This is a genomic window from Streptomyces sp. NPDC047022 (genome assembly GCF_040644155.1).
In the GTDB taxonomy this organism is placed as follows: Bacteria; Actinomycetota; Actinomycetes; order Streptomycetales; family Streptomycetaceae; genus Streptomyces.
Genome location: NZ_JBEYVV010000002.1, coordinates 281,796 through 339,466 on the forward strand (window position 1 = coordinate 281,796; position 57,671 = coordinate 339,466).

Below are 57,671 nucleotides of genomic sequence, written 5' to 3' on the forward strand. Positions count from 1 at the left end.
CGTCGGCAGTGGGCCGGGCCCGGGCGCCGTACGCTGTTTGCGTGCTCTTGCTCGCTCTGGATACCGCCACGCCCGCCGTCACCGTCGCCCTGCACGACGGGACGTCCGTCATCGCCTCGTCGAGCCAGGTGGACGCGCGCCGGCACGGGGAACTCCTGCTGCCCGCCGTCGACCGGGTCCTCGCCGAGGCGGGCACGCGTCTCGACGCCGTCACCGGCATCGTCGTCGGGGTCGGACCCGGCCCGTACACCGGGCTCCGCGTCGGCCTGATGACCGCCGACACCTTCGGGCTCGCGCTCGGTGTGCCCGTGCACGGAGTGTGCACCCTGGACGGCCTCGCCTACGCCTCCGACCTCGGTGTGCCGTTCGTGGTCGCCACCGACGCGCGCCGCAAGGAGGTCTACTGGGCCCGCTACGACGACTCCCGCACCCGGGTCACCGAGCCCGCCGTGGACCGCCCGGCCGACATCGTGGAGGCGGTCGCGGGCCTGCCCGCCGTCGGGGCCGGGGCGCTGCTGTACCCGGACGCGTTCCCGCAGGCACGCGAGCCCGAGCACGTCACCGCGGCGGCGCTGGCGTCGCTCGCGGTGGAGAGGCTCACGGCGGGCGAGGAACTGCCCGCTCCCCGTCCGCTGTATCTGCGCCGCCCCGACGCGCAGGTGCCCAAGAACTACAAGGTGGTCACCCCGAAGTGACCACGCCCGTGACGCCCGTGACCCCCGTGCTGCGCGAGATGCGCTGGTGGGACATCGATGCCGTACTGGAGCTTGAGAAGGACCTCTTCCCCGAGGACGCCTGGTCGCGGGGCATGTTCTGGTCCGAGCTGGCGCACTCCCGGGGAGCGGAGGCGACCCGGCGCTATGTCGTGGCGCTCGAGGGCGAGCGGATCGTCGGCTACGCCGGCCTGGCCGCCCAGGGCGACCTGGGCGACATCCAGACCATCGCGGTCGTCCGTCACCACTGGGGCACGGGGCTCGGCAGGCTGCTGCTGACCGAACTGCTGCGGGCCGCGACCGCGTTCGAGTGCGCCGAAGTGATGCTCGAGTGCCGGGTGGACAACGTGCGGGCGCAGAAGCTCTACGAGCGCTTCGGCTTCGAGCCCATCGGCTTCAGGCGGGGCTACTACCAGCCGGGGAACGTGGACGCCCTGGTGATGCGGCTGACCACAGCGCCCGACGGCGGCTTCGCCGCGGGCACCTCCTCAGTACAAGGAACCGAGAACAATGGCTGACGAACCCCTGGTCCTGGGGATCGAGACCTCCTGCGACGAGACCGGCGTCGGCGTCGTCCGCGGCACCACCCTCCTCGCGGACGCCGTCGCCTCCAGCGTCGACGAGCACGCGCGTTTCGGCGGAGTGGTGCCCGAGGTCGCCTCCCGCGCGCACCTCGAGGCGATGGTGCCGACGATCGAGCGCGCGCTGAAGGAAGCGGGGGTGAGCGCGAGAGACCTGGACGGCATCGCGGTCACCGCCGGGCCCGGACTCGCGGGTGCCCTGCTGGTCGGCGTCTCGGCGGCGAAGGCGTACGCGTACGCGCTGGGCAAGCCGCTGTACGGCGTCAACCACCTCGCGTCCCACATCTGCGTGGACCAGCTCGAACACGGCCCGCTGCCGGAGCCGACGATGGCGCTGCTGGTGAGCGGCGGCCACTCCTCGCTGCTGCTGTCCACGGACATCACCTCGGACGTACGGCCGATGGGAGCGACCATCGACGACGCGGCGGGCGAGGCCTTCGACAAGATCGCACGCGTGCTGAACCTCGGCTTCCCGGGCGGGCCGGTCATCGACCGCTACGCGAGGGAGGGCGACCATCAGGCGATCGCGTTCCCGCGCGGTCTGACCGGCCCGCGCGACCCCGCGTACGACTTCTCCTTCTCCGGCCTCAAGACGGCCGTGGCCCGCTGGATCGAGGCCAAGCGGGCGGCGGGGGAGGAGGTGCCGGTGCGCGATGTGGCGGCCTCCTTCCAGGAGGCGGTGGTGGACGTACTGACCCGCAAGGCCGTACGGGCCTGCAAGGACCAGGGTGTCGACCATCTGATGATCGGCGGCGGCGTGGCGGCCAACTCCCGGCTGCGCACGCTGGCGCAGGAGCGATGCGAGGCGGCCGGGATCCGGCTCAGGGTGCCCCGGCCCAAGCTGTGCACCGACAACGGCGCGATGGTGGCCTCGCTGGGCTCGGAGATGATCGCCCGGGGCCGGTCCGCGTCGGACTGGGACCTGTCGGCGGATTCGTCGCTGCCGGTGACGGACACCCATGTGCCGGGCGAGGCCCACTCCCACGACCATGTCCACGAGACCAGCAACGAGAACCTGTACTCGTGACCGTCGCGCTGATGTGGGAGGCGCGGGCGGTCTCCGGACGGGCCGGGGACCTGCTGTCCTGGGCGCGGACACAGCGGCTGGCGCCCGCACCCCTGCGCCGCGAGACCTTCCGGGCACCACAGGACCGCGTCCTCGTGATCACCTGGTGGGACGCGGACCTCACCGACGACCTGCCCGAACTCCCGGAGCCGGCGCAGGACCTGGTGACCCGCGCGGTACACCGCTGGCGCTTCGAGTCGGTCGCCGACGACGTGAACTGAGACTCCCGTGCGGACCGCCGGAAAAAAATCTTCGAAGAAATCCGGAAGGTGTGTCGATCCGGCCGTCCCGCGTTCGACGCACAGGTGAGAGGCGGGGACGGACCCCGCCCGCGGGACCCGACACCGTACGGGTGCCGCACCGGCCGAAGGAGTCACCATGCCGCGCTACCTGTCACTCGTGCGGATCGACGAGAAGACCGCCCCCGCCGAGGGCCCGAGCCCGGAGCTGATGCAGCGGATGGGGGAGCTGATCGAGGAGATCACCAAGGCGGGCGTCATGCTCGACACCGCCGGGCTCACCCCCTCCGCCCAGGGCGCCCGGGTGCGCTGGGCGGGCGGCGAGCTCTCCGTCACCGACGGGCCCTTCACGGAGTCCAAGGAGGTCATCGGCGGCTACGCGCTCATGCAGTGCAAGGACATGGCCGAGGCCATCGAGTGGACCAAGCGCTTCCTCAAGGTGCACGAGGACTTCTGGACGGTGACCTGCGAGGTGCGGGAGATCGCCGAGGGCTGAGCGTTCTCCGGTCCTCCTTGGCGTACGGCGGCCGGGGGTGTTGCATGGGGGTTTGTGGAACCGCAGCCCGCCACCGCGTCCCCGGCGGCCGACGCCGCCACCGCGCACGCCATCGAGACCGTCTTCCGCCTGGAGTCACCGCGTGTCATCGCCGGCGTCGCCCGCGTCGTCCGGGACGTCGGAATCGCCGAGGAACTCGCGCAGGACGCGCTGGTCGCGGCGCTGGAGCAGTGGCCGCGCGACGGAGTGCCGGACAACCCCGGTGCCTGGCTCATGGCCACCGCGCGGCACCGCGCCGTCGATCTGGTGCGCCGCCGGGAGCGGTACGCCCGCAAGCTCGCGGAGATCGGCCGCGACCAGGAGACCACCGCCCCGCCGCCGGAGCCCGCCGACCCGGACGACATCGACGACGACCTGCTGCGCCTCGTCTTCACCGCCTGCCACCCGGTCCTGTCCGCCGAGGCCCGCACCGCGCTGACCCTGCGCCTGCTCGGTGGCCTGACGACGGCCGAGATCGCCCGGGCCTTCCTCGTGCCGGAGCCGACGGTCGCCCAGCGGATCGTGCGTGCCAAACGCACCCTGACGGCGAAGAAGGTCGCCTTCGAGGTGCCCTACGGTCCCGACCGCGAGGCGCGCCTCGGCTCGGTGCTTGACGTGGTCTACCTGATCTTCAACGAGGGGTACGCCGCCACGACGGGCGACGACTGGCTGCGCCCCGGACTGTGCGAGGACGCACTGCGGCTGGCCCGCCGGCTGTCCGCCCTGATGCCCAAGGAGCCGGAGGTGCACGCGCTGACCTCGCTCCTGGAGTTCCAGGCGTCGCGCACCGCGGCCCGCACCACCCCCGACGGCCGCCCGGTCCTCCTGGAGCACCAGGACCGCCGCCGCTGGAACCGCCTGCTCATCGCCCGGGGCATCAACGCCCTCGCCCGCGCCGACTCGGTCGCCACCGGTCCCCCCGGCCCTTACGTCCTGCAGGCCGCGATCGCCGCCTGCCACGCGCACGCGTACACCTACGAGGAGACGGACTGGCCACGCATCGCCACCCTGTACGGCCTGCTGGCCGCGCGCGCACCTTCGCCCGTGGTCGAACTGAACCGCGCGGTGGCCGTCTCGATGGCGGTGGGTCCGGGCCCGGCCCTGGAGATCGTGGACCGCTTGGCCGAGGAACCCGCCCTGCGCGGCTACCACTTGCTCCCGAGCGTCCGCGGCGACCTACTGGCCCGCCTGGGCCGCACGACCGAGGCCCACAAGGAATTCGAACGCGCGGCAACCCTGACCCACAACGAACAGGAACGCCATCTACTCCAGACCCGCGCGAAGTCCCACGACGCCCGAGAGGGGCGCGGGGAACCGCGCAAAACCCACGACGCACCGTGAGGTGACAACGTGCCGGTGGCCCCCGACAGGGGCGCGGGGAACCGCGCAAAACCCACGACGCACCCGCACCCGCACCCACCCCACCCCAGAACGCCCCCGAGCCGCAGGCCCCCTCAGACAGGCCGTCCCAAAAGCATCACCGGCGCCCCCGCCACCCGAGTGAGAAACACGGTCACCACCCCCACCCCGTACGCCTTCGGCAGCACCTTGCGCCGCAGTTCCTCCGGCTCCACCGCCGACCCACGCTTCTTCACGGTCAACACCCCCACCTCCCGCTCCCGAAGCAACGCCTTCAACCGCTTCACGTTGAACGGCAGCGAGTCGGTGATCTCGTACGCGGTGGCGTACGGACTACCCCGGTGTTCGTCCGCCGTCACGTAAGCGATCGTCTCGTCGATCAGACCCCCGCCCAGCTCCTCGGCCACCTCCGCCACCAGATGCGCGCGGATCACGGCGCCATCAGGCTCGTACAGGTACCGCCCCAGCGGCCGCACCGGCGGATCGGGCAGCCCGCGCCCGCGCAGCGCACGCGGCCCGGGCAGCAGAGTGGCCCGTACGAGCCCCGGTTCCGTGCCGAACCACAGCACCGCCTCCTTCACATCCCCGCCGTCCGAGATCCACTCGGCCTCCGCCCCGGCCGGCACCGCCTCGTGGGGAATGCCAGGCGCGACCTTCAGCGCGGCGTGCGGGGCCTTGGACGCGGTGGCCACGGCCCAGGACAGCGGGGGCGAGTACGCCTCCGGGTCGAAGATACGGCCGCGCCCACCCCGTCGCGCCGGGTCCACGAAGACGGCGTCGTACGAGGACACGTCCACCTCCGTGACGTCGGCCTCACGCACCTCGATCAGTTCCGAGAGGCCCAGAACGTCGGCGTTCGCCCGGGCCACCGCCACCGTGAGCGGGTCGCGGTCCACGGCCAGGACGCGGATACCGGCCCGCGCGAGCGCTATCGCGTCTCCGCCGATGCCACAGCACAGGTCGGCGACCGAGGCCACGCCCAGCGCCCGCAGCCGCTCCGCGCGGTACGCGGCGACCGTGGTCCTGGTGGACTGCTCCACGCCGTTCGGGGTGAAGTACATGCGCCACGCGTCCACGGCGCCGAACTTCGCCGCGGCCCGCTCCCGCAGCCGCGCCTGCGCGAGGGCCGCCGAGACCAGTTCCGCGGGGTGCTCACGGCGCAGCCGGGTCGCGACGGCCAGTTCCTGTGCCGGAGCGGTGCCGCGCACCTGGTCGAGCAGGGCCTGGCCCTCGGGGGTGAGCAGGGAGGCGAAGGAGACGTCGTTCACCCGGACATTGTCGGCCAGTCGGTGGATGACGTGCGCCCGGACGCGGTGTCGGCCCGTGCGGGCCGGTGGCGGCTGGAAAGATCCGGCGCCATGCGGCTCGTACGACAAAATGACCAAGAGTACGCGAATCACCCCGCCGGGCGCGTCCGGCCGACGGCCGCCACCCGCGCGACCCTCGTCCTCCTCGCCGTCACCGCTCTCGCCACCGCCTGCTCCGACCCGGAAACGCCCGCGCACAACGCGCATGGCCCGAAGGTGCCGGTTGCGCCGGTGCGCGACTACTACGCCACCCACCCGGGCGCCCTGTACGCCCGGCGCGCCGCCGCCATCAAGCTCTGGGGCGTCGCGAAGGTACCGCTGGTGGCTCCCCCGCCCCCGGCGAAGAAGCCGCCGATCACCTCCAGGAAGGGCTTCGCGGTCCAGGGCGGCGGCAACCTGCCCCCGGTCTTCACCACCGTCCCCACCACCGACAAGGTCGTCTTCCTCACCGTCGACGACGGCGTGGCGAAGGACCCGGACTTCGTGAGGATGATGAACGACCTGAAGATCCCGTACACGGCGTTCGTCAGCGACTACCTCAACGACGACGACGGGGACGGCTACGGGTACTTCCGCAGGATGCGCGATCTCGGCGCCACACTGGACAACGCCACCCTGCACGACCGCTACCTGCCCGAGCTGCCGTACGACGCGCAGCGGGAGGAGATCTGCGGCATGCAGGACGTGATGGCACGGGAGTTCGGTCAGCGCCCCACGGTCCTCCGCCCGCCCGACGGCACCTACGACAAGGACACCCTGCGCGCCGCCAAGTCCTGCGGAATCAAGTACGTGCCGGTCTGGAACGCGGAGGTCTTCGCCAACCGCTGGGAGTTCCGCGAGTGGGACGGCCGACTGCACCCCGGTGACATCGTCCAGACCCATTTCCCGGGCACACAGGAGGCGCGGGACACGATGCCCGGCGTGATCCGCCGTTTCCTGGAGAAGGTCACGGGCGCGGGATACGCGGTGGCACGTCTGGAGGACTACCTGTGACGGCGCGGCGGCCGCGCGCGGCGCTCGCCGGGGTCCTCGCCGCCGTGCTGCTGTCCGGCTGCGCCCAGTCCGTGGACCCCATCGAACGGCTGGGCAAGAAGGCGGCGCAGAAGGTCGTACGGCGGCACGGGCGGCCGCCGGACCGCACCTACCGCCGCTGGGGCCTCAACGCCCCGCTCGCCCCCGCCCCGCGGCCCTCCCGCCCCCCGGACGACGAAGCGGGCCCACCGGGAGCGGGACTGCCGAAGGTGCTCGACCGCGTTCCCACCCGGGACAAGGTCGTCTTCCTGACCTACGACGAGGGCGTCGAGAGGAGTCCCCAGTTCGTCGACATGGTCCGCGAACTGCGGCTCCCGGTGAGTGTGTTCCTCAGCGACCAGGCCACCGGACCAGGGGACGCGCGGCTCGCGCGGCTGCGCGCGGCAGGCGCGGTCATCCAGAACCGCACCCTCGGCCACACGTCCCTGCGCGGCCGTCCGTACGGCGAACAACGGGCCGGGATCTGCGGCCAGCAGGACCGTCTGGGGCCCCTGCTCGGGTCGCCTCCCCGGCTGCTGCGCCCGCCGTACGGCGCTTACGACCGAACCACGCTCCGGGCGGCGGGGGACTGCGGCATCAAGGCCCTGATCCTGTGGCGCCCGCAACGGGACACCGACCCGGAGCCCTACGGCAGGTATCTGCCCCTCCCCCTCCGTCCCGGTGACATCGTCCGCCCCCACGAGGCGGGCCGCCCGCTCACGGCCCTCACCGCGGAAACGGCCTTCATGCTGCGCCGTGTCCAGGCGTCGGGCCTCAGAGTGGCCCGCCTGGAGGACTACCTGTAGCGCCGCCCGCGGCGCCGCGCCACGGGGCAACTGGCACTCCGCTTGACCGAGTGCTAATCGCGGTCATAGTCTCGGCCCTGGCACTCCCCACTGGAGAGTGCCAATACGCGACGGGCAGGTCCGGCACCCGCGACGACGGATCCACCTGGTCGCCACCTCAGACAGTTAACCCCGTGAGATCTCCGAAGGGGGAGGTCGGATCGTGACGACCACCAGCTCCAAGGTTGCCATCAAGCCGCTCGAGGACCGCATCGTGGTCCAGCCGCTGGACGCCGAGCAGACCACGGCCTCTGGCCTGGTCATCCCGGACACCGCGAAGGAGAAGCCCCAGGAGGGCGTCGTCCTCGCCGTGGGCCCGGGCCGTGTCGAGGACGGCAAGCGCGTCGAGCTCGACGTCAAGGTCGGCGACGTGGTGCTCTACAGCAAGTACGGCGGCACCGAGGTGAAGTACAACAACGAGGAGTACCTCGTCCTCTCGGCTCGCGACGTGCTCGCGATCATCGAGAAGTAATTCACCGAAGCAGATTGCTTAGAGCTGCGCCCCGGCCCCCGCGACCGTTGAAAGGCCGGGCGGCGGGGGCGCAGTTCGTTTTTCCACGCGACGACGGCCGGCCCCGACGGCTCTGCTCCGCGGGAGCGGCCGGGAAATCGCAATCGAGAGGACTGAAACGCTCCATGGCGAAGATCCTGAAGTTCGACGAGGACGCCCGTCGCGCCCTCGAGCGCGGCGTCAACAAGCTGGCCGACACGGTCAAGGTGACGATCGGCCCCAAGGGCCGCAACGTCGTCATCGACAAGAAGTTCGGCGCGCCCACCATCACCAACGACGGTGTGACCATCGCACGTGAGGTGGAGGTCGACGACCCGTACGAGAACCTCGGCGCCCAGCTGGTGAAGGAGGTGGCGACCAAGACCAACGACATCGCGGGTGACGGTACGACCACCGCCACCGTGCTCGCCCAGGCCCTGGTGCGCGAGGGTCTGAAGAACGTCGCCGCGGGTGCTTCCCCGGCCGCCCTGAAGAAGGGCATCGACGCCGCCGTCGCGGCCATCTCCGAGGACCTGCTCGCCACGGCCCGCCCGATCGAGGAGAAGTCCGACATCGCCGCCGTCGCCGCGCTGTCCGCCCAGGACCAGCAGGTCGGCGAGCTGATCGCCGAGGCGATGGACAAGGTCGGCAAGGACGGTGTCATCACCGTCGAGGAGTCCAACACCTTCGGTCTGGAGCTGGACTTCACCGAGGGCATGGCCTTCGACAAGGGCTACCTGTCGCCGTACTTCGTGACGGACCAGGAGCGTATGGAGGCCGTCCTCGACGACCCGTACATCCTCATCACCCAGGGCAAGATCTCCGCCATCGCGGACCTGCTGCCGCTGCTGGAGAAGGTCATCCAGGCCGGCTCCTCCAAGCCGCTGCTGATCATCGCCGAGGACGTCGAGGGCGAGGCCCTGTCCACCCTCGTCGTGAACAAGATCCGTGGCACCTTCAACGCCGTCGCGGTGAAGGCCCCCGGCTTCGGCGACCGCCGCAAGGCGATGCTCCAGGACATGGCCGTCCTCACCGGCGCCACGGTCATCTCGGAGGAGGTCGGCCTCAAGCTCGACCAGGTCGGTCTGGACGTGCTGGGCTCCGCCCGCCGCGTGACCGTCACCAAGGACGACACCACCCTCGTGGACGGCGGCGGCAAGTCCGAGGACGTCCACGGCCGCGTCGCCCAGATCAAGGCCGAGATCGAGAACACGGACTCCGACTGGGACCGCGAGAAGCTCCAGGAGCGCCTGGCCAAGCTGGCCGGCGGTGTCTGCGTGATCAAGGTCGGCGCCGCCACCGAGGTGGAGCTCAAGGAGAAGAAGCACCGTCTGGAGGACGCCATCTCCGCGACCCGCGCCGCGGTCGAGGAGGGCATCGTCTCCGGTGGTGGCTCCGCGCTGGTCCACGCCTCCAAGGTGCTGGAGAGCGGCCTCGGCAAGCAGGGCGACGAGGCCACCGGTGTCGCCATCGTCCGCCGCGCGGTCGTCGAGCCGCTGCGCTGGATCGCCGAGAACGCGGGCCTCGAGGGCTACGTCATCGCCTCCAAGGTGGCGGAGCTCGAGAAGGGCCAGGGCTACAACGCGGCCACCGGCGAGTACGGCGACCTGATCAAGGCCGGCGTCATCGACCCGGTCAAGGTCACCCGCTCCGCCCTGGAGAACGCCGCCTCCATCGCCTCCCTGCTGCTCACGACCGAGACCCTGGTCGTCGAGAAGAAGGAAGAGGAAGAGTCCGCGGCGGCCGGTCACGGCCACGGTCACGCCCACTGACCCAGGCACAGGCCCACAGACGAAGGCCCGGCACCCCAACGTGCCGGGCCTTCGCCCGTAAAACGCCAAGCCCCACCGACAAGCGGCTCCACCACACGCTCGCAAAAACCCACGAAGCACCCGCAGCCGACGACGCACCGGAGTGCGCCGGACAGCGGCGCGGGGAACTGCGCGAAATCCACGACGTACCCGCAGCCATCGACGCACGGGAGCGCGCCGGACAGGGGCGCGGGCCCCGTCGATATGCGGCTCCGCCGCGCGGGCGCAGAATCCCACGACGCCCCGCAGGGACAACGCCCCCGCTAAACCCCCAACGCGTCGAGCGCCCCCAGTTGCGCCATCAACCCCAGCCGGTCGTACTCCCACCACCCCTCCACGATCTTCCCCTCCGAGTCGTACCGGAAGACCGTCGTACCGGTCATGGCGACGTTCCCACCCGTGGCCGGTATCCCGAGGAACTCGCCCGTGTGCCGCCCCTTCCACGTCCACCGCGTGCACACGCGACCCCCCTGCGAGATCTGGTCCTCCACGATGAACGCGAAGTCGAAGGCGCGCCGCCACATCTCGATCTCGCGCCGTACCGCGTCCATCCCGATGGTGTCCTGCGCGTTGGCCGGATCGTGGCCGTGATAGTTCTCGGTGAGCAGGCCGTCCAGCGGGGGCAGTTCACCCCGCATGGCGATGACCTCGAAGAACCGCCGCGCGTTCGCGGCCGGAAGCTGCTCGTCCCGCACCACGTCCAGATCCGTGAACGTGGGCGTCTCGTCGCAGAGGGCGACCATCTCGCGGAAGATCCGCCCGGTCTCGGGAAGGCTCGAGTTCCGCATCGCCTCCTCGTACGACGGGAACTCCACGATCTCCACGAAGTGCGAGTCGTCGGACCGGTCCTTGCCGATCACATTGTGGGTCGCGGTCCGTTTTCCCTTGGTCTGCTCGACCCATGTGTCCATCAGCCGGTTCATCTCCTCGAACCGGCTGGTCTTGCAGTCGATGAGCTGCACGAATGTCATGACGCCGCCTCCGGCCCCCCTGGGTCCGGCAGATACGCCCATTTTCCCACCCGTGGGGCGGCGTCACCTGTTCCCACCGGGTCCTACTGCGGGCCGTACCTGCGCCCCGTCCGTGAGGAGATCCCGCCCAGCAGCGCGCGCGGCGTCACCTTCACCACGCCCATCAGCGCCTTGTAACGGGGGTCCGGAACCGACAGCGTCCTGCCCCGGGCCAGATCCGCGAGGGCCGCCGAGACCAGTTTGTCGGCGTCGAGCCACATCCAGTTCGGGATGTTGTCCGTTCCCATGCCGGCGCGCTCGTGGAACTCCGTACGGACGAAGCCCGGACACAGCGCCATCAGCCGTACGCCCGAACCGGCCAGGTCCCGCGCCGCCCCTTGCGTGAACTGCACGACCCACGCCTTGGACGCGCCATAGGTGCCGCGGGGCACGAACGCCGCCACCGAGGCGACATTGACGACCCCGCCGCGACCGCGCGTGCGCATGGCCTCCGTCGCCGCGCTGGTCAGCCGGAGCACCGCCTCGCAGTGCACCTTGAGCATCCGGAGCTCGTCCGCCATCGGAACGTCGAGATAACGGCCCTTGTTGCCGAAGCCCGCGTTGTTGACGAGCAGATCCACCGGCTTCTTCCGGTCGGACAGGCGCGTCGCCACCGCCTCGATGCCCTCGTCGGTGGCCAGGTCCGCGGTCAGCACCTCGGCCTCGACACCGTGCCGGTCGTGCAACTCCGTGGCCTGCTCCCGCAGCCGCTTGGAATCGCGAGCCACCAGGACGAGGTCATGGCCGTCGGCGGCCAGGCGCCGTGCGAACGCGGCGCCGATGCCCGCGGTCGATCCCGTAATCAGAGCCGTTGTCATGGGCCAACGATAGTGACCCGGGGCAGGCCGAGTCCGCCCGCCGGACACGCTCTTCACCGGCGGTTGGGCCAACGCTTACGGGCCCTGCGCCAGGGCCTCTCGTTTGGATCAGACCCCGCTCCCTGATCCGGCCTGATCCAACCGAAAGACCCTAGTTCTGCCCCGCGTACTTCCGCAGATACTCCCGCGCCTCCGTCACGCTCTCCGGGTGCAGAGCGTCCCCCGCGGCCAACAGGCCCGGCAACAGGTGCCGTTCCGTCGTCGAGGCGCGGAACTGGAGGGCGACCGTGATGTCGTGGTCGGGCCGGTGCACGATCGAGACCGGGTCGCCCGCGCGGATCTCACCGGGTGTGATCACACGCAGATACGCTCCGGGCGCCCCCTTGTGCGTGAAGCGCTTGACCCAGCCGCGCTCGCCCAGGTGCCCCTGGAAGGTGCGGCACGGGATACGGCCGGAGGTCACCTCCAGGACCACCTCGGACCCGATGCGCCAGCGTTCGCCGATGCGGGCGCCGGACACGTCGATGCCCTCGGTGGTGAGGTTCTCGCCGAACGAGCCGTTCGGCAGCGTCCGGCCCAGCTCACGCTCCCAGCCGTCGAGGTCCTCGCGTGCGAACGCGTACACCGCCTGGTCGTCGCCGCCGTGGTGCCGCAGATCGCACACCGCGTCCCCGGCCAGACCGCTCTCCCCGGTCCCCTTGGGGCCGGGCGCGGTCACCCGTACGGGCCCGTCCACCGGCCGCTTGTCGATGCCGGTCACACCGCCCTGCTGGTCGGTGTACTCGACGGACACGGGCCGACCCAGATTCAGCGACAGAATCCTCATACCGGCACCGTAATCGACGGCACCCGAGGGCAGTCAAAGCGTTAACGCGCAATTCGACCCCGTGCCCAAGGCCCGCTTATGCTCAGCGAGTGATCGAGGCCCGACATCTCCGTGTGCTGCGTGCCGTGGCCGCCACCGGTTCCTTCTCGGCGGCGGGGCGCGAGCTGGGCTGCACCCAGCCCGCGGTCAGCCAGCAGATGAAGGCGCTGGAGGCATCGGTGGGTACACCGCTGCTGGTCCGCAGCGGACGCGACATGCGGCTGACCCAGGCCGGCGAGGCGCTGGTGCGGCACGCGGCCGGCATCCTCGCGGGGCTGACCGCCGCGGAAGAGGAGGTCGCCGCCATCGCGGGCCTGCGGGCCGGGCGCGTCCGCCTTGTCTCTTTTCCGACCGGCAGCTCCACGCTCGTTCCCACCGCACTCGCCGCCCTGCGCGCCGCGCACCCGGGTACCCGGGTCTCCCTGGAAGAGGCCGAGCCGCCCGAGTCCGTGGAGAAGCTGCGCGCCGGTGACTGCGACATCGCCCTCGCCTTTCGCTACGAGGGCGCGGCGGGCGCCGAGGAGTGGGACGACCTGGTCGTACGCCCTCTGCTTGTCGACCGGCTGGTCGCCCTGGTACCCGAAGGGCACCGGCTGGCGCGTGCGGAGTCGGTCGCCATCGGCGAACTGGCCGCGGAGCCGTGGATCGCGGGTTGTCCCCGGTGCAGGGGACAACTGGTGCAGGCATGTGCGAACGCGGGCTTCACGCCTCGTATCGACTTCGCGACCGATGACTATCCGGCGGTGATGGGCCTGGTGGGCGCCGGCCTCGGCGTGGCCGCGCTGCCGCAGCTCGCCCTCGAGTCCGTGCGTCCGCGCGGTGCGCGCCCGGTCACGCTGGAACCAGCGGTGCGGCGCGAGATCGTCGCACTCACCCTGCCGGACCTGGCGCAGGTGCCGGCGGTGGCGGCGACGCTGGGGGAACTGGCGAGGACGGCCGTCCGGTAGGGCGCGGGCAGCTGCATGCCGCGGGGGATCCACCCCCTGTCACCCACCCCACCCCAAAAGGGGCACACGTGTGCGTGCCCGTGGTGAAAAAACGTTCCTTCAGTTGTTCGAGGCGGCGGGCCCCCCGCTGGTCGTGGAGGCCGGTACCAGCCGGTTCCGCGCTCGCCCCATGAGTTCCTCCCGCTCGTCCTCGGTCAGCCCGCCCCACACGCCGTACGGCTCGCGCACGGCCAGTGCGTGGGCCGCGCACTCGGCGCGCACCGGGCATCTCATACAGACCTCTTTGGCCGAGTTCTCGCGAGCGCTCCGGGCCGCCCCGCGTTCGCCCTCCGGATGGAAGAAGAGCGAACTGTCGACCCCACGGCAGGCCGCATGGAGCTGCCAGTCCCACAGATCCGCGTTCGGACCGGGAAGGCGTGAGAAATCTGCCATTGCGTGTCCCCTTGTTGCCGTTCTGGGCGGATATCTGTGCCCTCGACCGTACATCCACGATCTTAGGAGATGAAAATATGACTCATTGCGAATCTAGCCCTAGACACCAGCCAACGGGAAGAAAAGCGGCTAAATGGGGCATAGGTTGTGATGAAAGTTCGAGGGTCGGACGCGCATGTCTGCCCTGTATCCGCCCCCTCACGTACAGTGCCGAAGACGGCGTGCTGCACCGTAACTCTTTCGAGTGACCATCGTTGAGAGTGCGGAGGCGGTTGAAACAACAAGCGCTCGGGCTGGCGTCCGAGGGCGTCGACCGCACAGGTGACGATTCGTACCAGCCTGGAGGCTCAAGGTGACGCGCATCAGCTGCGGAGGGCGGTCATGACATCCGTCCTCGTCTGCGACGACTCCCCGCTTGCCCGAGAGGCGCTCCGCCGCGCGGTGGCGACCGTGCCCGGCGTCGAGCGTGTGACGACGGCGGCCAACGGCGAGGAAGTCCTCCGCCGCTGGGGTGCCGACCGCTCGGACCTGATTCTGATGGACGTACGCATGCCCGGCCTGGGCGGCGTGGAGACCGTGCGGCGTCTGCTGTCCGCCGACCCCGGTGCGCGCATCATCATGCTCACCGTCGCGGAGGACCTGGACGGCGTGGCACTGGCGGTCGCCGCCGGTGCGCGCGGCTATCTCCACAAGGACGCCTCGCGCGCCGAACTGCGGGCGACCGTCACTCAGGCCCTCGCCGACCCGACCTGGCGGCTCGCCCCGCGTCGGCTGCGCTCGGCCGAGATGGGGGCCGCCCCCACGCTCACCGCGCGCGAGATCCAGGTCCTCGAGGGCATGAGCCACGGCCGCTCCAACGCGGAGATCGGCCGCGAGCTCTTCCTCTCCGAGGACACCGTCAAGACCCACGCCCGGCGGCTGTTCAAGAAGCTCGGCGCCTCGGACCGTGCGCACGCTGTGGCGCTCGGTTTCCGGTGGGGCCTGGTCCGTTAAGTGGATCACTGCGGGGGTACGCAGATCCCCGCCTACCGCATGGTGGGCGGGGCCGGCAACAAGGCCCGCCGGGTGCCCGCTGCTCGTTTCGCCGCGGATGCCGCATCCTTGGAGGTGTGGAGTTCCTCGGGGACGAGTCGGTCGAGCGGCAGGGGAGGGCGCAGGAGATGAGTTCCGGCGCACCTGCTCATAACGCTTCGGTGCACAACTATGGACGCGGTGCTACGGATCGCTCGGCGCCGAGGCACCATGGACCGATGCGCGACGACGAGACAACGGTGATCGGTGCGCTCGTCCATCGCGCCGTCGACGGCGACGAGCAGGCGACCCATGACCTGCTCGCCCGCGTGCATCCGCTGGCTTTGCGCTACTGCCGTACGCGGCTGTCCCGGCTGCCCGGAGACGCCCGGCACTTCGTGGAGGACCTCGCACAAGAGGTGTGCGTCGCCGTCCTTCTCGCGCTGCCGCGTTACAAGGACACGGGGCGGCCCTTCGAGGCGTTCGTCTTCGCGATCGCCGCGCACAAGGTCGCGGATCTTCAGCGCGCGGCGATGCGCCATCCCGGTTCGACGGCGGTGCCCTCGGACGAGATGCCGGAGCGCCCTGACGACTCGCTGGGCCCTGAGGAGCGCGCGCTGCTCAGCAGCGACGCCGAATGGGCCAAGAAGCTTCTCGCCAACCTGCCGGAGAACCAGCGCGAGCTGCTTCTGCTCCGTATCGCGGTGGGCTTGACCGCAGAGGAGACGGGACAGATGTTGGGAATGTCACCGGGAGCGGTGCGGGTGGCCCAGCACCGGGCGCTGAGCAGACTGCGGGCGCTGGCCGAACAGTAGGGCAGCGGGAGCGGCCGTGCGGGCGCCGCCCGGAAGCTCCCCAAAGTGTGGAATGAGAGCCCCATGCTTCCCGTTAGCATGGACATCCGCACCGATCAAGGCCATTGGGGAAGTGTCATGACTGCCAACGTCGACGGAGTGCCCGAGAAATTCGCGACACTCGGGCTGACCTACGACGATGTGCTGCTGCTGCCGGGCGCGTCGGACATGGCGCCCGACGAGATCGACACCACCTCGTACATCTCCAAGAACGTGCGGGTCAGCATTCCGCTCCTGTCCGCCGCCATGGACAAGGTCACCGAGTCGCGCATGGCGATCGCGATGGCCCGCCAGGGCGGTGTCGGCGTGCTGCACCGCAACCTGTCCATCGAGGACCAGGCCAACCAGGTCGACCTGGTCAAGCGCTCCGAGTCCGGCATGGTGGCCAACCCGATCACCATCCACCCCGAGGCCACGCTCGCCGAGGCCGACGCCCTGTGCGCCAAGTTCCGCATCAGCGGTGTCCCGGTCACCGACCCGGCGGGCAAGCTGCTCGGCATCGTCACCAACCGCGACATGGCCTTCGAGAACGACCGTTCCCGCCGGGTCAGTGACGTCATGACGCCGATGCCCCTGATCACGGGCAAGGTCGGTATCTCCGGTGACGAGGCCATCGAGCTGCTGCGCAGCCACAAGATCGAGAAGCTGCCGCTCGTCGACGACTCCGGCGTCCTCAAGGGCCTGATCACGGTCAAGGACTTCGTGAAGGCGGAGCAGTACCCGAACGCCGCGAAGGACGCCGAGGGCCGCCTCATCGTCGGTGCGGCGGTCGGCGTCGCGGGCGACTCCTTCGAGCGCGCCCAGGCCCTGATCGAGGCGGGCGTCGACTTCATCGTGGTCGACACGGCCCATGGCCACTCCAGGCTGGTCGGCGACATGGTCGCCAAGATCAAGTCGAACTCGGCCGGTGTCGACGTCATCGGCGGCAACATCGCCACGCGCGACGGCGCCAAGTCCCTGATCGACGCCGGCGTGGACGGCATCAAGGTCGGCGTGGGCCCGGGCTCCATCTGTACGACGCGTGTGGTCGCCGGCATCGGCGTGCCCCAGGTCACGGCCATCTACGAGGCGTCGCTCGCCGCCAAGGAGGCCGGTGTCCCGGTCATCGGCGACGGCGGTCTGCAGTACTCGGGCGACATCGCGAAGGCCCTGGTCGCGGGCGCCGACACGGTGATGCTCGGCTCCCTGCTCGCGGGCTGCGAGGAGTCGCCGGGCGAGCTGCTGTTCATCAACGGCAAGCAGTTCAAGTCGTATCGCGGCATGGGCTCCCTGGGCGCCATGCAGTCCCGCGGCGACCGTAAGTCGTTCTCCAAGGACCGCTACTTCCAGGAGCGCATCGCCTCCGACGACGAGCTGATCCCCGAGGGCATCGAGGGCCAGGTTCCCTACCGCGGCCCGCTCTCCTCGGTCGTCCACCAGCTGGTCGGCGGTCTGCGCCAGTCGATGTTCTACGTCGGCGGCCGGACGGTCCCGGACCTGCAGGAGAAGGGCCGGTTCGTCCGGATCACGGCGGCGGGCCTCAAGGAGAGCCACCCGCACGACATCCAGATGACGGTCGAGGCGCCGAACTACAGCAGGAAGTAAGACTACTTGCGGCCTGACCTGCGGTTTTGCTGGTAGGTCAGGCCGCTTGGGCCGCCGTGGGGCCGTCGTCGCCCTCCGGGGGGCCGTCGAACACCCGGTCAACGGCCCCCCCGCGTACGGGTCTCGCTGCTCGGCATGAGGTGCGTGTACGTCCGGAGGGTGAAGCCGGGGTCGTGGTGGCCCAGATACTCGGACAGAGCCTTGATGGACTCGCCTGCGTCCAGTAGCACCGAGGCGTAGAAGTGCCTCAGCGCGTGCGTGCCGTTCTCCCGGCCGCCCGGCACGCCCACGGCAGCCAGAGCGGGGTGCCACGACCACCGATTGAAGGTGTTGCGGTTCACGGGCTCACCGGCGCCGTGGTGGAACAGCAGAGTCGCCGTGACGGGCCCCCCGTCGAGCACGCGCCATGGCAGCGTCACACCCGCCGGCGGGTGGTGAACAATGTGCTCCCGTAGCCGCCGGGCGACGGAAGCCGGGAGAGGGACGGTCCGGGGCTTGCCGCTCTTAGGCGAAGCGAAGACGGGCTGGTTCCGGATGCGCTTGACCTGACGGATGACGTGCACCAGACCCGCCTGCTGTTGCGGAGGGTGATAGAAGGAGCGGCCTACGGCCGCGCATCCATTGGCAGCTCGCTTCGCTCGCGCGCGATCGCCACCGCCGTGGTCGAACGCGACGCACCCGCCCGAAAGCCGACCGGCCCGGTGGATCGTATGGCCCCGCGGCTGCCGCTGGCGGAGAGGCGGGCGGCGTGAAGAACGTGCCATGCCCCGTGCCGGGGTCGGTCGGCGCGGGGCACGGGGGCTGTGGGTGCCGTCTTCAGTTCACGCAGCCGGTGACGGGCTGGGGGCTGAGGAGGCAGTTGGTGGGGGTGTTGCCGGTGAAGGTGGAACCGGCGGTGTTGGTGATGGCGACGGTGGTGTAGATGCCGCCGGGTGCCGGGGCGATCGGTGCGGTGTTGTTGTTCACGGTGGAGTTGGTGAGGACGGCCCACGTGCCGCCGTTGTTGTAGATGCCTGCGGTGGCGGAGCCGGTGCCGGTGACCTTGTTGGCGTCGATGTGGGAGCCGGTCACGAACACGGTCACGCCGTTGGTGGAGCTGTCGGTGTAGAGGCCGCCGCCCTGTGAGTAGCGGCCGGAAGCGAGGTTGCGGGTGAGGGTGGTGCCGTTCTGCAGCGTCAGCGTGGCTACGCCGTCATTTCCGGCTGCTGCGATGCCCGCGCCTTGGCCAAAGGCTCCGATCAGTTGGTTGGCGGTGACCTTGGTGTTGTCCAGGGTGAGCTGGCCGCTGGCGGCGAAGAGGCCGCCGCCCCGGTTGCTGAAGCCGTCGTTCGTGGTGAATCCGGTGACGGCGTTGCCGCTGATCGTGGAGTTCGTGAACGTCCCGGTTCCGCCGATACCCGGATCGAAAAAGACTCCGCCTCCACCGTCAGCACTGTTGGTGACCCGGTTGTCCGTAATTGTGCTGCCGGTGACGGACACCGAGTTGGTGCCGCTGTAGAAGAGGCCACCGCCAGCCTCTCTCGCGGTGTTGTGGCTGATGCTGCAGTTCGTGATGGTCGCCGGCAGGGTGGTGAGGAGGTCAACGCCTCCCCCAAAGCCGCCGGCGAGGTTGCGCGTCACGGTCACCGTGTTCAGGGTGACCACGGTGGCCGACGCGGCATGGACACCGCCACCAAAAACGGCGTGGTTGTCGCTGATCGTGCCACCGGTGAGGGAGAGATCCGTACCGCTCCCGGCCTGGATCGCACCTCCGAAGGAGGCCGAGTTGCCTTGGAAGTTCACGTCGGTGGTGGTGAGAGAGCCTCCGCTGGTGCCGAGGAAGACCCCGCCGCCGTTGGCGCCGCCTGCGTTGCCGTTCATGACGGTGAGGGTGTCCATGGTCAGCGAGGTGGCGCCGACTTCGAAGATCCGGAAGTCGGTGGTGGCGTTGGGGTCGCGGCGGATGGTGGCGTTGTGGCCGTGGATCACCAGCGGCTGTGTGATCACCGGCAGGGTGCCGTCGGCGTCGGTGAGGGTGTAGACGCAGTACGACGTCAAGTCCAGGATGTGGTCGTTGAGGCCGGCGTTGGAGTTGTTGATCGCCTGGATCAGAGCCGTGTCCGAGCAGGCCACCGGCGTATTCGCATGTGCCGGAACCGCCGCCACTCCTGCGAGCAGCACACCCGCCGCCATTCCGAGACGCACACTCCGTCTGCCCATCGCTGTCCTCCGCTGACTCGCCCGCTCGTCCGATCCGCCGGTGCGAAACGGCAGCAGCAAAGCTAACCAGGGCATACAGCCATCAGAGCCGACATACCGTCCCGTATCGGACGGTCATGCGATCGGCCTACAGCGGCCCCCACGGACCCCAACCCGCTCCGGCGGCAGCATTTCTTGCGGTCGGCGGGGTTCCGGGCCGGGCAGCCGACGGAGATCCAGTGTCGGGTGGCTCATCCGACACGATCCACGGTGATGCCCCCACACGTCGGAAAACGCTCGGCTCGCCGCCCGGACGCGGCTCACAGCTTCAATCCACCTCATGCCGTTAGCCGCTGTTGGGCCGTTCCACCGGGCGGGCTGCTGTAACACCCCGTGTTCCAGCCTGCCGTCGGTGCGTCAACGGTGGACGAAGAGACCACCTCCGCCCGGATGAGGTGGCCTCTTCGAATACCCAACTCAGACGGGTGGTGTCCGCAGCGTCCACAACCCCCACTTCCTAAGGGTGGGCTTTGACCTGCGGAAACGCGCTCTTAGTAGCGGAGCGTGTCCGGACGCTGCGGACACTAGCGGACGCTAAACAATTTGTTTAGTGTCCGCAGAAAAGGCGCAGGTCAGAAGGAGCGAGCGATGCCCGGCGGACGCTGCGGACGCTGTCTTCCCTCAACTCTCTAGTAAGAGAGAAGGAAGGCTTTTCAGGCGGGGGCAGAATCGCGGTGCGGACGGCCGTCTACCCCCTGCTGAAAAGCCGTGGTGAGCCGCGCAGAGCGGAACAGGCCCCGACGCTCACCCAAGCCGGCCGTCCGCCCCTTTGGAAGGCCCCGAGGACGGCAATCCAGGCGGGGCGAGTGGGTTCGCTGCCCCGCCTGGATTGCCGTCCTCGCGCACAAGCAAGAGGAGCACCACGGGCGGCGGCGTGCTCCTCTTGCTCGTGCGCGAGGACGTTATGCCGCCCGAATTGCAGCGGTTGATGCCGCCGGTTGCGTCGACAGTACGGGTTGACCCCCTGCAACCGCCTCCGACCTGCGGGTTTCCAGGTTGCTGCGGTTTCCGGGGAGGGGGCCCTACGCGCACGCGCGCGTAGGGGTGCGGAAACTACGGTCACGCAGCGCCTCCGTGGGGCCATGGGTGGCCGTTCACGCCCCTGGGTAACTGCCACCCCGCTCAAGGGGGTTGAGGTGCTCTGAGGGGCGCCCGCGCCTTCGCCTCGACGGCGGTCGTCGCGCGAGCGCAGCGAGCTGCCAAGGGATGCGCGGCCGTCGGCCGCTCCCTCCTGCTCTGAGGCGTAAGCCGTCGTGCCTACTGGCTAGTGGCTACTGCCTAGTGGCAAGTCGAGGCGCCTTCTGGGCCCGCTGCCGGCCCCGAGCCGTTCCTACTGGCTACTGGCAACCTTGCCAGTAGCCAGTAGGGTCCGTCTTCAAGCGGATCTTGCCCAGAGCGGGAACCGCGTGAGTTCCTGCGTCGGGTCGGGCTGCCGGACTGCGGGCAGCGTGGCGCGGATGGGGGGCCTAGGCTGCCGGGTCGCGGTGCGTCAGAGCCGCGGCGGCGAGGTGATCGGTAAGGGGCTGGGGCAGTTCCTGGCCGCTCGTTGTCTGCACGAGGGCGCCGGCGATGAGGTGCAGCTTCGTGTTGCTGTGCTGGGAGGCTGTCACCAGCACTTCCCAGGACTGCTCGGCGGTCAGCTTGAACGACGACATGAGCATGCCCCGCGCCATGTCGATCGTTGCGCGGGTCTCCATCGCCCGGTGCAGCTGCGAGTTCTCGGCCGCGAGATCATCACTGGATGGGTCGGGGCGTTCGGCTTCCCGCTGTACGTGCGCCGAGGGGGCGGCCGGATGTCCGTTCAGTCGTGCAGGCTCTGTGGCGAAGAGCGTGCGGGTGTCGGTGAGGGCCAGCAGGCGTTCCACCGCCGGGCTGGTGGCGCGCAGAATGAAGGTCTTGGCGTCCGCGCGGGCGCGGCGGGACACACGCAGCAGCACGTTGAGGGCGGAGCAGTCGCAGAAAGCGACGCCCGCGAGATCCAGCTCCAGGCCCCCTGCGGCGCGATCGAGTGCGCCACTCAGCGTCTGCTGCAGTAGCTGATTGCAGTCCATATCCAGTGCACCGGAGATCGTCACGGCGAGCCGGTCGCCGATCAGGTCGACCCTCAAGGTCACGACCGGTGTCGTCATCTGAGCGTGTTCGAACGCGGTGTCGCACTCCAGGCACGAGCCCTTGCCTGGGGGAAGGGTGCCGTAGTGGGGCATTTCAAGCTCCCGGTCATGCGGTCCTCTCGAGCACTCCCAGGATCACCTCACGGATTTTTCAGGTCAAGGAAAACATGAAAAAAGATTCAGCCCTTTGGAAGCGCGAATCGAGGGCCCTACTGTGGGGGCATGGATCGAGCGCCGGAACCACATGCAGGGTGGACCTTTCTCACCAACCACTCCCGCGTGCTGGCAGCGATCGCCCAGAATCACACCACGCGTGTCCGCGACATCGCTGCCCGTTGCAGGCTGACCGAGCGGGCCGTTCTGAAGATCATCGCTGACCTGGAAGAGGGCGGATACCTCGCCCACGTGCGGCAGGGTCGATCGAATGTCTACCGCGTTGCCCCTGACTCGCCCCTGCGTCACCCCGCGGATGCCCCGGCCACGGTTGCCGAGCTGCTGGCGATCCTGGTCCACCACGAGTCCGGACGCTCTGCGGCTGCAACCGGGGAAGCTCGGAAGGCACCCTGACCCGGCTGCGCGGCCCATTGCCGCCTTAGGCCGATTCGGGAAGCGGACGGTCCTCCGGACAGCAGCCGGCGTTCCGGCATTCGGGTGGTCGGGGCCGGGACCTCAAATGTCGCCGCACGGCGCTACTGGGTAGCGGGGCGCGCACCCCACTACCCAGTAGGCGGCACCCAGTACGGCGTGAGGGCCTCTACCGGGGTGTATCTACTGGGGACCCCACTACCCACTACCCAGTAGTCGCCCACGGCGGCGGGACCGCGATCGCGGAGGGCGACCGAAGAACGCACGCCCGAAGGGCGGTCCTTCTTGCTCTTCCTCCCTCGACAGCCTCGCCTTGCGGGAGATGCCGCCGGCGCCCTTGTCTTGTCGCTTGTCGCGCCATGCCGCAGAGAAGGCGGCTGGAGCCCCTGAAACAGGCTCTGACCTGCGGCCTGACAAGCGACAAGACAAGACAAGCGACAAGCCGGACGGCAAGCGACGCGACAAGCGGCGAGGCGTCCACATCCTGTGCACAGCCGGAGCTGGGAGCTCCCGAGCGGTCCTCACCGGGCCGTCTGTGGGCCGTCCGAGGGTGGCCAACGGTGACGGATGACGACAAGCGCTGACGGCATAAGGCCAGGAAAGAGGCGGGCCACGTCAGAATGCCGCAGCCCGCCAGAGGGGTTGATCACTACAGCAGGAAGTGATCCGCTTCCCCACGTCCGAGGGCGGTCCCGGAGGTTCCGGGGCCGCCCTGGCCGTATCTCCGGGGCTGTCTCCGTACCTCTGGGGCGGCCCCCGCCGTACCCGTCGGTGATACTGGAAGACGCTGAAACGCAGAGGGAAAGGCCACAGACGTGACTGAGATCGAGATCGGGCGCGGCAAGCGCGGCCGCCGGGCGTACGCCTTCGACGACATCGCCGTCGTCCCCAGCCGCCGTACGCGGGACCCGAAGGAGGTCTCGATCGCCTGGCAGATCGACGCCTACCGCTTCGAGCTGCCCTTCCTGGCCGCCCCCATGGACTCGGTCGTCTCCCCGGCCACCGCCATCCGTATCGGTGAGCTCGGCGGCCTCGGCGTGCTGAACCTCGAGGGCCTGTGGACGCGCCACGAGGACCCGCAGCCGCTCCTCGACGAGATCGTCGGCCTGCCCGCCGACGCCGCCACCCGCCGCCTCCAGGAGATCTACGCGGCTCCCATCAAGGAGGAGCTGATCGGGCAGCGCATCAAGGAGGTGCGCGACTCCGGCGTGGTGACCGCTGCCGCGCTCTCCCCGCAGCGTACGGCCCAGTTCTCCAAGGCCGTCGTGGACGCGGGCGTGGACATCTTCGTCATCCGGGGCACCACGGTGTCGGCGGAGCACGTCTCCCACTCGCACGAGCCGCTGAACCTGAAGCAGTTCATCTACGAACTCGACGTCCCGGTGATCGTCGGCGGCTGCGCCACGTACACCGCGGCGCTGCACCTGATGCGCACCGGTGCGGCCGGTGTGCTGGTCGGCTTCGGCGGCGGCGCCGCGCACACCACGCGCAACGTGCTCGGTATCCAGGTCCCGATGGCCACGGCCGTCGCGGATGTCGCGGCGGCCCGCCGGGACTACATGGACGAGTCCGGCGGCCGGTATGTGCACGTGATCGCGGACGGCGGCGTCGGCTGGTCCGGCGACCTGCCCAAGGCCATCGCCTGCGGCGCCGACTCCGTGATGATGGGCTCCCCGCTGGCCCGTGCCACGGACGCGCCGGGCCAGGGCCACCACTGGGGCATGGAGGCGGTCAACGAGGAGCTGCCGCGCGGCAAGAAGGTCCACCTCGGCACGGTCGGCACGCTCGAGGAGGTCCTGACCGGCCCGTCGCACACCCCGGACGGCTCGATGAACTTCTTCGGCGCCCTGCGCCGTGCCATGGCGACCACCGGCTACAGCGAGCTGAAGGAGTTCCAGCGCGTCGAGGTGACGGTGGCGGACTCGCAGCACAAGCGGTGACGTGACGCTCCGCTCGGGTCGAGCGGAGCGGACCGAAGGGGCCCGGCCACCTGAATGGGTGACCGGGCCCTTTTGTGTGCGCAAGTGCCTTGGTGAGGGCGCGTTGTGCGGGAAGAGGGGCGCACGGTTGCGTTTGGGGCGAAAGGGTGAGGAATGGGTGTGCTGACCCGATAGTGTCCGTGATCGGCGACCCCGTTCTCTGGGTCGCCCCCTTCCAAGGACAAGGTTCCGGACCCCGGCCCTCGGGGCCCGGCCCGAACTCCAATGGACCGTCCACCGGGCTGACTGGGCGGCGTCATGGAAGGGGGCGCGCCCGTGGGCCGTCACCGCAAGCCGACTCGTTCGGACCGGATCCGTCTGTGGATGGTGAAGTGCCGGAGGAGGTGGATCTTGCGGATTTTCGGTTGGTGAGCGGCCACCCCCAAGAGAGCTAGGGGTGGACACTCCGTGAACCAACTAGGAGCCTGCCGCAGCACCCACTGCGGTGGGCTCCGCCCTTTGTACGGTAGCGGATCCGCCGTGGGGCGGCTTGGTGCCGGAGGAGGTGGATCTTGCGGATTTTCGGTTGGTGAGCGGCCACCCCTACAGAGATTAGGGGTGGACACTACGTGAACCAGCCTGGAGCCTGCCGCAGCACCCACTGCGGTGGGCTCCGCCCTTTGTACGGTACTGGCTCCCCCTTCCGACAGCTCGCCCCCAGTGGCTCCCGTGCGCGTATGCGCCCCCCCTTCACAACCGATGCGCCGCCCCCGTAGGCGTGGCCCCCCGGGTGTCCAGCAGCAGTTGCGCCTTCACCGACAGGCCCTGGAGGTCGTAGACCCGGTGCTGCTGGAGCAGGATCGTCAGATCCGCGCCCGCCGCCGCCTCGTAGAGGGAGTCGGCGCGCGGGATCGGGCGGTCAAGGACGCTCCAGGCGGGGACGTGGGGGTCGTGGTAGCTGACGGATGCGCCCAGTTGCATCAGGCGTAGCGCGATCTCGTCCGCGGGGGAGCCCTGCTGGTCCGCGAGGTCGGGCTTGTAGGTCACACCGAGCAGCAGGACGCGGGCGCCGCGGGCCGACTTGCCGTACTCGTTCAGGAGGGTGGCGGCGCGCTGCACCACGTACTGGGGCATGTGCTGGTTGACCTGCTCCGCCAGTTCGACCATGCGCAGGGAGCGGCCGGTCAGGCCCGCCAGGTCCTGGGGGACCGCGTGGCCACCGACGCCGGGGCCGGGGCGGAACGCCTGGAATCCGAACGGCTTGGTCTCCGCGCAGCGGATGACGTCCCAGAGGTCGACGCCCAGGTCGTTGCAGAGCACCGCCATCTCGTTGACCAGAGCGATGTTGACCTGCCGGTAGTTGGTCTCCAGGACCTGCACGGTCTCCGCCTCGCGCGTTCCGCGCGCGCGGACCACCTTCTCGGCCAGACGCCCGTAGAAGGTGGCGGCTGACTCGGTGCAGGCGGGGGTGAGGCCGCCGATGACCTTGGGGGTGTTGGCAGCGCCGAAGGCGCGGTTGCCGGGGTCGACGCGGCTCGGTGAGTAGGCGAGGTGGAAGTCGCGTCCGGCGCGCAGGCCGGATCCCTCTTCGAGGAGGGGCCTCAGGAACTGCTCGGTGGTGCCGGGCGGGACCGGCGACTCCAGGATGACGGTGGTGTGCGGGCGCAGCCGTTCGGCGAGGGTGCGGGCGGCCGTGCCGACCTGGCCGAGGTCGAGCCTGCCGTCGGCTCCGCGCTGGACCGGTGCGCAGATGACCGCGGTGCGGACGCGGCCGAGTTCGGCGGCGTTGGCGGTCGGGCGGAAGCCGCGGGACAGCATCCGGCGCAGTTCGGCGGGTGTGAGGGAACCGGCCTCGGGGCCCGTCCGGTACCCGAGGGTGGGAATGCCGGCGGCGACGGCGGCCTGGGCCAAGGGCAGGCCGAGATGACCGAGTCCGATGACGGCGAGATCTGCTGGCATGAAGGTGGGCCGTCCTTCCCAGTAGCCGAAGCGGTACAGGTGCGCAAGCGCTGTGGACAGAACGAGCGAGTGCAATGTCAGACTAGGAGTAAATATGACCGATTTGCGGGATTGACTCGGCGTGTTTCCTTGCGTGTTGTCCACAGGCCGCAGGTGAGTGGTGGCCGAAGCGGTGCATCACGGTCAGACTCTGAGCATGGGGATGTGAAGCATGGGAGATGTGATCCGGGCGTCGCCGGAAAGGTGCGGCCGACGCGACTGAGCGGGAGGCAGCGGTGAGGACAGGGACACTGGGGCCGGCGCAGCGGGCCGAGTCACTGGCGGCGATGGCCGAGCGCGAGCTGGACGTGCTGGTCGTGGGCGGCGGCGTGGTCGGCGCGGGCACCGCTCTGGACGCCGTCACCCGCGGGCTGTCCACGGGCCTGGTCGAGGCACGCGACTGGGCGTCGGGCACCTCCAGCAGGTCGAGCAAGCTGATACACGGCGGCCTGCGCTACCTGGAGATGCTCGACTTCGCGCTCGTACGGGAGGCGCTGAAGGAGCGGGGACTGCTGCTGGAGCGTCTGGCGCCCCATCTGGTGAAGCCGGTGCCGTTCCTGTATCCGCTTCAGCACAAGGGCTGGGAGCGGTGGTACGCGGGATCGGGCGTCGCGCTGTACGACGCGATGTCGATGGCGCGCGGCCATGGCCGGGGACTGCCGATGCACCGCCATCTGACCCGCCGTCATGCTCTGCGTGTCGCACCCTGCCTGAAGAAGGACGCGCTGGTCGGGGCGTTGCAGTACTACGACGCGCAGATGGACGACGCCCGCTATGTGGCCACCTTGGTGCGCACGGCCGCGTGGTACGGCGCGAAGACGGCCAACCGGGCCCGGGTGACGGGCTTCCTCAGGGAGGGGGAGCGGGTCGTCGGCGCCACCGTTCAGGACGTGGAGGGCGGCGGGGAGTACCGGATCCGCGCCCAGCAGATCGTCAACGCGACGGGCGTGTGGACGGACGACACCCAGGCGATGGTCGGCGAGCGCGGCCAGTTCCATGTGAGGGCGTCCAAGGGCATCCATCTGGTCGTGCCCAAGGACCGGGTCAGCTCCTCGACCGGGCTCATCCTTCGGACCGAGAAGTCCGTCCTGTTCGTCATCCCCTGGGGCAGGCACTGGATCATCGGCACCACCGACACCGACTGGAGCCTCGACAAGGCCCATCCGGCGGCCTCCAGCGCGGACATCGACTACCTGCTGGAGCATGTGAACTCGGCCCTCGCCGTACCGCTCACACGCGACGACGTGGAGGGTGTCTACGCCGGTCTGCGTCCCCTCCTCGCCGGGGAGTCGGACGCCACCAGCAAGCTCTCCCGCGAGCACACCGTCGCCCATCCGGCGCCCGGTCTCGTGGTGGTGGCGGGCGGCAAGTACACCACCTATCGGGTGATGGCCAAGGACGCCGTCGACGAGGCGGTCCGCGCACTCGACCGCCGGGTCGCCGAGTGCGTCACCGAGGACGTGCCGCTGCTGGGCGCCGAGGGGTTCAGGGCGCTGTGGAACGCACGGGCTCGCATAGCCGCGCGTACGGGGCTGCACGTGGTGCGCGTGGAGCACCTCCTGAACCGCTACGGCTCGATGGCGGAGGAGGTGCTCGACCTGGTCGAGGCCGACCCCCCGCTGGGCGAACCGCTGCACGCGGCCGACGACTACCTGCGCGCGGAGGTCGTGTACGCGGCCTCGCACGAGGGCGCACGGCACCTGGACGATGTGCTGACCCGGCGGACGCGCATCTCGATCGAGACGTTCGACCGCGGTACGCGCAGCGCCCGGGAAGCGGCGGAGTTGATGGCGCCCGTGCTCGGGTGGGACGTGGACCAGATCGCACGCGAGGTCGAGCACTACGAGAAGCGGGTGGAGGCGGAGCGGGAGTCGCAGCGCCAGCCCGACGATCTGACGGCGGACGCGGCGAGGCTGGGGGCGCCGGACATCGTGCCGCTGTAGGCCGGCCGGGGCGAGTTCGAGCGCCGGACACACGGGTACGGCCGATAGGGTCCGGATCCGGGGTGTCCGGCACAGCGGCATCGGATTCCCCTCTTGACGCGGCCCATCATGGAGAACGACCCCATGGCGGGTGGACGGGGCCCGACTGCCTCCGGCCCCCCCCCACGGCGCTGCGGGAGAGCGAGGACTACGAGCGCGGACTTCGCGGCGCACGTGCGGACCCCGGCGCCCCGGTGTCCGCTGCGCCGAAGTGTCCCCGGCGCGGGACGGGCCGCCGGAACAGGGCACCCTGGGCGCTGGACGGTCCGTGCGTGAGGGACAATGAAGGCTCTGTCAGGGCGGGTTGCATGAGGGGTCGCATGTCTGAGGCGGAGCGGGCGGGAACATCCCGTCAGGACAAGAGCGAACGTCTCCTCTCCGGGCGGTATCGGCTGGGGGACGTACTCGGCCGCGGCGGCATGGGCACGGTGTGGCGGGCCGAGGACGAGACCCTGGGACGCACGGTCGCCGTCAAGGAACTGCGGTTCCCCTCGAGCATCGACGAGGACGAGAAGCGCCGCCTCATCACGCGCACGCTGCGCGAGGCCAAGGCCATCGCCCGGATCCGCAACAACGGCGCGGTGACCGTCTTCGACGTGGTCCACGAGGACGACCGGCCCTGGATCGTGATGGAACTGATCGAGGGCAAGTCGCTCGCCGAGGTCATCCGGGAGGACGGCCTGCTGGAGCCGAAGCGTGCGGCCGAGGTGGGCGTCGCGGTGCTCGACGTGCTGCGTGCCGCGCACCGCGAGGGCATCCTGCACCGTGATGTGAAGCCGTCCAATGTGCTGATCGCCGAGGACGGCCGGGTCGTGCTCACCGACTTCGGTATCGCACAGGTCGAGGGCGACCCCTCCATCACCTCCACCGGCATGCTCGTCGGCGCCCCCTCCTACATCGCGCCCGAGCGTGCTCGCGGGCACAAGCCCGGTCCCGCCGCGGACCTGTGGTCGCTCGGCGGGCTGCTGTACGCGGCGGTCGAGGGCGTGCCCCCCTATGACAAGGGGTCGGCGATCGCCACGCTGACCGCGGTGATGACCGAGCCGGTGGAGGAGCCGAAGAACGCGGGTCCGCTGAAGAGCGTCATCTACGGGCTGCTCGCCAAGGATCCCGAGGAGCGGCTGGACGACCGGAGCGCGCGGGCGATGCTCAACGAGGTCCTCCACGCCCCCGATCCCAAGGAGGTGCCGGCCGACGCGACCAGAGTCGTGGCGCTGCCGCCTGCGCCGGGGGAGCCCTCGGGCAAGACGACCGCCAAGGAGCCGTCGGGCGCCGGGGCGGCCAAGCGGGGCGATGAGCCCGCCGAGCGGCTGCGCGGGGCGCTGCGCTCCATGCGCAAGGCCGCGGCGTCCGCGGGCGCGGCCACGGCCGCCGCCGCGACGACCACGCGGTCGAAGACGTCCGGGTCCACTGCCGGACAGGAGCCCGAGGGCACCGCGGCCAAGGGCACCGCGGCCAAGGACGCGGTGACCAAGGACGCGGCAGCCGAGGCCGAGGCGGCCAAGGGCACGCCGTCCGGCGACGGGGAGGCGTCCGCGGCGAAAGCCACCGCCGCCACCAAGGCGGAGGGCGAGCCGGTCGGCACCCGCGACAAGAGCGCTGCCGCCGGATCGAACTCCGGTTCAGAGAAGCCGAAGCCGGGATGGCCCATCGTTCCGGACCCGGACCGTCCGCCGCGGCCGCCGGTGCCGCCCAGAGCGCCGCTCACCGACGTGGTGCCGAAGCGGACGCTGGTGATCGTCGCGGTCGTCGTGGTGCTGGCCGTCCTCGGGACCGTGCTCGCACTCACGCTCCACGGCGGTGACAACGGCGGCTCGCAGAACGGCAAGGGAGGTTCCGCGAAGACCTCCGCGCCCGCCGCCCCGGCCGCGGGGAAGGGGAACAAGGGCGGCACAGGCGGCTCGCACACCGACACCGGCAGTACGAACGGCTCCGCGTCGAACGGGTCCGGCGGGCAGAACACCGCGGACGGTTCACCCGCCGTCAGCCCGGGTTCGGGCGACGGCACATCGTCCGGATCCTCGGGCGGCCAGGTCGCGGTGACGAAGTACCAGGGCGATCAGGGGTATTCGATAGGACTGCCCGCGGGCTGGAAGTACACGTCCTCGGACGACGCGGGTGACCGTTTCACCGGCCCCGACGGGCAGCGGCTGCTCGTCGCCTGGACGTCGACGCCCAAGGACGACCCGGTGGCGGACTGGAAGGACCAGGAGCGCTACATCGACCACCCTCAGTACCAGCGGATCCGTATCGACAAGGTGAACTACCGCGGCTGGAACACGGCCGACTGGGAGTTCACCTACGTCGACGGCGGAACGACATACCGGGTGATCGACCGCGGATTCGTCGTCAACTCGCATCAGGGCTATGCGCTGTTGTACACGGCGAAGGCATCCGGTTGGGACGGCGATCTGCGCAAGAACACCTGGAACGCGCTGACCGGAACGTTCCGGCCGAAGTCGTGACGTACCGCGCCCCGGACGGCGGTCGCACGCGGCCGGGGCGCGCGGAGATACCCCACTTCCGGGGTTGAGGGTTGCCTCCGGCACGTATCGTGAAGGATCGCGGATCGTACGTATCCAGAACGGGACGCTGGACGAACGGAATTGACCAGCCGCGCGGCCGGGGGAGGCATCGTGGACGACTACGCGGGACGGGTGCTCGCCGACCGCTACCGCCTGCCCCTGCTTCCGGCCGACGCCTACGAACTGACGGAGACGCGGGCCTTCGACACCTACAGCGGGCAGGAAGTCCTCATACGGCAGCTGCCGTTGCCCGAGGTGGTCGAGGCGGAGGTGCTCGACGCCGACGGCCTGCCCGAGGGCTATGTGGCCAAGGGCGGCCGGTCCCGTGGGACCCCGGCCCGGACCGCCACCCGGTCGCCCGCCGACCCCACCGTACGGCGGGCGATCGAGGCCGCTCAGGCCGCCGCTCGGATACCCGACCACCCTCGGCTCGACCAGGTCTTCGACGTGTTCGCCGAGGGTGGCTCCCTGTGGGTGGTGAGCGAACTGGTGCCCGCCCGGACGCTGGCGGCGCTGCTCGTGGAGAAGCCGCTGGCCCCGTATCGCGCGGCCGAGGTCGCCTCCGACGTCCTCATGGCGCTGCGCGCGCTGCACGTCCATGGCTGGGTGCACCGGAACATCACCCCGCGCACCGTGCTCGTCTGTGACGACGGCCGGGTGGTGCTGACCGGCCTGGCGACCGGGGCGGCGGAAGAGGCACTGTGCGGTTACGACCCGGTTCCAGCGCGGGAGTCCGGGCAGGCGGAGCCGAAAGGGCAGGAAGAGCGGGCGGACCGGGCCGGCCGGGCCGGCCGGGGGGACCCAGCAGGGCCGGAAGGCCGGGCGGAGCGGGCGGAGCGGACAGCGCCGGGAAGCCGGGCCGAGCGGGCACCCGGGTCCGTCACCGGCGCGTTGGGCGTGGGCGGTTCCCCGGGGCACATGGACCCGGAGGCCGCGCGGCGGGCCGCGATCGACGCGCGGGCGAACGGCGCCGCTTCAGGCAGCGGTACGGCGGCAGGTAGCGGTACAGCCGGTGAGGGAACGGCCGGTGGCGGCGGGGTACCCGCCGTGGGGCCCCGCGCTCTGGAGTCCGCCTCGGACGTGCGGGCGGCACGTGCCGGAGCGATCGCGGCGTACCGGGCGGGAGCCCGGGCCGCGGCCCGGGTGCAGGACGAACAGCGCGGCGCCCCCGCGGCGTTGCCCGCGCCCCGGCCGGCCGGCTCCGGCGGGGGAGCACCCCCGCAGGCGCACGGGCAGCCGGGGGAGGGCCGTCCCGGGGCGGCTCCACCGGGGCGGATCGCCGACCCCTACGGCACGGAGCGCATGACGCCCTGGCACGGGGCCGTGCCGAGACCCGCGTCGCCCGCCGCCCACGACCATGCCCGTACCGCACCGCCCGGCGGCACCCTCGAACCCGGGCACGGAACTGGCGGTCCCGCCGCAAGCGGCGCGCCCACCGCCCCCTGGAGCCGCCGAGGCCCGGCCACCGCCCTGGCCGCCGAGCGGGCTCGCCAGGCGCGGATGGCCGTCGTCGGACCCGTCACCGAGCGGTGGGCGCCCGAGCAGGCCGGCCCCGTGCACGAGAACTGGCAGCTGGCGGCGCCGATCGGGCCCGCCACCGACCTGTGGGCCCTGGGCGCGCTGCTGTTCCGGGTCGTGCAGGGGAACGCCCCGTACCCGGAGGAGAACACCGCCGAACTGGTTCAGCTCGTCTGTGCCGAACCGCCCGCCTACGCCGAGGAGTGCGGCCCGCTGCGCCCGGTCGTGGAGTCGCTGCTGCGTCAGGACCCGACCGAGCGACCCGACTTCGAGGAGCTGAGCGGATGGCTGCGCTCCCTCATCCGCTCCGCACCCGAGCCCGACGCGGGCACGCATGTCGTCGCGGCCCCTCCCGCCGACCCCGGTCGGCTGCCGATCGTACGGCGCCGCGGTGAGCTGGTCCGCAGGCGCCGCGCCGGGCTGCCCGCGACCACGCACGCCCGCCACAGAAGAGCCAAGGACGAACGGCCGCCGAGACCACGCAGACTGGGCCGCACCCTGCTTCTGCTGATCCTGCTCGCGCTGGCGGCTGCCATCGCATACGCGATGGTGTTCATGCCGAAGGCCGCACCCCACGGCGGAAGCAGCGGCACCGTGGGCGAGCGGACCGGCGCCACGTCGGACGGGGCACCCGTACCGCGGCAGACCGCCTCGGGCGCGGGCAGCGCGCAGCCGCCCGGGCGGAACGGCTCCAAGAGCCCCTCCCCTTCGGACGATTCAGCGCAGACACAGACCAGCGGGGCACCGGTGGCCCAGGGCTTCACCCTGCGCACGGACCCGGAGGGCTTCCGCGTCGCCGTGGCGGACGGCTGGACCCGGACACCCAAGAACGGACTCGGTCAGATCGTCTACTCCCAGGGCGACTTCGAGCTCATCGTCGTGCCAGGACGCGACACCACCAGCCGGTACGGCGCCGATCCGCTCACCTATCAAAGGGAGTCGGAGCCCGAACTCCAGCCGTTCCGGGACTCGACCTGGGCCACCTCCAGCGGGATGAGACGCATCGACGTCGGCGGACTCACCATGGTCGAGGGCCAGTTCACCTGGGCCGACAGCGACGGGCGCGAGCTGTTCGTGCGCAACTCAGCCGTCATCGTCGCAGGTCGCTATCACGTGGTGCAGGTACGCGGTCCCGAGGCCGAACGGGACGAGGTGACACGGCTTTACGAGCAGGCGCAGCAGACCTACCGGGCTGCCGGCTGACCGCCTCGAGCCGTGCGCCGCCCATCCGGCCGAAGCTCTGTGCGGTCGACGGCCTCCACGCAACGTAGGCGAAATCAAGTCCGATTGGCCTGAATGTGCGGTGGTTCCGTCCCGTACGTGGAGGCGAGAACCGTCACAGTGCGGTCAACGTTGCGGCCCCGCCCGTTCCCTGTGCGGGAGCCGCTCTCTAGTCTGGCCTCGTCAAGAGCATTGCGGGGAAACGTGAATCAGATGCAGGGCCTGCTCCTCGCGGGCCGCTACCGCCTCGTCGACTCCATCGGCAGCGGCGGCATGGGCAGGGTGTGGCGAGCCCAGGACGAGGTGCTGCACCGGGCGGTCGCCATCAAGGAACTGACGGCCGCTCTGTACGTCACGGACAGTGACCGTGCCGTACTTCTCGCCCGTACCCATGCCGAGGCACGGGCCGCCGCACGCATCAACCACTCGGCCGTCGTCACCGTCCACGACGTCCTGGAGCACGACAACCGGCCGTGGATCGTCATGGAGCTGGTCGAGGGCGGCTCTCTGGCCGACGCGGTCAAGGAACAGAGCCGCATCGAGCCCCGTGAGGCCGCGCGCATCGGGCTGTGGGTGCTGCGCGCGCTGCGCGCGGCGCACTCCGCGGGCGTGCTGCACCGCGATGTGAAGCCGGGCAACGTGCTGCTCGCCTCCGACGGGCGCGTGCTGCTCACCGACTTCGGTATCGCCCAGGTCGAGGGCGATACGACGATCACCCGCACGGGAGAGATCGTCGGCTCCGTCGACTATCTCGCGCCCGAGCGCGTCCGCGGCCACGACCCGGGTCCGGCCTCCGACCTGTGGGCCCTCGGCGCCACCCTGTACACGGCGGTGGAGGGCAGGTCGCCCTTCAGACGGACCTCGCCGCTGACCACCATGCAGGCCGTCGTGGACGAGAACCCGACCCCCGCGCAGTTCGCGGACGCCCTGGAGCCGGTCATAGCGGCACTGCTGGCCAAGGACCCGGCGCTGCGCCCCGACGGGCCGCAGCTGGAGCAGATGCTCGCCGAGGCCGCCGAGGGCCGGCGCCCGAGGTCGGCGCAGGAGTATGTGGCGACCCAGCATGTGAACCTGAACAACGTCGACGACACGACCACGCGCGTCCGCAACAAGCATGCGCGTGACTCGCAGACATCGGCGGGAACCCTGCACCAGCCCGTTCCGGCGCCGCCCGCGCCCCGCAAGAGGCGTCGCGGACGCACGGTCGCGCTCGTCTTCGTGCTGGCCGCGGCCGTCGGCGTGGGCGGCGCGATAGCCGCGAACTACCTCGGCCACCAGGGCGATGGCTCACCGACCGCGTCCACGTCCCCGTCAGGCACCGCTGCGCCGGAAACGCAGGAGCCCGCGAGCAATCTCCCGGCGGGCTGGGTGCGCAAGAAGGACCCGGCGGGCTTCACCCTGCCCGTGCCAGGCGCGCAGTGGAAGCGGCAGCCGCTCGCCGTCCCCTCCCAGACCGACTATTCGCCCGACGGCGGAAAACACTTCATCCGCATCGCCATCGACAAGTCCTCCGACTTCGACGACGCGAACCAGCACCAGCTCGACCTGGAGCAGCAGCTTCAACGGCTGGTCGACTACAAGCGGGTGACGCTCCAGAAGAACGTCTACCGCGACCGCCCCGGTTCCCTGTGGGAGTACACATGGACGGCGCTGCGCAAGGACACGCCCTTCCCCGGGCCGCGGCACGCCGTGGAGGAGACGTACTTCGCCCGTGACGGCGTCGAGTACGCGATCTACGTGTCCGGCCCCGAGTCCGACTGGGACACGACGCAGAAGGTGTTCCGCGAGGTGCTGCGGGGGTGGCGCCAGCCGCCTGGCTGACAGCGGGGTCCGGCGGCTGACGGAACGCTCCCGCGTACGCCCGCCGCGCGCCCGCCGCACCTCGTTCGCACGCCCTCTTGCGTCGCTTGTCGGCCACCATAGTGACGGTGTCCCGGAGGGTTCAGGCCCGGTGGGGCATGATGGGGCGTATGGGGACCGAGGGGGAGAACGTCCGTGTGATCGCGGACCGCTACCAGCTTCAGGAGCGGATCGGCCGGGGCGGCATGGGTGTCGTCTGGCGGGCGCACGACCGGCTGCTGGGCCGTCAGGTGGCGGTCAAGGAACTCTCCCTCGACACCTCGCGCTCCGCCCAGGAGGTGCAGCTCCAGCGCGAACGCACCCTGCGCGAGGCGCGCGCGGTGGCGCAACTGCGGCATCCGCACATCATCGTCGTCCATGACGTCGTGGAGCACGACGGACGGCCGTACATCGTGATGGAGCTCATCGACGGCGGCTCGCTCGCCGAGCGCATCGACACGCGCGGCCCCGTGGACGCCCGCGAGGCCGCCCGCATCGGCATCGCCCTGCTCGGCGCGCTGCGCAGGGCGCACGAAGCGGGCGTACTGCACCGCGACCTCAAGCCGGCGAACGTCCTGCTCGAAGCGGGCACCGAACGCACCGTCCTCACCGACTTCGGCATCGCGCAGGTCGCGGGAGCCACCACACTCACGGAGAGCGGTTCCTTCGTCGGCTCGCCCGAGTACACCGCGCCGGAGCGGATGTCCGGGGAACGCACCGGCCCCGAGTCCGACCTGTGGTCGCTGGGCGCGCTGCTGTGCGCCGTGCTGAGCGGTGAGTCCCCCTTCCGCCGCGACTCGCTCGGCGGGATCCTGCACGCCGTCGTCGTCGACGAGATCCGTCCGCCCGCACAGGCACAACCGCTCCTGCCCGTCATCCGGGGGCTGCTGGAGCGTGACCCGGCGCGGCGCCTGGACGCGGCGGAGGCCGAGCGGCTGCTGAGGGAGTTCCTGGAGACGGGACGCACTCCACGGGTGCCCGCGCCCTACTCGCCGACGCAACGGGACGTGCCCCGGCGTTCGGTGCCGCCGGTCCCGAAGGAGGCACCCGAGGCGGCCACTCCGGCGGTGACCGCCGCGCCGCGGCCGTCCGGGTACTCCACACGCGCGGTCCTCATAGCCGCCGCTCTCGTCGCGGCCATGGCGGGCGCGGGCGTCTCGGCGGCGGCGCTGCTGATGCGGGGCGGTGGGGACGCCGGTGGTACGCACGCGAGTTCGGAGCCGCCCCGGACGGGGGTGAGCACGAGCGCGTCCGGACCGTCTGCCGCGGGACCCTCGGCGGCGCCCACGGTGACGGTGACGCGTTCGTCGTCACCCGCGCCGGCGTCGGGCACGGGGCGCACGGCACCCTCGGGGTACCGGCTGGTCCAGGACCCGGGCGGGTTCTCGCTCGCGGTGCCGGAGGGGTTCACCCGCGATCCGCAGGGCGAGCGGATCTTCTATGTGTCACCGGGGCAGACCTTCCGCCTCGGCATCAAGGCGGCGGACCCCGAAACCGGCGGCCCGATCGCGGTGATGCGGCACTCGGACGCCGAGGGGCCGTCCACCAACCCGGGCTACCGCGACGGCCGGGTCACCCAGACCTCGCACGGCGGAAACCCGGCCGCTCTCTGGGAGTTCACCTGGAACGGTTTCAGCGCGGCCGAGGGCCCGCGGCACACGTACGACCTGTGCTGGGAGCAAGGCGGCCGGATGTACGACGTGTGGGTGTCGGCACCGGTCGGGAAGACGCGGGAGGCGAAGGAGTACTTCGACGTGGCGCTCGACACGTTCGCGCCCGCGTGAGTCGAGCGGTTGGGACCGGCGTGAGTCGACCGGTTGGCGTCGGCGCGGGTCGACACGTTCGCGCCGGCGCGCGTGGCGTTCGTGCCGGCGAAGGACGGAGACAAGTCCCACGGCATGTCACGGGTCTGTGACCGGCACGGGCTCGGGGTGGTTCGCGAAGCGCCTGCGCGAGATCATGCACGCATGAGCAACCACGGGGGTGGGCCCTCCCGGGCCGAGGAGCCGACGAGTTTCGGACTGCAACCACCACGGCCGAACGTGCCGTACCCGGGCAACCCGTACGCCCGGCCGGAGTCGGCACAAGAGAGCCCCGAACCCCACGCGGTGCCCACCCAGGCCGCGCCCGAGGCGCCACGGGACCCCGGTGCCGGGCGTCTCGTCGCAGGGCGCTACCGGCTGCTCTCCAAGCTCGGTCACGGCGGTATGGGAACGGTCTGGCGTGCCAAGGACGAGACGGTCGACCGCGAGGTCGCGGTCAAGGAGCCCCGGCTTCCCGACCACCTTCCCGAACGTGAACAGGCCAACGCCTACGAGCGGATGCGCCGGGAGGCCCGCGCCGCCGCGCGCCTCGACCATCCCGCCGTGGTGAACGTGCACGACGTGGCGGTGGTCGACGGCAAGCCGTGGATCGTGATGGAGCTGGTGCAGGGCCGCTCCCTCGGCGCCGTGCTCCAGGAGGGCACTCTCGGGGTGCGGGAGGCGGCAAGGACCGGCCTCGAGGTGCTCGGCGCGCTGGAGGCCGCGCACGCGGCGGGCATCCTGCACCGCGATGTGAAGCCCGACAACGTCCTGCTGGGCCGGTACGACCGTGTTGTTCTCACCGACTTCGGCATCGCGCAGATCGAGGGCGAGACGAACCTGACGGACACCGGCGGCTTCGTCGGCTCGCCCGAGTACATCGCGCCGGAACGGGTGCTGGGCCGCCGTCCCGGCCCGGCGTCCGACCTGTGGTCGCTGGGCGTGGTGCTGTACGCGGTGACGGAGGGCGTCTCGCCGTTCCGCCGCACCAACTCGGCCGCCACCCTGCAGTCCGTCCTCAACTCCACTCCGGCGCCTCCTGCTTCGGCCCGGGGCCCGCTCGCCGACGCCATCAACGGCCTGCTGAACAAGGATCCGGCGCTCCGCCCGGACGCGGCGCAGGTCCGCCGGCTGCTGGAGGAGGCGGCCCGGGAGCCGCAGCCGGCGCCGGCCGTGCAGCTCGCCGTCCCCGGCGGCCGTGGTGTGCGTCTCGGCCGCAGGGCGCTGCTCGGTATCGGAGCGGGCGTCGTCGCGGTGGCGGTGGCCGGGTACCTGGTCGTCGCGGACCCCTTCGCGGGCCCGCTGCCGGACGGCTGGAAGCAGCGCCAGGCCGAGCAGCTGGGCGCGACGCTCGCCGTGCCCGCCGACTACCAGGTGAGCACGCCCAAGCCGGACGACACCGACAAGAACTGGGTGAAGTACACCGACTTCAGCGGCAGCATCTGGATCGGCCTGCACGTGGCGAAGAAGTCCGAGGACACCGCCCACCAGATCAAGGACTCGGCCGCGGCCGAGATGTACGCCGACAACGGGGACTTCAAGGAGAGCGGCGCCTACGAACTGGAGATGTCGTCCACGGGCCCGAAGAAGACGCAGCCGAAGCCGGCCACGTACCACGGCAGGCCGGCCGCCGAGAACACGGTCGACTACCTGACCAACGACAGCCAGAACCCCCGCCCCCGCGAAGTGAGGATCTTCTACTACAAGAACTCCGCGGGAAACATGTACAAGCTCACGATCAGCTACCCGGGCAAGGGCGACTTCACGGAGCGCGGACGCGAGGTGGCGACGGCGGCCATGGCGAACCTGGACATCGACATGTCCTAGTGCCGCGGCACCAGGGCCGGGCATCCCCGAGGGCGCCCGCGCCCGCCAAAAAGCCGGAATCTCCCCGCCGGGCATCCGACAACGCCCTGATCAGCGCGTTTGCTGCCAGCGGTCACTGGCACGATGTGGATACCCGGTGAAAGCGCGTTACCGACGGGTACCCAAACGCTCCGACCCGGCATACCCTGCGCGTCATGACGGACTCGAAGGCCCCGGAGAAGGCCACAGAGAAGACCGGTACGGGCACGGCCGGCACCAACCCCCTCGCGCCCGCCCCCGCCGGCGCCCGCAGCGCCGTCGACGTGGTCACGCCCGAGCTGGTCGCCCAGCTCACCAAGGGTGTGGCCGGCTCCGGCCGCACCGCCAACCACACGCCGTTCACCGGTGAGAAGCTGGCCGACCTTCCCGAGTCCACGCCCAAGGACGTGGCGGAGGCGTTCGCCCGGGCTCGCAAGGCGCAGTCCGCCTGGGGCGCCACCCCGGTACGGCAGCGCGCCGCCGTCCTGCTGCGCTTCCACGATCTGGTGCTCGCCCGCCAGTCCGAGATCCTCGACCTGATCCAGCTGGAGACCGGCAAGGCCCGTCTGCACGCCCACGAGGAGGTGCTGGCCGTCGCCATCGCGGCCCGGCACTACGGCCGTCGGGCGTCCGCCTACCTTCGGCCGAAGCGCCACACCGGCGCCATTCCGGCGCTCACGCGCGTCACCGAGCTGCGCCATCCGCGCGGCGTCGTCGGCCAGATCGCCCCCTGGAACTACCCCTTGGAGCTGTCGGTAGGCGACGCGATCCCGGCCTTCGCCGCGGGCAACGCCGTGGTGATGAAGCCCGACACGGAGACGTGTCTGACCGCGCTGTGGGCACGCGACCTGCTGATCGAGGCCGGGCTGCCCGCCGAGGTCTTCCAGGTCGTCATCGGTGACGGACCGGTCGTCGGCCCCGAGATCGTCAAGCACGCCGACTACGTCTCCTTCACCGGCTCCACCCGCACCGGCCGCGAGGTCGCCCAGGGCGCCGCCGCCCGGCTCGTCGGGGTCTCGCTGGAGCTCGGCGGCAAGAACGCCATGCTGGTCCTGGAGGACGCGGACATCGAGAAGGCCGCCGCGGGTGCCGTGCGTGCCTGCTTCTCCTCCGCGGGCCAGCTCTGCATCTCCATCGAACGGCTGTACGTCCACGAGTCGATCGCGGACGCCTTCCTGGAACGGTTCGTGGCCCGCACCAAGGCGATGCGGCTCGGCAGGTCCCTCGCGTACGGCGCGGACATGGGCTCGCTGGTGGGCGACCGCCAGCTGGAGACCGTGACCCGGCACGTGGAGGAGGCGGTCGCCAAGGGCGCGAAGGTGCTGGCCGGAGGCGTCGCCCGGCCGGACGTCGGCCCGTACTTCTTCGAGCCGACGATCCTCGACGGGGTCGAGGCGCCCATGTCGGTGTGCGCGGAGGAGACCTTCGGCCCGGTCGTGTCCGTCTACCGGTTCACGTCGGAGGACGAGGTGGTCGAGCGGGCGAACGCCACGCCGTACGGCCTGAACTCGTCCGTCTGGACGAAGGACGGACGGCGTGGCCGCGCCGTCGCCGCCCGACTGCGCACCGGCACGGTCAACGTCAACGAGGGCTACGCGCCCGCGTACGGCAGCGCCCAGTCGCCGATGGGCGGGATGAAGGACTCGGGACTCGGCCGCCGCCACGGCTCCGAGGGCATCCTCAAGTACACCGAGGCCCAGACCGTCGCCCACCAGCGGCTGCTGCCCATGGCGCCGTCGTTCGGCATGGACGACGAGAAGTACGCGGCGCTGATGAGCCGCAGCCTGAAGCTGATGAAGGCGTTCCGCTTCCGCTAGGCCCTGCCGAGCGGTCGGAGCACTGTCACCACCCGTTCTCAACGAGGAGAGCACGTGTCGCAGGAGAAGTCGGTCCACGCCCGGGACGAGGACGGGTACGACTATGACGTCATCGTCGTGGGGTCGGGGTTCGGCGGATCCGTCTCCGCCCTCCGCCTGACCGAGAAGGGCTACCGGGTGGGCGTGCTGGAGGCCGGACGCCGCTTCACCCGCGACACCCTCCCGAAGAACTCCTGGGACCTGAGGAACTACCTCTGGGCCCCCAAGTTCGGCATGTACGGCATCCAGCGCATCCATCTGCTGGGCAATGTGATGGTGCTGGCGGGAGCCGGGGTCGGCGGCGGTTCCCTCAACTACGCCAACACGCTCTACGTGCCCCCGAAGCCCTTCTTCGAGGACCCGCAGTGGCGGGACATCACCGACTGGCGGGAGGAGCTGGAGCCGTACTACGACCAGGCGCGGCGCATGCTCGGGGTACGGCTGAACCCGACCATGACCCCGTCCGACGTGCACCTGAAGGCCGCGGCCGAGCGGATGGGCGTGGGCGACACCTTCCACATGGCACCGGTCGGAGTGTTCTTCGGCGACGGTGAGGACGCGGACGGAGGCGTGAAGGCCAAGGCGGGGGAGCAGGTCGCCGACCCCTACTTCGGGGGCGCCGGACCGGACCGCAAGGCATGCACCGAGTGCGGTGAGTGCATGACCGGATGCCGCCACGGCGCGAAGAACACCCTCAACGAGAACTACCTCTACCTCGCCGAGAAGGCGGGAGCGGTCGTGCACCCCATGACGACCGTCGTGACGATCACGGACGACTCCCAGGGCGGATACGCGATCGCCACGCTCCCCACCGACAACCGCCGCAAGGGCAAGGGCCGGACCTTCAAGGCCCGGCGGGTCGTCCTCGCCGCCGGAACCTACGGCACCCAGACCCTGCTGCACCGTATGAAGGCGGGCGGGCTGCTGCCGCGCATCTCCGACCGTCTGGGCGTGCTGACGCGCACCAACTCCGAAGCGATCGTAGGTGCCCAGACGGACGACCGGCGCTACCGGAAGGCCACCGGCGAGGCACGGGCCGACTTCACGCGCGGGGTCGCCATCACCTCCTCGATCCACCCGGACGAGAACACGCATATCGAGCCGGTCCGCTACGGCAAGGGCTCCAACGCCATGGGCGGCATGTCGATACTCCAGGTCCCGTTCTCCGAGGGCTCGTCGAGGGCCGCGGCCTGGCTGGCCAACGCCGCCCGTCACCCCCTCCTCCTGCTGCGCTCGCTCTCCAACCGCCGCTGGTCGGAGCGGACCATCATCGGCCTGGTGATGCAGTCGCTGGACAACTCGCTGACGACGTATCTGAAGCCGGACGGAATGGGCAAGGGCCTGCTGACCGCACGCCAGGGGCACGGCTCCCCCAACCCCAAGCAGATCAGGGCGGCGTCGGAGAGCGCCGACGCGCTGGCCACCGAGATCAACGGATTCGCCGGCTCGAACGTCGGCGAGCTGATGGGCACCCCGCTGACCGCGCACTTCCTCGGCGGCTGCCCGATCGGCTCCTCCCGGGAGAGCGGAGTGATCGACCCGTACCACCGGCTGTACGGCCATCCCGGAATCTCGGTCGTGGACGGTGCTGCGGTCTCCGCGAACCTCGGCGTCAACCCGTCCTTGACGATCACCGCTCAGGCCGAGCGCGCGATGTCGTACTGGCCCAACAAGGGCGAGGCCGACCCGCGTCCGTCCCAGGGCACGGTCTATGAGCGGCTGAAGCCGGTGGAGCCGCAGTCGCCCGCGGTCCCGGCGGAGGCGTTCGGAGCGCTGCGGCTGCCGTTCCTCGGGATTCCGGCGGTGCCGCCGAAGCAGCCGAAGCAGCCGGAGAAGTAGCGGAAGCGGCGGAGGCAGAGAAAGAGCGGACCAAGAACGAAGAAAAACAAAGAAGGACAAAGAAGAAGGACCTGTGCCCCCCTCCGAGCTCAGGTCCTTCTTCTTTATGTGCGAGGCGTTCTGCACGCCTGTCGCAGTCTGGGGGCGGTTCCCCCGGGCCTTACGCGGCCGGGGAACCCGCCTTGCGGCGCCGCATCGCGAACACCACACCGCCACCGGCGACGACCGCGACACCGCCGACGAGGGCGATGGTCGGAAGCGCGGAGGAGGAACCGGTCGAGGCGAGGCTGCCGGTCACCTCCTGCGTGTTGGTCTTGCTCGGCTTGGTGGTGGGAACCGGGACCTGGCCGCCCTCCTGGGGCTTGGTGCCGTCCGTGTCCGTACCGGGTTTGACGATCTGGATGACGTAACCGGCCTGGCCCGCCGCCACGCAGTTCGCCTCCTCGTCGAAGTAGATGCCGCCGCCGATGGTCAGTGCGGAACCGACCGGAGCGCTCGACTTCACGTTCAGACGGAGCTGGTAGTCGACCGTCTTGCCGCCATCGATGTCGGAGAGGTCGAGGTAGTTCAGGGAGTAGCCGTCCTCGTCCTTGATGTCGACCCAGGTGCCGCCGACCTTCGCCTGCAGCTGGACCTCGCTGGACTTGAACGGGTTCTCGGCGTGCTCGTCGGCCGGGCCGACGCCCGCGTAGAAGATGACGTCCTTCAGGTCCGTCTTCGTCGGGTTGGCGACCTCGAGCGTGAAGGGGTGCCAGCCGCTGCCCACCGCGACCTTGCCGGGCAGGCCGGTGAGCTTCACATCGAGCTTCGACTTGTAGGCGTCCGACGAGCAGTCGGTGGCCGGCTCGGTGGGCTCACCGCTGTCGGTCGGCGTGGCCGTCGCGGGTGCCGATGCCGACGACGAAGCGGAAGCCGACGACGAGGCCGATGCGGAGGCCGATGCGGACGCGGAAGCGGAAGCGGAAGCCGACGCGGACTGCGACGCCCCCGAGTCGGCGCTCTCGGACGCCGAGCCGCTGGGCGACGGGCTGCCCGTGCTCTGGGCCGGGGACCCTGTGGGCGACTCCTCGGCGAACGCGGCCGGCGCCGAGAGAAGCGCGATCGGTGCGATGGCGGCCGTCGCCGCAGCGGCGGCCAAGGCACGGCGAAGCTTCATGAAGACCTCGGGAAGTCCGATGCGCCGCGAAAGCACGGCACATGCCTGGGAGGCCTCCGCGTGTGGGGCGCGGGTGTGGCCCTTGATTCAGTCGGTTCGGTAGGTGTGACCCGCGGCTTCTGGGAAAGGTTGCAGCGCCTTTACACGCTTCATATGTGGGGTGGGTCACACCCGTGACCGACTTGTGAACGTCAGTTCGCAGCCGTAGAACTGACCCTCGTGTCTGATCACCCCGAGCGGCCTTCCGTCCCCGACGATGTGTGGGAACGGTTCGCCCGCGACTCCGAGCGCGACATCCGCGCCTCGGCACCCAAAGAGCCGTCCGCACGGGCGCGCCTGGTCACCCAGCGGCTTCGGCGACAGGACGAACAGGGCGTGCGTCCCGGTACCTGGCGCGCCCCCACGGCATCCACCGGCCGCCGGGCGCGGCGCCCGATCTGGACGGTGATCGGAGTGCTCGTCGCGGCAGCGGTCGCCGTGGTCGCCATGAGGCCCTCGCTGCTGCCCGGCGACCCGTTCGGCACCCGTTCGGCGGCCGACACCGACACCGCGCGGCTGCCCGCCGAGTCCGGTCAGCCCACGGCGCCGCCCTCGTCCACGTCGACGGACATTCCCACCCTTCAGCACCCTTTCGCCGGTTCCCCCGCCCTGAACTGGGCAGAGGGCGAGTCCGCGATCGTGACGCCCCGCGCCGAGCCGGTCGGCACCATGACCAAGAGCCAGGTCGCCACCGCCCTGCGGCTGACGAAGACCCTGCTCGTCGACGCGAACCTCAACCCGGACACCCTGTCCGGCAAACGCCCGACGGCGGCCCTGGACGTACTGGACCCCCAGCAGCCGAGCGTTCTCTCCGACCTCAAGAAGTCCCTCGCCACTCCGTCCCAGAAATACGACCCGCTGCTGCTCATCAGCCGCTTCGATCCGCGTCAGGCGCGGCTCGTCGGCAAGACGGTGAAGGTACGCGGTCGCACCACCTTCTCCGCCGGAGACCACGGGGTGCGCGTCCACGCCGACTACACCTTCGTCTACGCGCTGTCCCGGGGCGACTCCAAGGAGGTGACCCGCACGATCGTGCGCCGTGTCATCGACACCGAACTGGACGACCCGGCGCGCTACCAGGTCACCGCGGGCAGGATCCAGCTCATCCGCTACGACTCGTACTGGGGCAACACGGCCTGCGGCGTCTACGACGGCTACCTGCACCCGCAGTTCCTGTCCGCCGCACCGTCCGGGACCGACCCGACCGGTCCGACGTCGGACCCGTACGACCGCAGCAAGGACCTCGGCAAGGCGGACAGCAAGACGTGCGAGACGGTGTCGAGGACCTGAGGAGGACCTGAAGACCTGATGGCCTGATGGCCCGAGAACCTGAGGATCCGAGAAGCGCGCCGGCCGGCCCCGGGCGTCCCCGGAGCCGACCGTTCTCCGGTGACCGGGCTGCTGTCCCCTGCCGTCCGGTCACATCCCTGGAGCGAGGTCCCACAGCGCACGGCACGCTCCGTACTCGTGCGCCTCATCGCTCCAGTGGAGCCACGCGTGGTTCTTGCGGGCCCGCCCCTGGCTGACACGGACACCGGTACCAACGAAGTCCGCGAGGCCCCGGTCACGCGCCGTACGGGTGAGAGGGCATACGAACGTGGGTGCGCCGGACGCCCGTCGAACGAGGGTCCGCGACGGTCGTCAGATGCGCCCCCGGCACAGTTCGAGCAGGGACATCGCGAGGGCCGTGCCGGGCCTGCCGAGCGCGTCCCTGTAGCGGGAGAGGATCTCCATCTCGCGGGAGAGGTTCACCCGTCGGCCGCCCGAGGCGATGCGGGCCTCCTGGATGACGGCGGAGACCGCCATGCGCTCCTGGATGAGCCCGATGATGTGGTCGTCGAGCGCGTCGATGCGTTCACGGGCGCCGGTGATCACACCGGCGGCCTCGGGGGTGCGGGCGCCGGTCTTCTCGGCTTTCCCGCTCTTCGCGGCCGTCTCGGAGGCGGAGGCGGAGGTGGCGATGGTCATGGCGGGGGCTCCTCGGTGTCGATGTCGCGGTGAGGTGCCCCGGATCCTGATGGCGGTCCGCAAACGCCAGGCGCCCCGGACCGTATCGGCCCGGGGCGCCTGGGAAGTCGCTTGTCAGTAGCTCAAGCAGCACGACCATGGCAGCCGGCGGGCCGGATGCCATAGGTAAAGAAGCAGGTCGCGTGCGTGTGCATGGACCCAGTATGCCCGGGCCGCCGCCGGTCGCCAATCGGGCCCGGATCGTGAGACGGGGAGCCGTCCGCGCCCGCCCCGTTAGAATCGGTAGCACAGCCCCTGTCAAGCCGCCGGAAGGCAACCCGTGTCATCAGCGACCCCCGCTGCCGCCGCCCCCGACACCGTCCTGGTCGTCGATTTCGGCGCGCAGTACGCCCAGCTCATCGCCCGTCGCGTCCGTGAGGCCCGGGTCTACAGCGAGATCGTGCCGAGCACCATGCCGGTCGAGGAGATGCTCGCCAAGAACCCCGCGGCGATCATCCTCTCCGGTGGCCCCTCGTCGGTCTACGAGGAGGGCGCCCCGACCGTGGACCGCTCCCTCTTCGAGGCCGGTGTCCCGGTCTTCGGCATGTGCTACGGCTTCCAGCTGATGGCCCAGGCCCTCGGCGGCACCGTGGACAACACCGGGGCGCGGGAGTACGGCCGCACGGCACTGGCCGTCTCCAGGCCGTCCTCCACGCTCTTCGAGGGCACCCCCGCAGAGCAGTCCGTCTGGATGTCCCACGGCGACGCCTGCTCCGCGGCGCCCGAGGGCTTCCTCGTCTCGGCGTCCACGGGCGTGGTCCCGGTGGCCGCCTTCGAGAACGACGAGAAGAAGCTGTACGGCGTCCAGTACCACCCCGAGGTCATGCACTCCACGCACGGCCAGCAGGTGCTGGAGCACTTCCTCTACCGCGGCGCGGGCCTGACCCCCACCTGGACCACGGGCAATGTGATCGAGGAGCAGGTCGAGGCGATCCGCGAGCAGGTCGGCACCAAGCGCGCCATCTGCGGCCTGTCCGGCGGCGTGGACTCCGCCGTGGCCGCCGCGCTCGTGCAGAAGGCGATCGGTTCGCAGCTGACCTGCGTCTACGTCGACCACGGTCTGATGCGCAAGGGCGAGACCGAGCAGGTCGAGAAGGACTTCGTCGCGGCCACCGGCGTCCAGCTGAAGGTCGTCGACGCCGAGGAGCGCTTCCTGACGGCGCTCAAGGGCGTCTCGGACCCCGAGGAGAAGCGGAAGATCATCGGGCGCGAGTTCATCCGCGTCTTCGAGCAGGCCCAGGCCGAGATCATCGCCGAGGTGGGCGAGAGCGGCGAGCCCGTCGAGTTCCTCGTCCAGGGCACCCTCTACCCCGACGTGGTCGAGTCCGGCGGCGGCACCGGCACGGCCAACATCAAGTCCCACCACAACGTGGGCGGACTCCCCGAGGACCTGGAGTTCAAGCTCATCGAGCCCCTCCGGAAGCTGTTCAAGGACGAGGTCCGCATGGTCGGCCAGGAACTCGGCCTGCCGGAGGAGATCGTCCAGCGCCAGCCCTTCCCGGGACCCGGCCTCGGCATCCGCATCGTCGGAGAGGTCACCAAGGAGCGGCTCGACCTGCTGCGCGAGGCCGACGCCATCGCCCGCGAGGAGCTGACCGCGGCCGGTCTCGACCGTGAGATCTGGCAGTGCCCGGTGGTGCTGCTGGCCGACGTCCGCAGCGTGGGCGTCCAGGGCGACGGGCGGACGTACGGCCACCCGATCGTGCTGCGCCCGGTGTCGTCCGAGGACGCCATGACCGCCGACTGGTCCCGGCTCCCGTACGACGTGCTCGCGAAGATCTCCACCCGCATCACGAACGAGGTCCGCGACGTCAACCGAGTAGTGGTCGACGTGACCTCGAAGCCCCCGGGCACCATCGAGTGGGAGTAACCCCCCTCAACTCCGACGACGCCCGCACCCCGCCAGGGGAGCGGGCGTTGCCCCATTAGGGGCGCCACGACGCACCCGCGCGCATCGACGGACGGGGACCCTCTCGATAGGGGCGCGGGGAACTGCGCAACCAACCACAATGCACCCGCACGTGCCGACGCACAGGGGCGCCCGCTCAGGGGCGCGGGGAACTGCGCAACCCCCCGCGCACCCCCAGTGGGTAACGGTTGCGCACTCTCTTCACCGAACACCTCTGGCCACCTGCAGAAACCGCCGGTAACTTCCGCTGCGTACAGGAACCCAGTGCTGGAGGACACATGCACGGGCCGACCCCGCCATCGCCCCTGCCCACCGAAAAGCTGCAGTTCGCCATGCCGCCGATGCATGAATCGCCGGACGACGAACGGCAGCACCGCAAAGAGCGCCTGGCCGGAGCCCTGCGGATCTTCGGACGGCTCGGTTTCGAGGACGGGGTGTCCGGGCACATCACCGCCCGCGACCCCGAGTACAGCGACTGCTTCTGGGTCAACCCGTTCGGGATGCCCTTCAGGCACGTCACCGTGAGCGACCTGGTGCTGGCGAACCAGGAGGGGCAGGTGATCGAGGGCCGCTACCACGTGAACCAGGCGGCGTTCACCGTGCACGTGCAGGTACACGCCGCCCGCCCGGATGTCGTCGCCGTCGCCCACTGCCACTCGGTCCACGGGCGGGCCCTCGCGGCACTCGGCGACCTGCTGGACCCCATCACCCAGGAGTCCTGTGCCTTCTACGAGGACCACGCCGTGTACGACGCCTACACCGGGGTCGCCGTCGACGCGGAGGAGGGCCGCCGGATCGCGGCCGCGCTCGACAGCCGCAAGGCACTCGTTCTGCGCAACCACGGGCTGCTGACCGTGGGCGACTCGGTGGACGCGGCGGCCTGGTGGTTCCTGTCGCTGGAACGCTCGGCCCAGGTGCAGCTCGCCGCGAAGGCGGCGGGACGGCCCGTCCTGATCGAACACCGGCAGGCGGTGGCGACGCGGGAGCAGCTCGGTGGGGACCTGGTGGCCTGGATCAACTACCAGCCGCTGTGGCAGGACATCAGCCGGAGCGAACCGGACCTGCTGAGCTGACGGCCGGAGGACGACCGTACGAGCCGGGCGGCGGTCAACCCAGAACCCTTTCTTTCACCCTCCCGGACGGGAGCCGTCGGACGTGACCCGTCCCGTACGGCACAATTCGCCTGTGTCGCCCGGAAGTTGCTGTGGCGGATGTGGCGTGGCTTGATGATCTGGCGCGGGGAAGGCGGCAGCGGGCGTGGCGGTGCAGGAAGCGGGGCGGAGCGCGGTGCGCGGCAGCGGTCCGGGTACGCACGAAGGGGGCTGCACCTGCGGGGACTGCCCGCACGGCGCGCGTGAGGGGCACCGTCGCGCGGTCGCCGAGTTCCTGGCGAAGCGGGAGCAGTACGCCTCCGGGCGGGGGCTGCCCCCGGCGGTGGCGCACTCCGCGTCGGCGTCCCGCCAGTGGGTGTCCGACGAACTGACCCAGTCAGCGGGCCTCGTCGCCGAGCGCGGCCGGGCCGAGGGCGAGGCATGGCTGGGCCGGCTGTGGCGGCGTACGGCGGCCGCTGTGTGGGGCGCGACGGGCGTGCTGCTGCTGGCTCAGGCGCTGACGGCGATCGGCGCGGGCTGGACCGTGGCGCGCACGACCGGACTGATCGCGGCCGTGCTGACGGGCGCGGCGCTGACGGCGGCGGCCTGTCTGCACCGGGCGCGCGGCGGAGTGCTCGCGCCCCTGATCGGGGAGGACAACCGGCTGTCGACCTCCCGCGCGGTGGCGGCCGGTTGGGTGCTGTTCGTGGTGTACACGGTGCTGGTGCTGGCCGGTGAACTGGCGGCGGCCTCGGCGCGGGGCCGGCGCGACGCGCTGCTCGCCGGACTCGGTCTGGCGCACGGGGCGGGCGTGGTGACCGTGGTCGCGGTGATCTGCGGGATCGCCGTCCTGGTGCGACGCGTGGTGGGAGTGCGGGTGCTCGGCCAGCGTCTGCAGAAGATCCGTGCCGACCGGCCGCGTGCGGCGGATCTGCTGACGGACGACGCGGGCCGCGGCAGTTTCGCCGACACGCAGTATGTGGTGATCGGCGCGGTCGCCCTGGCCTTCGCGGTGGTACGGCTGGCCCGCCGCCCCGACCGGCTGCCCGATCTGCCGTGGAGCCTCGCCCTGCTTGTTCTGGTCTCGGCGGCCACCTATCTCGCGGCCAAGTACGCGGAGGGCGGCCGTCCGGTGGTCCTCTCGGTGGTCAGGGTGCGGGAGGCGGGCGATCTGGACGCGCCGATCCGCACGGGTGACGACATCGAGATCCGCGGAGTCGGCTTCGTACCGCCCGGCGCCCAGACAGCGGACAGTCTGTCCCGCATGGTGGTCCGCATCGGCGCTGTCCATGTCCACGTGCCCCTGGTCCCGGTCATCGGCGGCTTCAGCAACCCGACGGACACGCTCGTGACGGTTCCGGTCCCGGTGGACGTGGAGCCGGGGCGGGTGGAGGTGCAGGTGGTGACCGCTGCCGGGGTGGAGACCAATCGGGTGGGAATCGAGGTGACGGAATGAAGGCTCGCCCGAACCGACTTCTCCCAGGCAGGAGGCGGATCAAGGAACGCCTGACGCGCCGGAAAATATGAGAAATCAGGGCGCCGCGCTTGAGCCGACGTCCCTCTTCGCACGTATGGTCTGTTGAGGAGTCAACGGCATGGCGAGCGAGAGGCGGCGGACACGATGGCTCAGGACATTCGCACGGACTCCCACACCTCGTACCTCGATGCGCGCCGCGACGGGCGGGACGCCGCCGTCCGGTACGCGCTCCTTCCCCTGCGTATCTTCCTCGGCGTCACCTTCATCTACGCGGGCCTGGACAAGTTCACGGACAGCGCTTTCATGCACGCCTCGGGCGCCGGTTCGATCGGCGACCTCATGCACAGCGTGCGGGGCTCGTCGGCGATCCCGGCCCTGGTCGACCTCGCGCTGAAGAACCCTGTCGGCTTCGGCTACGCCATCGCCCTGGGCGAACTGGCCGTCGGCATCGGCACACTCGTCGGCCTGCTGGGCCGCATCGCCGCGCTCGGTGGCGCGCTCATCTCGATGAGCCTCTGGCTGACCGTCAGCTGGGCGTCCAGCCCCTACTACTACGGCAACGACCTCGCCTATCTGATGGCGTGGATTCCGCTGGTCCTGGCGGGCACGCCGTACCTGTCCCTGGACGCCGCGCTCCACGCCCGCAGGCGGCGCGCCGACAGCTGACCGGCAGCCTAAGGAGCCGTCGCCCCGTCCCGCCCGGCCTCCGGCGCCCGGCGGGCCTGGCGGCGGCTCCTGCGTATCGCGCCGGCCAGCAGGCCCGTTAGGGCCGCGAGGCACAGCCCACCCGCGACCATCGGGGCGACCGCGAACCACGGCGCCTTCCAGGCCCCGCTCGCGTCTCCCAGGTACACGACTCCCGTGGCGGCGAGGACGGCACCGGCGATCAGCCGGCCGGGCTGGAACTCATGACGCAGCACGGTCCACCTCCACCTGTCCCGCACCGACCTCGAGGCCGAGGCGGAGCGTGGCCGCATTCCGCGTCCCCGACGCGGGGGAGAGCGTCACCTGCTTGTGCCTGCCCGGTTTCACGTCCACGTCCTTCCCGGACTCGCCCGGCAACTTGATGTCGCCGACGCCCGCGTCGATCTGCAGCTCCACCCTGGCGTCCTTGGGGACCACCACCCTGAGACGGCCCACGCCCACCTGCGCACGGGTCGACACGGTCTGCCCTCCCGCGAGCTCGAGACGGCTGAGGTCGAGGGTGCCCACGCCGGCGCCCAGCTCGTACTTGTCCCGGACGGCCGTCGCCGAGGCGGGCGCCCAGGTCGTCCGGTCCCAGTGCGTGCCGATGTTGTCGGGCAGGGCGGCCGATCCTGCCAGCAGCCCCGCCGTGATGATCGCCAGGAAGACCGATCCCGCTCCCGTACGGCCCAGGAAGGAGCTGATCGCGATGCCCAGGCCCAGGACCACGAGCGCACTCGCCAGCCCCGTCTGCAGACTCGTGCCGAGCGCCCGGTCGTGCCAGGTCAGACCCATGCCGAGACCACCGGCGAGCAGGGCGAGCAGAAAGATCCAGCCGCCTGTCCAGCGTGGGCCCTTCGGCCTTGCCCCCTCCTCGGCGCGCGGTCGCTGTCCATAAGGCCGTCCGCGGACGCCACCGGCCGCCACCGCGGCGACGGTAGGGGCCGGTGTGTCGCTGGGGCCCCACAGATAGCCCGTACCGCCCACATGCGTTCCGTCCTTGACGATGGGCTCGCGCCACCAGGAGGGATAGGAGGCGGGTACGGGCGGTGCCGTGGCCTCCGGCGGCGCATCGGCCACCGCCTGCGCCGCGAGCGGGTCGGGGTCGGGGGCGCCGCGCTGCCGCGACCAGTAACCCGCGCCCGCGAGAAGCAGCGACACGACGGCGGCGAAGGTCAGCACCCCGCCGTTTCTGAGCATCGAGAGGAAGACCCCGCAGCCCACCAGGGCGAAGAGGACCGCTGCCAGAGCCTGGCCGTCGACACGGCCGGTCAGCAGCTTGCGGATCTCGTTCTCCTCCTCGTCCTCGTAAGGGACCAGGAGCCATACGAACCCGTAGAAGATGAGACCGAGGCCGCCCGTCGCGGAGAGCACCGCGAGCACGATCCGGAAGATCACCGGGTCCATGTCGCACTGGCGGCCGAGACCTGCGCAGACGCCGCCCAGCATCTTGTACCGCCGGTCCCGCCGGAACGGCCCCGGGCCCTCTTCCGCGTCCGCGCCCGGGGGGCGGGCCGCGTCCCCGTGAGCGCGCGGCTCCTCCCCCGCCGCGGAGCGGTGCCCGGCGGCGGGGACATGCCCCGCGCCGGGGTCGTCCCCCGCTGCCGCGTGCTGCTCGTCCGTCATGGGTCCATGGTCGCCGCCGCGGCCGTCCGGCGGCAGTCGGGACGACCCTGGCAGAACCCTGAGATCTGCCCTGACACCCGGCGAGGGAGGCGTTCGGCCACCGGATTCGGAGATCAGGGGAGTCTAGGGGGCCGACCCTGATGTCCCGCCGGGCCGGCCGTGTGACCATCGTTGACATGCCGGACGCCGCAGCAGCTGTGCCCCTCGCCGACCCGCGGCCGCCGCGCAAGCTCTACCGCAGCAGCGACGGCCGCTGGCTCGGGGGCGTGGCGCGGGGGCTCGCCGGGCATCTCGGCCTGCCCGTGATCTGGGTGCGCCTGGTCTTCGTCGGCCTGACGACGGCGGACGGACTCGGTGCGCTGCTGTACGCCGCGTTCTGGTTCTTCGTCCCGCTGGGCGTCGGCGGCGTCGACGACCGGCGTGCCCCGTCCCTGGTCGGCACCGAGGCCTCTCCCGAGGGCCGCCGTCGGCTCGTCGCCCGCAGGCCCGACCGGGGCCAGATCGTCGCCCTGCTGCTCATGGTCGTCGTGGCGCTGTCCTTCGTGGGCAGCGTGAACCTCAGCAGCGGCGCCAAGGTGTATCTCGTCCCGGCCGTCCTCGTCGCCGCGGGCGTCGCCCTGGTCTGGCGCCAGGCGGACAACGCGCGGAGGGCCCGCTGGGTGGAGGTCGGCGGCCGCAGGCGCACGCTCACGCTGCTGCGTGCCGCGGCCGGAGTCCTGCTGGTCACGGCGGGCGTCTCCGCCATCTTCGTGCTGCAGGGTTCCGCGGCCCACCTCGGCTCCGTCCTGCAGGCCGCCCTCGCGGTCCTCGTCGGCATCACGCTGCTGGCCGGTCCCTATCTCGTCAGGATGACCCAGGATCTGTCCGAGGAGCGTCTGATGCGCATCAGGGCCCAGGAGCGCGCCGAGGTCGCCGCCCATGTCCACGACTCGGTCCTGCACACCCTCACCCTGATCCAGCGCAACGCGGACAACGCGGGCGAGGTACGCCGTCTCGCCCGCGCCCAGGAACGCGACCTGCGGGCCTGGCTCTACAAACCGGAGGGCAACGGCAAGGACGAGGACGAGGAGCCCGGCACCCTCGCGGAGGCGGTCCGGCGCAACGCGGCGGAGGTGGAGGACAAGCACGGCGTGCCCATAGAGGTCGTCATCGTGGGCGACTGCCCCCTGGACGAGCGGATCGGCGCACAGATGCAGGCCGCGCGCGAAGCGATGGTGAACGCCGCCAAGTACGGTGGCGAGGGCGGCGCCGTCCAGGTCTACGCCGAGGCCGAGGGACGGACGGTCTTCGTGTCCGTCCGCGACCGCGGCCCGGGCTTCGACATCGACGCGATTCCCGCCGACCGCATGGGTGTCAGAGAATCGATCATCGGCCGTATGGAGCGCCACGGCGGCACGGCGCGGCTGCGGGCCGTGCCGGGCGGCGGTACGGAGGTCGAGCTGGAGATGGAGAGGGCGGAGAACACGTCATGAGCGACGCGAACGAGTCGGCGGGCCCGGCGGAGCCGGAGCGGGTGAGCGGGGGCGCCGAGGAGCGGCGCGTGCGGGTCGTACTCGTGGACGACCACCGTATGTTCCGTACGGGCGTCCAGGCCGAGATCGGGCAGACCGAACGCACCGGAGTCGAGGTCGTCGGAGAGGCCGCCGATGTCGACCAGGCGGTGAGCGTCATCACCGCCACCCGTCCCGAGGTGGTCCTCCTCGACGTGCATCTGCCGGGCGGCGGCGGTGTCGAGGTGCTGCGCCGCTGCGTGCCCCTGATGGCCGACGCGCAGCGGCCGGTCCGCTTCCTCGCCCTGTCGGTCTCTGACGCGGCGGAGGACGTGATCGGGGTGATCAGGGGCGGCGCCCGCGGCTATGTCACCAAGACGATCACCGGCTCCGACCTCGTCGACTCGGTCTTCCGCGTGCAGGACGGCGACGCGGTGTTCTCGCCGCGCCTGGCAGGGTTCGTCCTCGACGCGTTCGCCTCCACCGACGCCCCACCGGTCGACGAGGACCTGGACCGCCTCACCCAGCGCGAACGCGAGGTGCTGCGCCTGATCGCCCGTGGCTATGCCTACAAGGAGATCGCCAAGCAGCTGTTCATCTCGGTGAAGACGGTCGAGTCCCATGTCTCGGCGGTACTGCGCAAGCTCCAGCTGTCGAACCGTCACGAGCTGACCCGGTGGGCGACGGCACGACGCCTGGTGTGATCCGTCCCGGCTTCGTTCCTGACGGTTCCTCGACCGGGGGCCGCTCACTCCACCCGGGTGGCCCCGGCGAACGGCATCTCGTCGATCGGCGCCAGCCGCACGGGCGCCGAGGGATTGGGGGCGTGGATCATCTGGCCGTGCCCCACGTAGATACCCACGTGGCTGACCCCGGAGTAGAAGAACACCAGGTCACCGGGGAGGAGTTCGGAGCGCGAGACGCGTCGGCCCGCGTCGATCTGGGAGTACGTCGTGCGTGGCAGGGAGACGCCCGCCGAGTGATACGCGGCCTGCACCAGGCCTGAGCAGTCGAACGCGTGCGGGCCGGTGGCGCCCCAGACATAGGGGCTGCCCAGCTTTCCGTACGCGTACGCCACCGCTGCCGCCGCCCGTGCGTTCGGCGCCTGCGCCGTCGCCGCCGCGGCGGACACCGGCCCCAGGTCCCGCAGGGCGTCGCGCGACGCCCTGCCCGTGCCCCCGTCCGTCGCGAGCTGTGCCCGCTGGCCCTGGGTCAGTCGGGACAGCAGTTCACGCGCCCGGCTCAGCTTCTCGTTGATCGTCTGCTGCTGCCGGTGCAGTTCCGACTGACGCGACTTCAGCGAGGCCAGTTCCACTCGTGCCGCGCCACGCAGCCGCTCGATCTCCCGTAGTTGCGTGCGCACACGCGCGACGGCCGAGGCCTGCCGGCTGTCGACCCGCTCGGTGAAGGACGCGTTGTCGAGATAGTGGCCGGGGTCCGAGGAGAGCAGGAGCCGCACGGAGGGGTCGATGCCCCCCTCGCGGTACTGCGCGGCGGCGGCGAAACCCAGCGCCTGACGCGCGGAGTTGAGCCGGTCCGTCCGGCGGGCGGCCTCGTCCTGGAGGGCATTCAGACGTGCCCGGGCCTTGTCCGCCTGCTCTTTCGCGCCGTCGTACTTCTCGGTCGCGGTCTCCGCCTCCTGGTACAGCTTGTCGACCTGAGCCTTGACCTGGGCCGGGGAGAGCCGGGGATCGGCATGCCCCGTGCCGTCGAAGCCGACGGCCGTCGCCGCTCCCGCGAGGGCGATCGTCGCGGCGGTACGAGCCGTGGTCCCGCCGAGCGAACGCTGCCTGGGCTTGCGGTGCGCTGCCACCTGGACGTCCTGTCCTTTCGTACGACCGCCCGGGCCACGAGCGGTGTTACGCGTCCGGCGGCGTCCCGCACAGGGGAAGCGGGGCGCCGCCGGACCTTCTCGGCGGTGGTGTCCGGCGGCCACCCCTGGCCCGGGCGGCGATGGGGAGCCGGTCACCTGGGGGAGGACGCTAAGCCGCGCCGTGACCGCTTCGTGATGCGATGTCCGGAAGTGATGCGACAGGACTGCTGGTGACCGTATGTGACCGTGATCCGGCCCCTCGGGTGCCGACTTCACGCTGCGCGATGACCGATGCGGTGGTTCCGGGACGCAGGGCGATGACGGGATGCTATGGACGGTGCATATATGCGGCTCGTGGCGGCGGCGTGGGCGCCGTCACCAAGGAGGGGCCGGTGTCAGGGGGTGCGGCCTCGCCTGGCTAGGCTCCGGAGCCATGGACGTACTCATCCATCTCTTCGTCGCCCTGCACATCATCGGCATCGCCGCGCTCCTCGGCGGCTTCCTCACCCAGATGAAGGCGATGGGCCAGGGCACGGCCCGTTTCGTGCCCGGCATGCTGCACGGCGCCCTGACCATGCTGGTCACCGGCGTCGCCCTGGTCGGCCTCAACGAGGCGGACCATCACCCGGTCAACACGATCAAGATCGGCGTCAAGCTGGCCCTGCTGATCGTGATCCTCGGCCTGGTCTACGTGAAGCGCGACGAGGAGCGGGTCGAGAAACCCCTCTTCGCTCTCGTCGGCGCGCTGACCATGGCGAACATCTTCATCGCGGTGCTCTGGGCCTGAGGCGTCCCATGACGGACGGCACCGCTCCCACAAGCACCACGAACCACGCGGCCACCGCGATCCACAGCAGCACCTGGCCCGGGCCGCGCAGCCACGACACCCTGAAGACGGTGCCGTAGGACAGGACCGCCGCCGCCGTCATCCCCAGCGGGAAGACGGTGGCCCAGCGCCGTGGGTCGTACCCGAGCCGTGGTCGCAGCAGCTCGGCCACGGCCAGGAGGCAGTAGCCGACGAGCGCGAGGAAGAGGACGGTGAGGGTCATGCCCCGCAGGGCGTGGTTGTCGTCGTCCGACCACAGGTACATCCCGGTGTGGGCGGCGGCGACGAGCCGCGATCCGCTCAGCGCGGAGATGGCGAGTGCGCCGGCCGCGACCCAGTGGTCTCCCGCACCCCTCACCAGTTCCCGCGGGTCGAAGCACCACAGCCCGGCCAGGTAGCCCAGCAGCCCGAGCCAGAAGAACACCATCGCCGTGTGCGCGAGCCACGCCACTCCCAGAGCGGCCGAGAGCACCGCGCCGAGCACCGAGACCGCCTGGGTCGCCACACATCCGAGGAACACGGCCCCGGGCAGAGGGCGCTCCCAGGCCCGCACCTCCGGGATGATCAGAACCGCCCACCACACCGTGGCCAGCGCGAGGAGCGCCTCGGCGGGCGTCTGCCAGCCCTGGAAGGACAGCCCCGTGCCCAGCGTGGCGGTCGCGGCGACCGGGGCGAGCGCGCTCGGGGAGCCCGCCTCGGCGGGCCAGCGGTCCCGCTCCACGAACGCCCGTACGACGATATCGACGATGAGCCCCAGCCAGGCGACGGCGGTCAGGATCAGGGCGATACGGAAGAGG

At 70.8% G+C, this 57,671-nt stretch carries 47 protein-coding genes and 1 pseudogene (1 of these 48 only partly in view); 33 read left to right on the top strand and 15 right to left on the bottom strand.

Going from position 1 to position 57,671, the window contains the following annotated elements:
• The first annotated feature begins 41 nt into the window (after positions 1 to 41).
• From tsaB to ABZ845_RS04795, 6 genes are all read left to right on the top strand, one after another.
• Positions 42 to 695: a tRNA (adenosine(37)-N6)-threonylcarbamoyltransferase complex dimerization subunit type 1 TsaB gene (gene tsaB / locus ABZ845_RS04770; RefSeq protein WP_360972931.1), complete on the top strand. Its 654-nt coding sequence runs from the start codon at positions 42 to 44 to the stop codon at positions 693 to 695.
• A 38-nt stretch (positions 696 to 733) separates the two neighbouring features.
• Positions 734 to 1,231: a ribosomal protein S18-alanine N-acetyltransferase gene (gene rimI / locus ABZ845_RS04775; protein ID WP_360973083.1), complete on the top strand. Its 498-nt coding sequence runs from the start codon at positions 734 to 736 to the stop codon at positions 1,229 to 1,231.
• A complete protein-coding gene (gene tsaD / locus ABZ845_RS04780; protein WP_360972933.1) occupies positions 1,224 to 2,321 on the top strand; it encodes a tRNA (adenosine(37)-N6)-threonylcarbamoyltransferase complex transferase subunit TsaD in 1,098 nt (365 codons plus the stop codon). Before rimI ends, tsaD begins: the two co-directional genes overlap by 8 nt.
• A complete protein-coding gene (locus tag ABZ845_RS04785; RefSeq protein WP_360972935.1) occupies positions 2,318 to 2,581 on the top strand; it encodes a hypothetical protein in 264 nt (87 codons plus the stop codon). The genes tsaD and ABZ845_RS04785 overlap by 4 nt, the downstream gene beginning before the upstream one ends.
• 157 nt (positions 2,582 to 2,738) lie before the next feature.
• Positions 2,739 to 3,095 carry a YciI family protein gene (locus ABZ845_RS04790; RefSeq protein ID WP_360972937.1) on the top strand — a complete coding sequence of 119 codons (357 nt, stop codon included), beginning with the start codon at positions 2,739 to 2,741 and terminating at the stop codon, positions 3,093 to 3,095.
• A 54-nt stretch (positions 3,096 to 3,149) separates the two neighbouring features.
• A complete protein-coding gene (locus ABZ845_RS04795) occupies positions 3,150 to 4,475 on the top strand; it encodes an RNA polymerase sigma factor (protein ID WP_360972939.1) in 1,326 nt (441 codons plus the stop codon).
• Between the two features lie 113 nt (positions 4,476 to 4,588).
• Here the strand turns inward: ABZ845_RS04795 and ABZ845_RS04800 are convergent, their stop codons facing one another.
• The gene (locus tag ABZ845_RS04800) at positions 4,589 to 5,761 is read right to left on the bottom strand and encodes a class I SAM-dependent methyltransferase (RefSeq protein WP_360972941.1); all 1,173 of its coding nucleotides are present in this window, start codon (positions 5,759 to 5,761) and stop codon (positions 4,589 to 4,591) included.
• Positions 5,762 to 5,851: 90 nt separating this feature from the next.
• Between ABZ845_RS04800 and ABZ845_RS04805 the strand changes: the two genes are divergently transcribed.
• From ABZ845_RS04805 to groL, 4 genes are all read left to right on the top strand, one after another.
• Complete coding sequence (locus ABZ845_RS04805) at positions 5,852 to 6,793, top strand: polysaccharide deacetylase family protein (RefSeq protein WP_360972943.1); 942 nt, start codon at positions 5,852 to 5,854, stop codon at positions 6,791 to 6,793.
• On the top strand, positions 6,790 to 7,617 hold the full coding sequence (locus ABZ845_RS04810) for a polysaccharide deacetylase family protein (protein WP_360972945.1): 828 nt from the start codon (positions 6,790 to 6,792) through the stop codon (positions 7,615 to 7,617). Before ABZ845_RS04805 ends, ABZ845_RS04810 begins: the two co-directional genes overlap by 4 nt.
• A 202-nt stretch (positions 7,618 to 7,819) precedes the next feature.
• On the top strand, positions 7,820 to 8,128 hold the full coding sequence (gene groES, locus ABZ845_RS04815) for a co-chaperone GroES (protein ID WP_360972947.1): 309 nt from the start codon (positions 7,820 to 7,822) through the stop codon (positions 8,126 to 8,128).
• A gap of 164 nt (positions 8,129 to 8,292) precedes the next feature.
• Positions 8,293 to 9,918, top strand: a complete 1,626-nt coding sequence (gene groL, locus ABZ845_RS04820) for a chaperonin GroEL (protein ID WP_360972949.1) — start codon at positions 8,293 to 8,295, stop codon at positions 9,916 to 9,918.
• A 302-nt stretch (positions 9,919 to 10,220) separates the two neighbouring features.
• Here the strand turns inward: groL and ABZ845_RS04825 are convergent, their stop codons facing one another.
• The 3 genes from ABZ845_RS04825 to ABZ845_RS04835 form a co-directional block, all read right to left on the bottom strand.
• Positions 10,221 to 10,928: an ester cyclase gene (locus ABZ845_RS04825; RefSeq protein WP_360972951.1), complete on the bottom strand. Its 708-nt coding sequence runs from the start codon at positions 10,926 to 10,928 to the stop codon at positions 10,221 to 10,223.
• An 83-nt stretch (positions 10,929 to 11,011) separates the two neighbouring features.
• Positions 11,012 to 11,785: an SDR family oxidoreductase gene (locus ABZ845_RS04830; protein WP_360972953.1), complete on the bottom strand. Its 774-nt coding sequence runs from the start codon at positions 11,783 to 11,785 to the stop codon at positions 11,012 to 11,014.
• Positions 11,786 to 11,936: 151 nt separating this feature from the next.
• Positions 11,937 to 12,611, bottom strand: a complete 675-nt coding sequence (locus ABZ845_RS04835; RefSeq protein ID WP_360972955.1) for an MOSC domain-containing protein — start codon at positions 12,609 to 12,611, stop codon at positions 11,937 to 11,939.
• Positions 12,612 to 12,700: 89 nt separating this feature from the next.
• Here ABZ845_RS04835 and ABZ845_RS04840 point away from each other — a divergent pair, with 89 nt between their 5' ends.
• Positions 12,701 to 13,597 (top strand): LysR family transcriptional regulator, encoded by an 897-nt coding sequence (locus ABZ845_RS04840; RefSeq protein WP_360972957.1) that lies wholly within the window; start codon positions 12,701 to 12,703, stop codon positions 13,595 to 13,597.
• A 99-nt stretch (positions 13,598 to 13,696) separates the two neighbouring features.
• Here the strand turns inward: ABZ845_RS04840 and ABZ845_RS04845 are convergent, their stop codons facing one another.
• Positions 13,697 to 14,029, bottom strand: coding sequence for a WhiB family transcriptional regulator (locus ABZ845_RS04845; protein ID WP_360972959.1), 333 nt, complete (start codon positions 14,027 to 14,029; stop codon positions 13,697 to 13,699).
• A 381-nt stretch (positions 14,030 to 14,410) separates the two neighbouring features.
• Here ABZ845_RS04845 and ABZ845_RS04850 point away from each other — a divergent pair, with 381 nt between their 5' ends.
• The 3 genes from ABZ845_RS04850 (at position 14,411) to guaB (ending at position 17,478) form a co-directional block, all read left to right on the top strand.
• On the top strand, positions 14,411 to 15,022 hold the full coding sequence (locus tag ABZ845_RS04850) for a response regulator transcription factor (protein WP_003948568.1): 612 nt from the start codon (positions 14,411 to 14,413) through the stop codon (positions 15,020 to 15,022).
• Positions 15,023 to 15,279: 257 nt separating this feature from the next.
• Entirely contained in the window at positions 15,280 to 15,855 is a 576-nt protein-coding gene (locus ABZ845_RS04855; RefSeq protein ID WP_030571403.1) for a sigma-70 family RNA polymerase sigma factor, read from the top strand.
• Positions 15,856 to 15,972: 117 nt separating this feature from the next.
• Positions 15,973 to 17,478 (top strand): IMP dehydrogenase, encoded by a 1,506-nt coding sequence (gene guaB, locus ABZ845_RS04860; RefSeq protein ID WP_360972962.1) that lies wholly within the window; start codon positions 15,973 to 15,975, stop codon positions 17,476 to 17,478.
• A gap of 37 nt (positions 17,479 to 17,515) precedes the next feature.
• On the opposite strand, the pseudogene ABZ845_RS04865 reads toward guaB, so the two are convergent.
• From ABZ845_RS04865 to ABZ845_RS04875, 3 genes and pseudogenes are all read right to left on the bottom strand, one after another.
• Positions 17,516 to 18,047: pseudogene (locus tag ABZ845_RS04865) on the bottom strand (tyrosine-type recombinase/integrase); the annotation flags it as partial.
• A 247-nt stretch (positions 18,048 to 18,294) separates the two neighbouring features.
• A complete protein-coding gene (locus ABZ845_RS04870) occupies positions 18,295 to 19,677 on the bottom strand; it encodes a hypothetical protein (RefSeq protein WP_360972964.1) in 1,383 nt (460 codons plus the stop codon).
• 1,505 nt (positions 19,678 to 21,182) lie between these two features.
• A complete protein-coding gene (locus tag ABZ845_RS04875; protein ID WP_360972966.1) occupies positions 21,183 to 21,845 on the bottom strand; it encodes an ANTAR domain-containing protein in 663 nt (220 codons plus the stop codon).
• Between the two features lie 204 nt (positions 21,846 to 22,049).
• Between ABZ845_RS04875 and ABZ845_RS04880 the strand changes: the two genes are divergently transcribed.
• Together ABZ845_RS04880 and ABZ845_RS04885 are read left to right on the top strand one after the other, a co-directional pair.
• A complete protein-coding gene (locus ABZ845_RS04880) occupies positions 22,050 to 22,394 on the top strand; it encodes an ArsR family transcriptional regulator (protein ID WP_360972968.1) in 345 nt (114 codons plus the stop codon).
• Positions 22,395 to 23,227: 833 nt separating this feature from the next.
• Positions 23,228 to 24,352 carry a GuaB3 family IMP dehydrogenase-related protein gene (locus tag ABZ845_RS04885; protein ID WP_360972970.1) on the top strand — a complete coding sequence of 375 codons (1,125 nt, stop codon included), beginning with the start codon at positions 23,228 to 23,230 and terminating at the stop codon, positions 24,350 to 24,352.
• 729 nt (positions 24,353 to 25,081) lie between these two features.
• On the opposite strand, the gene ABZ845_RS04890 is transcribed toward ABZ845_RS04885, so the two are convergent.
• On the bottom strand, positions 25,082 to 26,290 hold the full coding sequence (locus ABZ845_RS04890) for a nucleotide sugar dehydrogenase (protein ID WP_360972972.1): 1,209 nt from the start codon (positions 26,288 to 26,290) through the stop codon (positions 25,082 to 25,084).
• A gap of 275 nt (positions 26,291 to 26,565) precedes the next feature.
• Here ABZ845_RS04890 and ABZ845_RS04895 point away from each other — a divergent pair, with 275 nt between their 5' ends.
• The 8 genes from ABZ845_RS04895 (at position 26,566) to ABZ845_RS04930 (ending at position 42,756) form a co-directional block, all read left to right on the top strand.
• Positions 26,566 to 28,272 (top strand): glycerol-3-phosphate dehydrogenase/oxidase, encoded by a 1,707-nt coding sequence (locus ABZ845_RS04895; protein WP_360972974.1) that lies wholly within the window; start codon positions 26,566 to 26,568, stop codon positions 28,270 to 28,272.
• A 359-nt stretch (positions 28,273 to 28,631) separates the two neighbouring features.
• Positions 28,632 to 30,776, top strand: coding sequence for a serine/threonine-protein kinase (locus ABZ845_RS04900; protein WP_360972976.1), 2,145 nt, complete (start codon positions 28,632 to 28,634; stop codon positions 30,774 to 30,776).
• 171 nt (positions 30,777 to 30,947) lie between these two features.
• Positions 30,948 to 33,557, top strand: coding sequence for a protein kinase (locus tag ABZ845_RS04905; protein ID WP_360972978.1), 2,610 nt, complete (start codon positions 30,948 to 30,950; stop codon positions 33,555 to 33,557).
• Positions 33,558 to 33,788: 231 nt separating this feature from the next.
• On the top strand, positions 33,789 to 35,396 hold the full coding sequence (locus ABZ845_RS04910) for a serine/threonine-protein kinase (RefSeq protein ID WP_360973085.1): 1,608 nt from the start codon (positions 33,789 to 33,791) through the stop codon (positions 35,394 to 35,396).
• 149 nt (positions 35,397 to 35,545) lie between these two features.
• Entirely contained in the window at positions 35,546 to 37,198 is a 1,653-nt protein-coding gene (locus ABZ845_RS04915; RefSeq protein ID WP_360972980.1) for a serine/threonine-protein kinase, read from the top strand.
• 183 nt (positions 37,199 to 37,381) lie between these two features.
• Positions 37,382 to 39,043, top strand: coding sequence for a serine/threonine-protein kinase (locus tag ABZ845_RS04920; protein ID WP_360972982.1), 1,662 nt, complete (start codon positions 37,382 to 37,384; stop codon positions 39,041 to 39,043).
• A gap of 194 nt (positions 39,044 to 39,237) precedes the next feature.
• Positions 39,238 to 40,878, top strand: a complete 1,641-nt coding sequence (locus tag ABZ845_RS04925; protein ID WP_360972984.1) for a succinic semialdehyde dehydrogenase — start codon at positions 39,238 to 39,240, stop codon at positions 40,876 to 40,878.
• Between the two features lie 54 nt (positions 40,879 to 40,932).
• Positions 40,933 to 42,756 (top strand): GMC family oxidoreductase, encoded by a 1,824-nt coding sequence (locus tag ABZ845_RS04930; protein ID WP_360972986.1) that lies wholly within the window; start codon positions 40,933 to 40,935, stop codon positions 42,754 to 42,756.
• A 160-nt stretch (positions 42,757 to 42,916) separates the two neighbouring features.
• Here the strand turns inward: ABZ845_RS04930 and ABZ845_RS04935 are convergent, their stop codons facing one another.
• The gene (locus tag ABZ845_RS04935) at positions 42,917 to 43,555 is read right to left on the bottom strand and encodes an LPXTG cell wall anchor domain-containing protein (protein ID WP_360972988.1); all 639 of its coding nucleotides are present in this window, start codon (positions 43,553 to 43,555) and stop codon (positions 42,917 to 42,919) included.
• 37 nt (positions 43,556 to 43,592) lie between these two features.
• On the opposite strand from ABZ845_RS04935, the gene ABZ845_RS04940 reads away from it, so the two are divergent.
• The gene (locus ABZ845_RS04940; RefSeq protein WP_360972990.1) at positions 43,593 to 44,015 is read left to right on the top strand and encodes a hypothetical protein; all 423 of its coding nucleotides are present in this window, start codon (positions 43,593 to 43,595) and stop codon (positions 44,013 to 44,015) included.
• Positions 44,016 to 44,131: 116 nt separating this feature from the next.
• On the top strand, positions 44,132 to 45,241 hold the full coding sequence (locus ABZ845_RS04945; protein WP_360972992.1) for a hypothetical protein: 1,110 nt from the start codon (positions 44,132 to 44,134) through the stop codon (positions 45,239 to 45,241).
• A gap of 351 nt (positions 45,242 to 45,592) precedes the next feature.
• Here the strand turns inward: ABZ845_RS04945 and ABZ845_RS04950 are convergent, their stop codons facing one another.
• Positions 45,593 to 45,919 carry a chorismate mutase gene (locus ABZ845_RS04950; protein WP_360972994.1) on the bottom strand — a complete coding sequence of 109 codons (327 nt, stop codon included), beginning with the start codon at positions 45,917 to 45,919 and terminating at the stop codon, positions 45,593 to 45,595.
• Positions 45,920 to 46,238: 319 nt separating this feature from the next.
• On the opposite strand from ABZ845_RS04950, the gene guaA reads away from it, so the two are divergent.
• The 4 genes from guaA (at position 46,239) to ABZ845_RS04970 (ending at position 51,101) form a co-directional block, all read left to right on the top strand.
• Positions 46,239 to 47,828 (top strand): glutamine-hydrolyzing GMP synthase, encoded by a 1,590-nt coding sequence (guaA, locus tag ABZ845_RS04955; protein WP_360972996.1) that lies wholly within the window; start codon positions 46,239 to 46,241, stop codon positions 47,826 to 47,828.
• Between the two features lie 317 nt (positions 47,829 to 48,145).
• Complete coding sequence (locus ABZ845_RS04960) at positions 48,146 to 48,940, top strand: class II aldolase/adducin family protein (protein WP_360972998.1); 795 nt, start codon at positions 48,146 to 48,148, stop codon at positions 48,938 to 48,940.
• Between the two features lie 184 nt (positions 48,941 to 49,124).
• Positions 49,125 to 50,414, top strand: a complete 1,290-nt coding sequence (locus tag ABZ845_RS04965) for a hypothetical protein (RefSeq protein WP_360973000.1) — start codon at positions 49,125 to 49,127, stop codon at positions 50,412 to 50,414.
• A gap of 165 nt (positions 50,415 to 50,579) precedes the next feature.
• A complete protein-coding gene (locus tag ABZ845_RS04970; RefSeq protein WP_360973002.1) occupies positions 50,580 to 51,101 on the top strand; it encodes a DoxX family protein in 522 nt (173 codons plus the stop codon).
• An 8-nt stretch (positions 51,102 to 51,109) separates the two neighbouring features.
• On the opposite strand, the gene ABZ845_RS04975 is transcribed toward ABZ845_RS04970, so the two are convergent.
• Positions 51,110 to 51,355, bottom strand: a complete 246-nt coding sequence (locus ABZ845_RS04975; protein WP_360973004.1) for a hypothetical protein — start codon at positions 51,353 to 51,355, stop codon at positions 51,110 to 51,112.
• The gene (locus ABZ845_RS04980) at positions 51,342 to 52,745 is read right to left on the bottom strand and encodes a PspC domain-containing protein (protein WP_360973006.1); all 1,404 of its coding nucleotides are present in this window, start codon (positions 52,743 to 52,745) and stop codon (positions 51,342 to 51,344) included. Before ABZ845_RS04980 ends, ABZ845_RS04975 begins: the two co-directional genes overlap by 14 nt.
• Before the next feature lie 176 nt (positions 52,746 to 52,921).
• On the opposite strand from ABZ845_RS04980, the gene ABZ845_RS04985 reads away from it, so the two are divergent.
• Positions 52,922 to 54,217, top strand: a complete 1,296-nt coding sequence (locus ABZ845_RS04985; protein ID WP_360973008.1) for a PspC domain-containing protein — start codon at positions 52,922 to 52,924, stop codon at positions 54,215 to 54,217.
• Positions 54,214 to 54,939 (top strand): response regulator transcription factor, encoded by a 726-nt coding sequence (locus tag ABZ845_RS04990; RefSeq protein ID WP_360973010.1) that lies wholly within the window; start codon positions 54,214 to 54,216, stop codon positions 54,937 to 54,939. The genes ABZ845_RS04985 and ABZ845_RS04990 overlap by 4 nt, the downstream gene beginning before the upstream one ends.
• 44 nt (positions 54,940 to 54,983) lie before the next feature.
• On the opposite strand, the gene ABZ845_RS04995 is transcribed toward ABZ845_RS04990, so the two are convergent.
• The gene (locus tag ABZ845_RS04995; RefSeq protein WP_360973012.1) at positions 54,984 to 56,048 is read right to left on the bottom strand and encodes an NlpC/P60 family protein; all 1,065 of its coding nucleotides are present in this window, start codon (positions 56,046 to 56,048) and stop codon (positions 54,984 to 54,986) included.
• Positions 56,049 to 56,481: 433 nt separating this feature from the next.
• Between ABZ845_RS04995 and ABZ845_RS05000 the strand changes: the two genes are divergently transcribed.
• Entirely contained in the window at positions 56,482 to 56,835 is a 354-nt protein-coding gene (locus ABZ845_RS05000; protein WP_360973014.1) for a hypothetical protein, read from the top strand.
• Here ABZ845_RS05000 and ABZ845_RS05005 read toward each other — a convergent pair.
• A protein-coding gene (locus tag ABZ845_RS05005; protein ID WP_360973016.1) for a tellurite resistance/C4-dicarboxylate transporter family protein crosses the window boundary here: on the bottom strand, positions 56,813 to 57,671 show its 3' portion. 119 nt of this gene lie beyond the right edge of the window; the window shows 859 of its 978 coding nt (coding positions 120-978); the start codon falls outside the window, past its right edge — the gene reads right to left on this strand; it ends in the stop codon at positions 56,813 to 56,815. The genes ABZ845_RS05000 and ABZ845_RS05005 overlap by 23 nt on opposite strands.

Excerpts from the sequence above, each read along its gene's own strand:
- ABZ845_RS04805 (WP_360972943.1), top strand. The coding sequence starts at position 5,852 with ATGCGGCTCGTACGACAAAATGACCAAGAGTACGCGAATCACCCCGCC.
- ABZ845_RS04830 (WP_360972953.1), bottom strand. The coding sequence starts at position 11,785 with ATGACAACGGCTCTGATTACGGGATCGACCGCGGGCATCGGCGCCGCG.
- ABZ845_RS04855 (WP_030571403.1), top strand. The coding sequence starts at position 15,280 with ATGCGCGACGACGAGACAACGGTGATCGGTGCGCTCGTCCATCGCGCC.
- tsaD (WP_360972933.1), top strand. The coding sequence starts at position 1,224 with ATGGCTGACGAACCCCTGGTCCTGGGGATCGAGACCTCCTGCGACGAG.
- ABZ845_RS04845 (WP_360972959.1), bottom strand. The coding sequence starts at position 14,029 with ATGGCAGATTTCTCACGCCTTCCCGGTCCGAACGCGGATCTGTGGGAC.
- ABZ845_RS04950 (WP_360972994.1), bottom strand. The coding sequence starts at position 45,919 with ATGACCATCGCCACCTCCGCCTCCGCCTCCGAGACGGCCGCGAAGAGC.
- ABZ845_RS04900 (WP_360972976.1), top strand. The coding sequence starts at position 28,632 with ATGTCTGAGGCGGAGCGGGCGGGAACATCCCGTCAGGACAAGAGCGAA.
- ABZ845_RS04925 (WP_360972984.1), top strand. The coding sequence starts at position 39,238 with ATGACGGACTCGAAGGCCCCGGAGAAGGCCACAGAGAAGACCGGTACG.
- ABZ845_RS04970 (WP_360973002.1), top strand. The coding sequence starts at position 50,580 with ATGGCTCAGGACATTCGCACGGACTCCCACACCTCGTACCTCGATGCG.
- ABZ845_RS04875 (WP_360972966.1), bottom strand. The coding sequence starts at position 21,845 with ATGACGACACCGGTCGTGACCTTGAGGGTCGACCTGATCGGCGACCGG.
- ABZ845_RS04890 (WP_360972972.1), bottom strand. The coding sequence starts at position 26,290 with ATGCCAGCAGATCTCGCCGTCATCGGACTCGGTCATCTCGGCCTGCCC.
- ABZ845_RS05000 (WP_360973014.1), top strand. The coding sequence starts at position 56,482 with ATGGACGTACTCATCCATCTCTTCGTCGCCCTGCACATCATCGGCATC.
- ABZ845_RS04910 (WP_360973085.1), top strand. The coding sequence starts at position 33,789 with ATGCAGGGCCTGCTCCTCGCGGGCCGCTACCGCCTCGTCGACTCCATC.
- ABZ845_RS04915 (WP_360972980.1), top strand. The coding sequence starts at position 35,546 with ATGGGGACCGAGGGGGAGAACGTCCGTGTGATCGCGGACCGCTACCAG.
- rimI (WP_360973083.1), top strand. The coding sequence starts at position 734 with ATGCGCTGGTGGGACATCGATGCCGTACTGGAGCTTGAGAAGGACCTC.
- ABZ845_RS04880 (WP_360972968.1), top strand. The coding sequence starts at position 22,050 with ATGGATCGAGCGCCGGAACCACATGCAGGGTGGACCTTTCTCACCAAC.
- ABZ845_RS04980 (WP_360973006.1), bottom strand. The coding sequence starts at position 52,745 with ATGACGGACGAGCAGCACGCGGCAGCGGGGGACGACCCCGGCGCGGGG.
- groL (WP_360972949.1), top strand. The coding sequence starts at position 8,293 with ATGGCGAAGATCCTGAAGTTCGACGAGGACGCCCGTCGCGCCCTCGAG.
- ABZ845_RS04960 (WP_360972998.1), top strand. The coding sequence starts at position 48,146 with ATGCACGGGCCGACCCCGCCATCGCCCCTGCCCACCGAAAAGCTGCAG.
- ABZ845_RS04835 (WP_360972955.1), bottom strand. The coding sequence starts at position 12,611 with ATGAGGATTCTGTCGCTGAATCTGGGTCGGCCCGTGTCCGTCGAGTAC.
- ABZ845_RS04985 (WP_360973008.1), top strand. The coding sequence starts at position 52,922 with ATGCCGGACGCCGCAGCAGCTGTGCCCCTCGCCGACCCGCGGCCGCCG.
- ABZ845_RS04825 (WP_360972951.1), bottom strand. The coding sequence starts at position 10,928 with ATGACATTCGTGCAGCTCATCGACTGCAAGACCAGCCGGTTCGAGGAG.
- ABZ845_RS04990 (WP_360973010.1), top strand. The coding sequence starts at position 54,214 with ATGAGCGACGCGAACGAGTCGGCGGGCCCGGCGGAGCCGGAGCGGGTG.
- ABZ845_RS04790 (WP_360972937.1), top strand. The coding sequence starts at position 2,739 with ATGCCGCGCTACCTGTCACTCGTGCGGATCGACGAGAAGACCGCCCCC.
- guaB (WP_360972962.1), top strand. The coding sequence starts at position 15,973 with ATGACTGCCAACGTCGACGGAGTGCCCGAGAAATTCGCGACACTCGGG.
- ABZ845_RS04920 (WP_360972982.1), top strand. The coding sequence starts at position 37,382 with ATGAGCAACCACGGGGGTGGGCCCTCCCGGGCCGAGGAGCCGACGAGT.
- ABZ845_RS04870 (WP_360972964.1), bottom strand. The coding sequence starts at position 19,677 with ATGGGCAGACGGAGTGTGCGTCTCGGAATGGCGGCGGGTGTGCTGCTC.
- ABZ845_RS04850 (WP_003948568.1), top strand. The coding sequence starts at position 14,411 with ATGACATCCGTCCTCGTCTGCGACGACTCCCCGCTTGCCCGAGAGGCG.